Here is a 57,671-nt window from a genome sequence, read left to right on the forward strand (position 1 = left end):
GATCCCGCGCCCGGCGGGCGGGCACGGCGGCGCGGACCCGCGGATCCTGGCCGAGTTCTTCGCGTTCGTCCGCACGGGCGGGCGCACCGACACCTCCCCGGTCGCGGCCCGGATGAGCGTGGCGGCCGGCATCCAGGCCACCGCCTCACTGCGCTCGGGAGGAGTGCCGCTGGAGGTGCCGCCGCTCGACCCGGACCTGGCCGCCTACTTCGGGGAGTAACCCCGCCTGGCAGGCCGCCGGGCCCGGCCGGGAGGCCACAGGGCCGTACCGGGCGGGGTCTCACATGTTCTCGGCGCCGGCCCTGATGGCCTCGCGGATGCGGAAGTACGTGCCGCAGCGGCAGATGTTGCGCAGGCCGTCGAGGTCGGCGTCGGTGATCTCGCGGCCTTCGGCGGCGACCCGGCGCACCAGCGCCACGGCGGCCATGATCTGGCCCGGCTGGCAGTAGCCGCACTGGGCGACGTCGTGCTCCAGCCAGGCCCGCTGCATCGGGTGCAGGTCCTGGCCGGACGTGGCGGCGAGCCCCTCGATGGTGGTGACCTCGTCGGTCGGCCGGAGCGCCGAGACGGGGATGGCGCAGGGGTTGACCGCCTTGCCGTTGAGGTGGCTGGTGCAGGCCTTGCAGACGTTGATGCCGCAGCCGTATTTCGGCCCGGTGATGCCGAGCAGGTCGCGCAGCACCCACAGCAGCCGCACGTCACCGGCGACGTCGACGGTGACCTGCGCGCCGTTGACGCGGAAGGTGTATTCGGGCACTCGCGCTCCTCGGTCTCAGCGGGCGTGGTCCAGGCCGTCGGCCGGGGACGGGGGGATGGGCGGGACGGTGGGCTTGGGGGTGAAGGAGAGGGTGGCGTGGTTGATCGGGAAGCCGGTGGGCATCGTCCCGGTCGCCCGGCCGTAGGCGCACGCGACGGCGGCCATGGAGGCGGCCACGGCCAGCTCGCCCGCGCCGCCCGGCCGGTCGGAGGTGCTGGGCATGATGATGATCCGCAGCTCGGGCGGGGTGTTCCACTGCCGGGTGTAGAAGTAGTTGTCCCAGCTCGCCTCCAGGAAATGGCCGTCGCGCAGGTGCAGGCCGGCGGTCAGGGCGAGCGCGATGCCGTCCATGATGCCGCCCATCATCTGCGCCTCCAGGCCGCGCGGGTTGACGACGAGGCCGGCGTCCACGGCGAAGACCGCCCTGGTGACGCGCGGCCCGGTGACGCCGTCGCGGATGGGGCGGTTGACGGTCTCGGGCCGGCAGTCGATCTCGATCAGGGCGGCGCTGACCGATTTGTACTCGCCGTGGAGCGCGATGCCCTGCGCGGTGCCCGGCGCCATCGGCCGGCCCCATGCGCCGGCCTCGGCCACCTTGGCCAGCACGGCGCGGGAGCGGGCGTCGCCGAGGCGGTCGTGCCGGAACCGGTAGGGGTCCTTGCCCATCCTCGCGGCGAGCTGGTCGACGATGAGCTCGCGGGCGCAGGTGACGTCGGGCGAGTAGACGTTGCGCATGCTGCCGGTGTTGAAGCCCTTGTCCGTCTCGCTGAGCAGCCGGCTGCTCACCCCGAACGCGTACGGCATCGACTGGCTGAGATGGAAGAACGTCTGCGCGAACCCGGCGTCGGCCACCGGCAGCCGCGCGGCCAGAGCAGTGATGATCTCGCCGAGCCCGTGGCCGAGATCGGTGGAGACGCTCGTGTGGCGTTGCTGGAAGCTCAGCACGGTCTCGCCGAGGTAGGCGGCGCGCACGCGCGAGGTGGCCATGGGGTGGGTGCGGCCCTGGCGGGAGTCGTCGGCGCGGTGCCACATGAGCTTGACCGGCTTGCCGAGCTTCTGTGACACCTCGGCGGCCTCCATCGCGGCGTCGAAGAAGAGCTTGCGGCCGAAGGAGCCGCCGCCCTCGGTGACGTGCACGGTGACCCGGCCGACCGGCAGCCCGAGCATGGCGGCGATGGCCTGCTGGGCGACGATCGGCGACTTCAGCGCCGACCAGATCTCGGCGCGGTCGGCCCGCACGTCGGCGATCGCGCAGTTGGGCTCCAGCGCGCTGTTGCTGCGGAAGGCGAAGGTGAACCGGCCCTCGACGAAGGGGGTCGGCGGCCTGATGCCGAGGGGCAGCTCCGCCGCCTCCAGCTCGCGCAGCACCGACGCGTCGGACTTCCCCTCGGCGGTGCCGGGCCGCCAGGAGACCTTCAGGGCGCGTACGGCGTCGATGCACTGGCCGAAGGTGTCGGCCCGGACCGCCACCCCGGTGGAGATCACCACGGCGTCGGTGACGCCCGGCATCGCGCGCACCTCGGCGAGGTTGGCCACCGAGCCGACCTTGCCGTTGATGGTCGGCGGGCGGCACACCATCGTCGGCTTGGCGCCCGGCACGGCCAGGTCCATCGCGAACTTCTTGCGCCCGGTCACCGCGTCGAGCGCGTCGACGCGGTTGTGCGGCCGGCCGATGACGGTGAAGCTCTCGCGCGGCGCGAGCTCGACCCGCACCCGCATGGTCGTGTCGCTCGCGGCCCTGGCGGCGAGCGCGCCGATGCCGATGGACCGCCCGGACGGGCCGGTGATCACCCCGGCCTTCAGCGTCAGGCCGGCGACCGGCGCGCCCAGCTCGGCCGCGGCGGCCTCCAGCAGCCGGAGCCTGGCGACGGCGGCGGCGACGCGGATCGGGGTGTAGGTCGAGATGGTGGTGTTGGAGCCGCCGGTGAGCTGGTTGAACAGCAGCTCCGGCCGGGCGTCGGCGAGCGTGACGCGCACGCGGTCGAGCGGCACGGCCAGCTCCTCGGCGATCAGCATGGCCGTGGAGGTGGTGATGCCCTGCCCCACCTCGGCCCGCGGCAGCGCGAACGACACCGTGCCGTCGCCGCCGATCCCGACCGAGATCAGGCCCGAGGTCGGCAGCGCCGCCGCGGTCATCAGGTCGTTGAGGTCGAGCAGGTCACCGAGCTCCGGCACGAGCTCCGGCGCTTGCTCCGGCACGGGCGGCGCCGCGGCGGCGGCCGGCCGCGCGGGGACGAGCTGGGCGGGGACGAGCTGGGCAGCGGTCACCAGGGTCGGGGCCGCCACCACGTAGCCGAGGAACCGCCGCCGCCCGATCGCCCCGCCGCGCTCACTGCCGCGCTCACCGCCGTGCTCGCCGCCGGTCATGAGCCGGGGCGGTTGGTCGTCGGGATCTCGATCTTGGTCTCCTTGCCCTTGGTGAGGTAGAAGAGGATGTATTTCCGTACGGCCTCGTCGAGGACCCAGGCGGTCTCGGGCACCAGCGGCAACGGGATCAGCCCCTCTCGAAACTTCACCAGCGCCGGCCAGACGGTCCTGATCAGCGGGTCCCACACCGGCTCGCGCCTGATGCCGTCCCAGTCTGCCACTTGATCGCCGACGAGGTAGCGGGCCAGCGAATTGCACAGCGGCCTGCTGACGCTGCCGGGGCTGGTCTGCTCGGCGAGCTGGTCGAGCAGGATGTCGGTGAGGATCACGCCCTCGGGCGTCGGCCCCATGTTGCGGGGCAGGACCTGGTCCGACTGGGCCTCGGCGGCGTCCCAGGTGGCGGGGATGTACTCGTCCCTGATGCCGAGCAGGTGCGCGGTGACCTGCCAGACGTGCAGGTACGCCTCCGCCTCGGCGGCGGTGATCGGCACCTTCCACTCGCGCATCTTGCGCATCGCGAAGGTCGGCAGGGTGTGCCAGGTGACGAGCATGTCCTCCTGGCTGATGGGGATGTCGCCGCCCCAGTGGGGCGACTGCTGCAGCAGGTGCCGTACGGCGGCGTGCACCAGGCGGGTCTTGACGCACTCGACCACGCACGAGCCGCCGGGCCGGTAGGCGTCGAGCGCGCCGACGGCGAAGCCGAAGATGCTGGTCTTGGCGACGCGGTCCTCCATGTCCGCCCCGCCCTTGGAGTAGTAGACCGCGCGGGCCTCGTTGGGGATGGCGGTGGCCAGCATGCCGCCGCCGACCCCGTTGCAGAGGTTGAGATAGATGCCCCTGGCCTTGTTGAACCGGGCCGCGAGCTCCAGCTTGCCGTGGTCGGCCCAGGGCGGGAGCCGGCGCGCCCGTTCCATGAAGGCGCGCAGCTCCTCCGGCAGCCCGGCCGGCAGGGGCTGGTCGTTGCGGGTCCAGTCCCACAGCAGCCGGTTGACCTCGGGGATCGCGCCGCCGTCGAGCAGCGAGGCGAGGAGCGGGTCGGCCTCCTCGTCCCAGACCCAGCGCGGGTCGGCGCCGGCGCCCGAGCCCGCGACCGACCCGCTCGGCGCCCAGGTCCAGTCGGTGAGGGCCCGCGCCGGGGAGGCCATCCCCAGCGCCCCGAACGCCCCCAGGGCCCCGCCCGAGAGCAGCATCCTGCGCCTGCTCAGTTCCGCCATGCCGGTGAACCCCTTTCCACGGTGATCGGCCTGCGAGGCAACGGCCCGGTCAGGACGGGCGGTTGCTGTCGGGGATCTCGATGCTGATCGGCCGCGCCTCCGACAGGAAGAGCAGCGCGGCCTTGCGCAGGAACTCGTCGAAGAGCCAGTACGCCTCCGGCGCCAGCGGGAACGGCAGCAGCCCCTCGCGGACGGCGATGAACGGCTTCCAGGAGAGCCGGAGCAGCGGGTCCCAGACCGGCTCCCTGGGGATCTTCAGCCAGCCGGCGATCTCGTTGCCGAGCATGAACCGCGTGAACGCGCCCAGGATGGGCTTGGACAGGATGCCGGCGTCGACCTCGGAGCCGAGGTTGAGGAGGATGTCGGCCAGCTTGACGCCCTCGGGCGTCGGCGCCAGCACCGGGGTCAGGACCTGCTCGGCCTGGGAGTCGGCCTCGGCCCACGACGAGGGGATGTACTCGTCCTTGATGCCGAGCATGTGCGCGCACAGCTGCCAGGAGTGCAGGAACGCCTCCGACTCGGCGGCGGGGATGGGCACCTTCCAGGCGACCAGCTTCTGCATGACGGTGGTGGGCAGGCTGTGCCAGGTGACCATCATGTCCCGCTGGCTGATCGGGATCTCCTCCTCGGCGACCTCCGACCAGTGCGGGGACTGCGGCAGCAGGTGCCGTACGGCCGCGTGCACCAGCCTGGTCTTGACGCAGGTCACCACCATCTCGCCGTCGGGGCGGTAGGCGTTGGCGGACATGATGTCGTAGCCGAGCTTGGCGGTCTTGGAGATGCGGTCCTTCATGTCCGCGCCGCCCTGGGAGTAGTAGACCGCCAGCGCCTCCTTGGGGATGACGGTGCTCATCATGCCGCTGGCCAGCCCGTACAGCAGGCCGAGGTAGAGGCCGCGCTTCTTGTTGAACTCGACGACGGTGCCGAGCTTGCCCTGGTCGGCCCAGGACGGGAGCTGCCTGGCCCGCTCCATGAAGTCGCGCAGGTCCGCCGGCAGGCCGGCCGGGAGCGGCTGGCCGTTCTTGGTCCAGGTCCGTAACAACTCGTTGACCCGGGGCACGTCGCCGCGGTCGAGGATGGAGGCGACCAGCGGGTCGGCCTCCTCGTCCCACACCCAGCGCGGGTCGAGCCCCGCGCCAGCGCCCGCCACCGAGCCCTGGGGCGACCAGGTCCACGCCGGGAGCGCCTGCGCGGGGGTGGCGATGGTCAGCGCGCCGAGGGCGCCGAGCGCCCCGCCCGCCTTCAACATGTTGCGCCTGCTGAGTTCACCCATGCCGCCGTTCCTCCTTCTGGCCGAGGCCACGAGCGCTTCTGATACGGTGAAACAAGCTGCGATGCCGCGTATCAGCATCAGAGCACAAGGTGACCCGCATCACAAGAGCGCGGCGGCCACTGTTGGTGTTTGGGGCAGAATCACTACAGGAGGTGAGCGTGGAATCTGCGCTGTCCGGATTCATGGCGCCGGCGGACTCGGAGTCGCTGCTGGAGCGCGCCTACCTCGATGCCGTCGAGCAGGTCGGCGACCTCGACGAGGCGCGGGAGCGCATCCTCGACGCGGCATACGAGCAGTTCTGCCGGATGGGCATCCGGCGCTCCACGATGGAGGACGTCGCCCGGCGGGCGAAGGTTTCGCGCATCACCGTCTACCGGCGCTTCGCCACGAAGGACGCGCTGGTCGAGCACGTGGTGCGGCGGGAGTTCCGCCGCTACTTCGACCGGTTCCTGATCGACATCGAGCAGGCCGGCACCGCCGCCGACCGGGTCGTGCTGGGCTTCGTCAGCTCGTTGCGGGCGATCCGCGGCAACCCGCTGATCGGCGGGCTGATCGAGGCCGAGCCCGATCTGCTGGTCCCCTCCATGATCGCCGACGGCGGCCGGACGCTGGCCACCGTGCGGCGGTTCGTCGCCGGCCAGCTCCGCCGCGAGCAGCGCGCCGGCAACGTCTCCGGCGACCTGGACGTCGAGCTCGTGGCCGAGCTGATGGTCCGGATCTCGGCCTCGTTCCTGGCCATCCCCGGCGACGTGGTCGACCTCGACGACGACGCGCAACTGGCCTCGATCGCCCGCCGCTTCCTGGTCCCCATGCTGACCCCACCCGCCCCGCCCGCCTGACCGGCGGCCCTCGGAGGCGTCACATGACAGTTATCACAGGGGGTTCGTGTTAGTTGTTTCTACCGGCGCGGGGCGTGGCGGGCGAGGCTTGAGCTGCAACCAGGGGCAGCGAGCAGTCCAGATGCCCGCTGCCACTCCCGTCGGATCTCGGCTGCGAGCCGAGGCGGAAGGAGAGTGGCCCGATGGCCGAAAGCCTCTACATTCTCGGTGACGAAGATCGCAAGAAGTTCGCCAGGCTGATCGCCGCCGCGTGGTCGGCGGACGAGGTGAAGACCCGCTACGGCCGCGAGCCCCGCCAGATGCTGGCCGAGTACGGCATCGCCTACCCCGAGGGCGTCGCCACGCCGCCGCTGCCCCCGAAGCCCGCCGGGGAGTTCAGCATCGAGGAGCTGGAGGTCGCGGCCGGCACCGAGGCCCCGGCCGACGGCTGCATGGGCTCGGCCAGCTCGGTCAGCACGATCGGCGGCTGCGCCTTCACCGCCGCCACCTTCGGCTGCGGCGCGAGCGTGGAGTAACGCCTCGGGGGCGCGCCCGGCCCGTGGCCCCGGCCCGTGGCCCCGGCCCGTGGCCCCGGCCCGTGGTCCCGGCCCGTGGTCCCGGTCTGGATCGACGGAGCCGTCCGGGCGCCGCGCCCCCAGGCCCCGTCGTGGCACCCGGTGGCCCGCCGCCACCGGGTGTCTCCTTCGCCCGTCCCCGGCCGGGAGAGCGGACGCCTCCCCGGCCGGGGCGGAGACGGACCCGAGGAAGGGCGGGCCCGAAGCCGCACGGCCGGGGGAAGGCGGGGCCGAGTCGTTTCGCGCAGGCGGGAGAGGTCCCGGGGCGATGATCCCCGGGATCAGTGTTTTGCGGGATCAACCATCCCCGCGATTAACGACACGCGGTGGACCGGTGCGAAAGACTTCCGAAAAGCGAGCATTGTGAAAAGGCATCGATGACGCGTTGCCTTGACCCGGATCGGTTGTCATGATCCGTTTGTGACCCAGACAGGGGCTCCCGGCGCGAAGGTGGCGGCCCGCACGCCACCGGCGGTGCGACTCGGCCGTACGGCGATCGCGGCGTTCGCCGTCTACCTGATCAGCCCCACGATCGCGTACTACATCGAGACCCCGCTCCCCCGGCGCGTGCCCGCGCTGGTCCTGGCGGCGGCGGTGGTCGCCCTCTACATCGCCGCCGGCTGCACCGGCCCGCGCGGCCCCTGGCACCGGTGGGCGGTGGGGGTCATGGCGCTGCTGGTCTACCTGCCGCTCCCGGCGCTGGGCGAGTGGTGGGCCGCCTCGGGCGTGTTCCTGGCGGCGATGGCGCTGGGAGTCCTGCCCAGGCCGTACCCGGTGCCGGCCTTCCTGCTGGTGGCCGTCGCCGAGACGGTCAAGTCGATCCTGCTCGGGGACGACCTGGCCGGCGGGTTGTCCTGGACCCTGTCCGTCTCCGTGGCGGCCATCCCGCTGGCGGGCCTGACGCATTTCGCGGAGACGGCGCGCATCCTCTACCTGACGAGGATCGAGTTCGCCAAGGCCGAGGTGGCGGCGCAGCGCGCGCGGGCGATGCGCGAGCTGGAGGGCATTCTGGGCAGCCGCCTCGACGCCATCGCCGAGCAGGGCCACAGGGTGGTCGCCGGCATGGACGGCGACGCCGAGATCGTCAGGAAAGAGCTGAACACCCTGCTCGACATCACCCGCGAGTCCCAGAGAGAGATGCGCGGTTTCGCGCATCGGGAGCAGCGGCTCCCTTCGGAAAAGCCCGGTGACCAGAAATGATGAACGTCACGATACGTCGGTGTTAGTTGTTTCTGGCGGCATTTGCCGCTGATGACGAATCTGGATCTCGTAGACGGCCACTCTGATCCACCCGGAAGCGCGAACCCGCGCCCCCGGGGCCTCTCACCGAAGAGGTGACCCCATGCCAGAAAATCCGGAAGATCCCACGCTCTCCCCCGAGCTCCGCACGCGGCTGGCCAGATTCGTGGCGCAGGCGTGGTCGGACGAGTCGCTCAGGCGGGAGTTCGAGCGGGACCCGCGCGCCGCCCTCGCGGCGGCGGGCGTGGACTGGCCGCGCGAGCTGCCCCCGCCCGGCCTGCCCGACCACCCCGGCCAGGCCATCGACCTGGAGAGCCTCGAATCGTCCGCCGGCGGAGCGCTCGGCACGATCGGCACCGTGAGCTGCCCGACCGGATGTTTCTCCGGCGCGCAGAGCACCTGACGACTGGTACGTCCCGGCGGAGCGGTGGGCAGTCCAGATGCCCACCACCCCACCGGAAGAAGCATCTCACACCACCGCGGCGGGAGGATCTGTGATGACTGTGGACACGATCGGCTGGGACACGGCCCAGCGCAGAGCGTTCGGCGAGCTGACGGCGAGGTCGTGGCTCGACGCGGACTTCAGGCTCCGGTACGAGCGCGAGCCCCTCTCGGTCCTGGCCGAGTACGACCTGCGGCTGTCCGACGGGGCGCCCGCCCCCGAGCTGCCGCCGGAGCCGGGAGCCGAGCTCGTCATCGAGGTCCTCACCGGGTCCGCGGCGGCACCGCCCCCGCCCCCGCCGCCGCCGTGCCTGCTCAGCCTCTGCTTCTGCCTCTACACGCCCGGGAGGGCCCAGCGATGACCATGACCGCGGTGGAGGCGCCAGGAGGCGAGCGGATCGACGAGCTCGTCTCCACGGTGCGGACCAAGGCGTGGCTCGCCGCGGTCGCCCTCGTCCTGCTCGCGGCCTGCGCCGCGAGCTGGGCGTGGCTGGGACAGGTCCGGGACGTGGTCGCCGGCGACGGCGTGCTGGTGGCCGGCGCCGGTCCCGTGCCGGCCGCCGCGCCCGTCGCGGGCAGCGTGGCCGAGGTCCTGGTCCGCGTGGGCCAGGAGGTGACGCCGGGAACGCCGCTGGCGGTGCTGGCCGGCGCGCGGGGACGCGGGCAGGTCGTGCGGGCCGCGACGGCCGGCCGGGTGCTGCGCACGGCGGCCCCCGGCACCACCCTGGCCGCGGGCGGCGCCGTCGCGGCGATCGACCCGGCCGGCGGCCCCCTGCGGGCGCTGCTCCTGGTCGGCCGGGACCGCCTCGCGCTGCTCTCCCCCGGCCAGGCCGTCACGTTCGGCGGCACGGGGCTGCGGGGCCGGGTGAGCGCGGTCGAGCCGTACCCCGCCTCGGCGGAGGCGCTGCGCCCGCTGTTCGGCGCGGACCCGCGGACGGAGGGGCGGCACCTGGTGACCGTGGACCTCGACCGGCCGGCCTGGCCGGGAGCGACTCTCACCCCGGTGTCGGGGGAGATCACGGTCGCCGTCCGGCGTCCGGTGGACGCGCTGTTCTCCGGAGGCCGCCGTGGCTGAGCACACGACCGGGACGGAGCCCGCGCGGACCGGGCGTACAGGAAGGACAGGACGTGCGGGCAGGACCGGGCGGGCGGGCCGGACGCGGCCGGTGCGCACCGAGCGCCGGCCGCAGATGGAGGACGCCGACTGCGGGCCCGCCTGCCTGAGCACGATCTTCGCCCACCACGGCCTGCGCGTCCCCGTACGCGAGATCAGGGAGCGCTGCGGCGTGGGCCGGGACGGGCTCACCGGGGCCGGGCTCAAGGCGGCGGCCGAGGAGTACGGCTTCACCATCGGCGGCTGGCGGGCGGCGGCCGACGAGCTGGAGACCTTCCCCGTCCCCTCGATGATCTTCGTCGACCAGCGCCACTACGTGGTGCTGGAGGGCATGCGCAAGCGGTGGGCCTACCTCAACGACCCCGCCGTGGGCCGCATCCGGCTGAGCAGGGAGGAGTTCCGGCGCCGCTTCAGCGGGATCGTGCTGGTGCCGCGCCCCGGCGAGAACTTCACGCCCGGCGGGCAGCGCCTGCCCATGGCCCGCTCGGCGCTGGCGAAGGTGCGGCCGTACCTGTCGTCGCTGCTGGCCATCGCCGTCATGGCATTCATGCTGGCCCTGCCCGCGGCGGTCACCGCGCTGCTGACCCGGCTCCTGCTGGGCCAGGTGCTGGTCGCGGGCAGCACCGCCTGGTCCGCGCCGGTGCTGCTCGGGCTGCTCGGCTGCGTCGGCTTCACCCTGGCCGGCACCTGGGCGCAGCAGCGGCTGCTCGGCGCGGTGCAGCTGGCGATGGCCGCCGACCTGTCGGGCCGCTACCTGTGGCGGATGCTCAGGCTGCCCGGCGACCACTTCCACCGGCGGCAGATCGGCGGGCTGGTGACCAGGACGTCCTTCGGCGCGGGGCTGGCCCTGCTGCTGTCGGACCGGGTCGCCGCCGCCGTCGCGGCCCTGCTCACCATGGCGGTGCACGTCTCGCTGCTGTTCGCCTTCCATCCGGCCTTCGCCGCGGTCGCCGTGCTGCTGGCGGCGGTCAACCTGGCGGCGATGCGCGCGGTCAGCCGGCGTACGGCGCCGCACCAGCAGCGGCTGCTCTTCGACGAGCACCGCAGGGACAGCATGGCGTTCAACGGCGTCTCCATGGCCGAGTCGCTGAAGGCGGACGGCGCCGAGGGCTGGTTCTTCGCCAAGTGGGCGGGGCTGTCGGCGCGGACCATGTCGGCGGCCCAGGAGCTCATGCGGATCACGCAGGCGCTGATGGTGGTGCCCGCCGCGCTCGGCTCGCTGGCCGGGGCCACCATGGTGATCACCGGGGCGGTGCTGATGGCGCGCGGCGAGGTCACGATGGAGACCGTCATCGCGGCCCAGCTCCTCGTCGGCGCCTTCCTCGTGCCGATGTCCTCGCTGGTCGGGATCGGCGCGGAGACGCAGATCGCGGTGGCGCAGACCGGCATGCTCGACGACGCGCTCTGCGCCGAGCCCGACCCCCGCCACGCCGAGCCGCCGCGCGCCCCGGCGGCGGCGGGCGGCCTGCGCGGCGCGGTGGAGTTCGACGAGGTCACCTTCGGCTACGACCGCCAGCACGGGCCGGTGATCCGGGGGTTGTCGTGGCGGGCGGAGCCCGGCCAGCGCGTGGCCGTCGTGGGCCGTACGGGCAGCGGCAAGTCCACGGTCGCCCGGCTGCTCACCGGCGCGGTCACGCCGTGGTCCGGGCAGGTCAGGTTCGACGGGGTGCCGAGGGACGAGACGCCCAGGGAGACGCTCTCCACCTCGATCGGCTACGTGGAGCAGCAGTTGCAGGTGTTCGAGGGCACGGTGGCCGACAACCTGACGCTGTGGGATCCGACGGTGCCCGCGTACCGGCTGCACCGGGCGGTGGGTGACGCCTGCATCGCCGACGTGGTGCACCGCAGGGGCGGGCTGTCGGGCGGCTGGGTCGAGGAGCGGGGCCGCAACCTGTCGGGCGGCGAGCGGCAGCGCCTGGAGATCGCCCGGGCGCTCGCGCTCTCCCCCTCGGTGCTGGTGCTGGACGAGGCCACCAGCGCGCTGGACGCCGAGACCGAGGCCCTGGTGGACGCCAACCTCAAGGCCAGGGGCTGTACGTGCGTGGTCATCGCGCACCGGCTCAGCACCGTGCGCGACAGCGATCTGATCCTCGTCCTGGACCGGGGCGAGGTCGTCCAGCGGGGCACGCACGCCGAGCTCATCGCCGAGCCCGGCCTCTACCGCACGCTCGTCGAGGAAGCCGCATGAACGCACACCCCACCGGCGACACCCCTCCGACCGGCCACCCGCCCGCCGAGGGCCGCGACCGTTCCGGCCGCCCGGCCACCGAGACCACCAAGGCCGGCGGGACCGGGGAGACCGGCGCGCGCGGTGAAGGCGGCGTCATGAGCGGGTACCCCGTCAGCGAGATCGAGCTGATCGACCCCTACGCCTGCTGGCGCGTGGTCAGCGGCTTCGTGGACGTGCTGCTGTCGCCCGTGGACGGCCAGGGCCCCAGGCGCCGCGTCGTCCGCGTGGAGAGCGGGCAGGTCATGCACGGCTTCGCCGCCACCGACCTGCCGCGCGGCTACACCGTGCTGGCCTCCCCCGCCCACGGCGCCTCCGTACGCCGGGTCCGCAGGGACGCGGGCACGCTGACGGCCTGGACCCGCCGCCTGCGCCGCCCCGGCGACCACGACGGCACGGGCGAGGGCGAGCTGCGCGCGCTGCACCGGCGGGCGCTGGCGCAGGCGCTGCTGCTGGCCGAGGCGGAGGAGGCCGACAGGGACAACTGGCGGGCGGCCAGGGCGGCGGCCACGGGCGAGACGCTCCGGCGCTCGTTCGACGACGTGGCGGTCGCCGCCGGCGCGCCGCCCTCCCCCGGCCGCCCCAGGACGAGCGCCGAGCACGCCGCGAAGGTGGTCCAGACCCTCGCCGGCCACTGCGGCTTCACGCTGACCGACCCCCTGCCGGCCGCCGACGCCGGCCCGTCGGCGGCGGTGGCGGGCGGCGGGACGGTGGCGGGCGGCGGGACAGTGGCGGGCGGCGGGACAGTGGCGGGCGGCGGGACGGTGGCCGGGGATCCGCTGGGGGCGGCGCTGGACGCGGCGCGGGTGCGGTATCGGCGGGTGCGGCTCGACGGGCGGTGGTGGCGCCGGGCCACCGTGCCGATGGTCGGGTTCACCCGCGACGGCGGCCGCCCGGTGGCGCTGCTGCCGCACCGTGGCGGCTACCTGGCCGCCGACCCGGCGGCCGGCCCGTCCAGGAGGGTGACCGAGCCGGTGGCCGCCGCGCTGGCGCCGGACGCGTGGCAGGTCTACCCGCCGCTCGGCGACGGCCTCACCTCGCCGCTGGCGCTGCTCAGGTTCGGCCTGCGCGGCGCGGGCAGGGAGCTGGGCTGGCTGCTGGGGGCCGGCGGCGCCGCCGCGCTGCTCGCGCTGGGCGTCCCGCTGTTCACCTTCAGCCTGCTGAACTCGGCGGCGAACCCCGCCGACCGGCCGGCCACGATCTGGATCGCGGTGCTCATCGCCGCCATGGTGTGCTCCGGCACGCTGCTGCTGGCCGTGCGCAACTCGGTGCTCGTCCGCGTGCACGGGCGGCTGCAGGAGCGGCTGGAACCGGCCGTGTGGAGCCGGCTGCTCTCGCTCGACCTGCCGTTCTTCACCCAGTACAGCACCGGCGAGCTGGTCCAGCGCGCCAACGCCATCGCCGACATGCGCAAGGCGCTCGGCGAGGCGGCGGTCAACTCCCTGCTGGGCGGCATGTTCTCGCTGCTCGGCCTGGTGGTGCTGGTCCTCGTGGACTGGCGGCTGGCCCTGCCCGCGATGGGCGGGGTCTGCGCGCTGCTGGCCGTGCTCGCCGGGCGGGCGGTCCGCCAGCAGCGGCACGAGCTGGTCATGCACGAGCAGTACGGGAAGGTCTACTCCCTGCTGTACGCCTGCTACGGCGCGATCGACAAGATCCACGTCGCGGGCCGCGAGGCGCAGGTGTTCGGGCTGTGGGCGCGGTTGTTCGCCGTCCAGCAGCGCACGGCGGCGGCGGCCCAGCGCGAGCGGGCGGTGTCGGCGGCGATCGGCGCGTCGGCGCAGCCGGCGCTGCTGCTGCTCCTCGCGCTCGCGGGCCTGGCCGTGCAGGTCCCGGCGGGCTCCTTCGTGATCGCCGCCGTGGCGCTGGGCCAGTTCGTGCTCGCGCTGGGCCAGATGAACCGGGCGGTGGAGGCGGCCTTCGCGCTCCTGCCCCGGTTCGAACGGCTGCGCCCGGTGCTGGAGCGGGCCCCGGAGACGGCGCCGGGCGCGAAGGACCCGGGCGAGCTGAGCGGGCTGGTCCGGCTCGGCGGCGTCTCCTTCGCCTACCCCGGCACCGCGACGCGGATCCTCGACGACGTGTCGATGGTGTTCCGGCCGGGCGAGTTCGTCGCGGTGGTGGGCCCGTCGGGCGCGGGCAAGTCCACGCTGGTGCGGCTGCTGCTGGGCTTCGACCCGCCGCGTACCGGCCAGGTGCTCTATGACGGCGGCGACCTGCGCGACCTGGACCTGCGCCGGGTGCGCGCCCAGGTGGGCGTGGTGATGCAGCAGGCCAGGGTGCTGCGGGGCTCGATCCTGGAGAACATCGTCGGGGACGTGCCCGGCGCGACGGAGGAGGACGCCTGGCGGGCGGCCCGCCTGGCCGACCTCGACGGCGACATCGCCGCGATGCCGATGGGCCTGCACACCGTCGTCGGGGAGGACAACGCGTCCTTCTCCGGCGGCCAGCTCCAGCGGCTGCTCATCGCCAGGGCGCTGGTCAAGCGCCCGCGCGTGCTGATCCTCGACGAGGCGACGAGCGCGCTGGACAACCACACGCAGGCGCTGGTCAGCCGGAGGATCGCCGAGCTGGACGTCACCCGGATCGTGATCGCGCACCGGCTGAGCACCATCAGGTCGGCGGATCGGATCTACGTGCTCGACCAGGGGAGGGTCGTCGCCGACGGCCCCTTCGAGGAGCTGATGGACGAGTGCCGGCTCTTCGCCCGCATGGTCCGCCGACAGGAGGTATGAGATGACGGTCTCGATGCCCGCGGGGTACGCCGAAGCGCAGGGCGAGGGCCTGCTCGCGGTCCCGGGCGGGGACGAGCGGCTGATCGCCGTGCTGGCCGCGGCCGCGCCCTTCCCCGAGCGCGTGTCGGGGGAGTTCTTCGTCCCCGTCGCGGGACGCGGCCCGCGCCAGGCGTCCGAGCGGGTCAAACGCTGGCTCAAGGCCGCCGTGGGCGACGACGAGGACGCCAAGCGGGCGCTGCTGCACCACCGCAGGCGCTCGGGCCGCGACCTCGGCGCGGGGCTCATCGACGTGCGGCTGGCCGATCCGCGCAGGCTGCCCGACTGGGGCTACGCCCTGGTGGACTTCCTGCTCGCCCAGCCGCCCACGGCCGCGGCCGACCCCGCGTGCGGGCGGCCGGGGGCGCCGTTCGTGGCGTTCCGGCGCGCGGTGGACCGGCTGGTGGACATGAAGGACGGCACGGTGCGCGGGGTGCCGGTCACGCCCGAGGCGTGCGAGGACGTCGCGGGCCAGCTCGTCGAGCGGCTGACGCAGGTCTGCTTCGCCGGCTTCGCGTTCGAGTCGCAGCTCGCCGGCACGGCCAACGACGTGTCCGCCTGGTTGCAGAGCCCCGGCCTGGACGTGAGCCGGTCGGGCTGGCTGGACCGGCTGGAGACGCTGCCGGGGCTGGCGTACGTGATGGGCATGGCCTGCCTGCAGTGGCGGCGCGTGGTGCACGAGCTGTTCGACCGGCTGCGCGCCGACCTGCCGGAGCTGCGCAGGACGCTGTGGGGCTGGACCGCGCCCGGCCCCGTCACGGGGTACTCCGGCGACTCGGGCGACCCGCACAACCACGGCAGGGTGGTCACGCTGCTCACGTTCGCCTCGGGCGAGCGGGTGGTCTACAAGCCGAAGGACCTGCGCTCGGTGGTCGGGCTGATGGACGTGTGCACCCTGCTGAACAACCACGGCCTGCCGCTCCCCCTGCACACCCGCGCGGTGATCTGCCGCGACGGCTACGGCTGGGAGGAGTACGTCACCTCCGAGCCGGCCACCGGCGAGGACGGCGTGCGCCGCTACTACACGCGCCTGGGCATGCTGGCCAGGCTCGCCCAGTTCCTGGAGTGCCGGGACCTGTGGGCGGACAACCTGGTCGCCAAGGGCGACACGCCGGTCTTCATCGACCTGGAGAACGTCCTGCAGGCCCGCATCGGCAAGCCGGCCCTGATCGGCGACCGCATCCAGTCGTTGTGGGGGAAGGTCGAGGAGACGGTGGCCAAGACCGCCGTCATCAGCTTCCCCCGGGTGATCGCGGGCGGCGTCCAGGCGCAGGACATCGGCTGCATGGCCGGGTTGCAGGAGCAGGTCGCGGCGAACCCGGCGGGCTATCCGCTGGGCTGGGAGGCGCCGCCGTACCGGCCGACGTGGGGGGCGGGCGAGCTGGCCGACCCCAGCCGGTACGCCGACGAGGTGGCCGAGGGCTACCGGCAGATGCAGGACTGCCTGGTGCGCAACCGGGAGCTGCTGGCCGACCCGCGCGGCCCGCTCGCGCTGCTGGAGGACGCGCCGGTCCGTTACATCTGGCGCAGCACCTGGGACTGCATGGAGCTGCTGAACATGAGCGTGAGCCCGGGGGCGCTGGTGGACGGGATGGCCAGGGAGGTCACGCTGGCGCACCTGTTCCGCAGCGCCCGCGAGACGCTGCGGCGCGACCCCGGGCGCGAGGACATCCTGGAGCTCGTCGAGCAGGAGATCGACGCGTTCCGCCGGATGGACGTCCCGCTGTTCGTCTCCCGGCCGGGCTCGGACTCGGTGTTCACGCCCGACGGCGTCGAGATCCCGGGGCACTTCGCGGGCACGGCCTGGCAGCGGCTCCAGGACCGGGTGGCCGACCTGGCGGGGTTCCCGGTGGAGGAGCACCTGGCCGTGCTGGAGACCTGCCTGGACTTCACGGGCGCGAGCGCGCTGCCCGCCTCGTTCCCCGGTCCCGGGCCCCGGCCGCGGACGATCCGGGAGATCGGCCAGTACGTCTACGACCTGTCGGGCCGGCGGGAGGAGCCGGCGGCGGAGGCGCTGCTCTCCCGCGCCGGCGAGCTGGCCGACCAGGTGCTGGCCACCGCCGTCACGCTGGGCAGGCCCGCGGGCGACCCCCTCGGCGAGCGGTACGGCTGGATCGGCGTGGTCACCTACCCCGCGCACGGCCTGGACCAGATCGAGCCGCTCCAGGGCGACCTGCTCACCGGCACCGCCGGCCTGGCGGTCTTCCTCGCCGAGCTGTACGCCAACACCGGCGCACCCGCGCACTGGACGGCCGCGCAGGACGCGCTGGACGCCGCGGCCGAGTTCGCGACGCTGTCCACCCGGTCGGGCCTGTACCGCCGGATGTGCGGGACGCTCGCGCCCGTCGGGGCGTTCGTGGGCCTGGGCGCGGCCGTCTACGCGCTGAGCCGGTGCGGCGCGGCGCTGTCCGACACCCGGCTGGTGGAGCGGGCGGCGGCGCTGGTGCCGCTCGCCGCCGAGCAGCTTTCCCTGCCGACCTCCGCCGAGCCGGTGCTGGGCCGGGCCGGGCTGCTGCTCGCCCTGCACAAGCTGCGCGAGGCCGCCGCGTCGCCGGTCCCCGCGGCCGAGTCGCTGGCCGCGCGGCTGCACGAGGAGCTGCTGGCCGAGCTGGCCGCCGGTGACGCGGCGCGGGCGCCGTACCCGCCGGGGCTGCCCGCGCTCGACGGGGTGCCCGCGGGCACGGACGGGCTGGTGTGGGCGCTGGCCGCGAGCGCCGCCGCGCTGGGTGAGACCGGACCGGCCGCCGCGCCGCTGCTGGCGCACCGGTTCGCCCTCGACACGCCCGGCTCGCTGCTGGCCGCGGTCGCCACCGCGCACCTGCTGACCGGCGAGGTGCCGGGCGCGCTGCGGGAGCGGGTGGCCAGGTACTGCGCGGCCGACGCCGGGCGGTCCTGCGCGCGGCTCGTCGTCGACGCCGAGGTGGCCCTGCACACCGCCCGCCTGACCGGCGACGGGGCGCTGGAGCGGGCCGCCCGGGAGCTGGCCGCCGAGCTGCTGCGCCGCCGCGACCACACCGGCCGCTGGTTCGCCGACCGGCGGCGGGCCGACCGCCTCACCCTGTCGGCCACCGACGGGCTCGCCGCGGCGGGGCTCACCCTGCTGCGGCTGGCCGACGACCAGGTCGCCTCCCTGCGCCTCGTGCACTGACCGGCCCACGCGCTGACCGGCCCCATGCACCGACCGGCCCCATGCGCTGACCCGCCCCATGCACTGATCGGCTCGTGCACTGATCGAAAGGAACGCCATGGACGCCCGACCATCCTTCCGCCGCCACTACCGGGTCGAGGTCATCGAGGGAGAAGGGGTCTACCTCATCTCGGAGCGCGACACCCACGTGCTCACCGGCCGCTCGATCGAGGCGGTGGCCGGCCTGCTCGACGGCAAGCACACCGTGCGGGACATCCTGGTCGCGGTGGAGCCGGACATCCCGCCCGAGAACGTCTACTACGTGCTGCACACGCTGCGGCGGCGCGACCTGCTGGTCGACGTCACCGAGGACGTGGAGCGGGCCTCGGCCGCCTACTGGGAGATGGCCGGGCTCGACGCCCGGGCGGTGACCGCGTCGGTGCGCGGCGGGCGGGCGGAGGTGCTCACCGTCGGCGACGTGACCGCCGGCGAGCTGCGCGACCTGCTGGCCGCCGAAGGGGTGGAGGTGACCGGCCCCGGCGAGGACGCGGCGCTGACCGTCGTGCTGACCGACGACTACATGCGGGGCGAGCTGGCCGAGATCAACCGGCGGCACCTGGCCGAGGGGCGGCCCTGGCTGCTGGCCAGGACGACCGGCCCCGTGCTCTGGCTGGGCCCCGTCTTCCGCCCCGGCCAGGACGACGACGGCGGCTGCTGGCGGTGCCTGTCGCAGCGGCTCGAAGGGCACCGGCAGTCGCTGACGTATCTGGAGGACAGGCTGCGCGGCAGCAGGCCGCTGGCCCTGCCCGCCGCCGACCTGCCGCTGACCCGCGGCGCGGGCGCGCGGCTGGTGGCGGCCGAGGCGGTGAAGTGGCTGGCCGGGCTGCGCGGCCCGTGGCAGCGTGACGTGGTCACCATCGACACCCTGCGCCTCGACACCGCCCGCCACGCGCTGCGCCGCAGGCCGCAGTGCCCCGCGTGCGGCGACGCGGGCCTGATGGCCGCGGCGGCGCGGTCACCGGTCGTGCTGCGCCCCCGGCCCAAGACCTTCACCGCCGACGGCGGCCACCGCTCCCGGCACCCGGAGGACACCGCCGAGAGGTACGCCCACCTGGTCAGCCCGGTCACCGGGGTCATCCGCGACCTGGCCAGGATGGACACCAAGACGCCCTTCGTCAAGGCGTACATGGCGGGGCACAACTTCTCCCGGCAGGTCCACAACCTCGCCTCGCTGCGCAGGGGGCTGCGCACCCAGAGCGCCGGCAAGGGCATGACCGACCTGCAGGCGAAGGTCAGCGCCATGTGCGAGGCGATGGAGCGCTACTCGGGCGTCTTCCAGGGGGACGAGGCGCGCATCAGGGCGAGCCTGCGGCAGCTCGGCGCGGACGCGCTGCACCCGAACGCCTGCTCGCTCTACAGCGAGACCCAATATCGCACCCGCACGGCGCTGGCGGCCACCTCCGGCTACGCGTTCGTCAACGACCCGCTCGACGAGGACGCGGCGATCGAGTGGACGCCGGTGTGGTCGCTGACCGAGCGGCGGCACAAGTACCTGCCGACCGGCTACCTGTACTACTACTACAACGACCTGCACGCCACCGGCCCGCTCTACGCCTGGGCCGACTCCAACGGCAACGCCGCCGGCTCCTCCCTGGAGGACGCGGTCGTGCAGGGCTTCATGGAGCTCGTGGAGCGGGACGCGGTGGCCGTGTGGTGGTACAACCGGGTGCGCCGGCCCGCCTTCGACCTCGCCACCTTCGGCGACGCGTGGATGGCCGAGTTCCAGGAGGTCTACGCCGGTCTCGGGCGCGACCTGCACGTGCTCGACCTCACCAACGACCTCGGCGTCCCCGTGGCCGCCGCGATCAGCCGGCGCGTGGACGGGCCGTCGGAGGACATCCTCATGGCCTTCGGCGCCCACTTCGACGTGCGCATCGCCGTGCAGCGCGCACTGGCCGAGCTGAACCAGTTCATCCCGGCGGTCATCGACGTCGGCCCGGACGGCGTCACCCGGTACCGGTTCCCGGAGCAGGACCAGGTCGACTGGTGGGCGAACGCCCGCATGGCCGACCATCCGTACCTGTCGCCCTCGGGGGCGTCCGTGCCCGCGTCCGCGTACGCGCGGCCGGCCACCGGCGACCTCCTCGACGACGTGGAGGCGGCCCGCGCGCTGGTGGAGGAGCGCGGGATGGAGATGCTGGTGCTCGACCAGACCCGGCCCGACATCGGCCTGCCGGTCGTCAAGGTCATCGTCCCCGGCATGCGCCACTTCTGGCGGCGGCTCGCCCCCGGCCGCCTGTACGACGTGCCCGTACGGCTCGGCTGGCTCGCCGAGCCCACCCCGGAGGAGCAGATGAACCCCATCACGATGTTCCTGTGAGCGGCGTTCCTGTGAGCGGCGTTCCAGTGAGCGGCGTTCCAGTGAGCGGCGTTCCAGTGAGCGGCGTCCCCGCGAGCGGCGCGGCCATGGGCGGGCCCGCGCCCCTGCCCATGGTCGGCCTGCGCGCGGACGCGGCCGTCGAGTCCGCGGACGGCCTGCTCACCATCGCGCAGCCCTTCGGCACGGTCGGCCTGCGCGGCCTGCCGCCGTCCGTCGCGGCGCTGCTGCGCGAGCTGCCCGGCACGCTGGCCGGCCGGGACGACCTGGCCGAGCGGCTGCTCGCGGCGGGCGGCGGCAGCCACGACGCCGCCCTGCTCTACCTGGCGCTGTCACGGCTGCACCCGGTGCTCGTGCACGCGGTCGAGCCGCTGCTGCGGGTGGTGCCCATCGTCCGCGACGCCCGGTTCGAGCCGCCCGCGCTCGCGCCCGAGGACACCGTGCGGCTGTCGCGGTTCGCGTTCGTGCGCAGGGCGGAGCGGGGGCTGGTGCTGGAGTCGCCGCTGTCGCGGCACCGCGTCACGCTGTCGGAGGAGGCCATGCCGCTGCTGGCGGCGCTCGGCCGGCCGGTCCTGGTGAAGGAGGCGCCCGAGGCGATCGGCCACCTGGTCGCGGCCGGCATGGCGGTGGTGGGCGACGCCGAGGAGCGTGACCCGGCGCTGCGCGGGTGGGACTTCCACGACCTGCTCTTCCACGCGCGCAGCCGCTCCGGCCGGCACGACCAGCCGTTCGGCGCGACCTTCCGCTTCCTGGACGTGACGCCGCCGGAGCCGGCGGTCAGGCGTCCGCCCGAGGGCGCCGTCGTGGAGCTGCACGCGCCCTGCCTGGCGGAGGCCGCCGCGGCCGACCCGCCGTTCACGACCGTGCTGGAGTCACGCAGGTCGGTGCGCCAGTACGCCGGCCCGCCGACGCTCCGGCAGCTCGGCGAGCTGCTCTACCGGGCCGCCAGGGTCCGGCGGGTCATCCCCCCGCAGCCCGGCATGCCGTACGAGGCCAGCAGCCGGCCCTACCCGGGCGGCGGCGCCGTCTACGAGCTGGAGCTGTACCTGACCGTCGCCCGCTGCGAAGGGCTGGACAGCGGCGTCTACCACTACGACCCGCTCGGCCACCGGCTCGTCCGGCTGCCGGCCAGGCCCGAGGACGCGCGGGCGATGCTGGACACGGCGAGCCTGGCCACCGGCGGGACGGCCGACCCGCAGGTGCTGATCACCTTCACCTCGCGCTTCGGCCGCATGTCGTGGAAGTACTCCGGAGTCGCCTACGCCGCCACGCTGAAGACCGCGGGCGTGCTCTACCAGACGCTCTACCTGGTGGCCACCGCGATGGGACTGTCGCCCTGCGGCCTCGGCAGCGGGGACTCCGACCTGGCCGCCCGCACCTTCGGCCTCGACTGGGCGACCGAGTCGTCGGTCGGGGACTTCCTCATCGGCGGGCCGCCCGCGGGGTCCGATTCGTGATGTCCGTCATGGCCGGGTGGTGTCGTCTGCATCTGCCCGGCCGCGCCCGGAGCCGGGATCGTGGCGAGTGAGAGGTCCGGTCGCCGTACAGAAAGAGAGGTCTGATGGCCGAGAGCGTCTACGTCCTCGGGGACGAGGACCGCAGGAAGTTCGCCAGGCTGGTGGCGGCGGCGTGGGAGGACGACGAGCTGCGCGGCCGCTACGAGGCCGAGCCCAGGGCCCTGCTGAGCCAGTACGGCATCGCCTACCCCGAAGGGGTGCCCACTCCCCCGCTGCCGCCCAAGCCGGAGGGCGAGTTCGACATCGCCGACCTGGAGTCCGCGGCCGGCTCCACGGTGGGCACGATCTCCACGCAGAGCTGCGTCCCCATCACGATCGGCTGCGATCCCGGCATGTGCGCGGAGTCGCTGACGTACCCGCCGGGCGGCGCGCAGTGAGCGGGCCGGTGATCGAGGTCTCGGGGCTGCGCCGGCGCTACGGGGACTTCGTCGCCGTGGACGGCGTCTCCTTCGACGTGGGTGAGGGGGAGGTGTTCGCCCTGCTCGGCACGAACGGGGCGGGCAAGACCACCACGATCGAGATCCTGGAGGGCTATCTGCGTCCGTCGGAGGGCACGGCGCGGGTCTTCGGCCAGGACCCGGCGGGGCGCGCCGCCCCGCGCGCCAGGATGGGCCTGGTGCTGCAGGAGTCCGGGCTGTTCGGCGACCTGTCGGCGGCCGAGACGGTGGCCGCGTGGCGCAGGTTCACCTCCGGCGCCCGGCCGGTGGCCGAGGCGCTGGAGCTGGTGGGGCTGTCCGGCCAGGCCGGGACGCGGGTCAAGCGGATGTCCGGCGGCGAGCGGCGCAAGCTCGACATCGCGCTGGCCACGCTGGGCCGCCCCGACCTGCTGTTCCTCGACGAGCCGACCACGGGGCTGGACGCCGGGTCCCGGCGCAGGGTGCGCGACCTGGTCAGGGACCTCGCGGCGGACGGCATGACGGTGCTGCTCACCACGCACTACCTGGAGGAGGCCCAGGAGCTGGCCGGGCGGGTGGCCATCATGGACCGGGGCCGGATCGTCACCCAGGGCACGATGTCCGAGGTGCTGGGCCGGGGCTCGGGCCGGGTCGCCTTCGAGCTGCCCGACGGGCTGCCTGACGGGCTGCCTGACGGGCTGCCTGACGGGCTGCCTGACGGGGCCTCGCCCGAGGGCCTGCCGGTTGGCGAGCGGGACACGCTCACCGTGACCGGGCGGCGATGCGTGATCCTGACCGCCGAGCCGGAGTCGGTGGCGCACGCGGTGCTCGGGTGGGCGCAGGCGCGCGGCCTCCGGCTCAGCGGCCTGGACGTGCGCCAGGCCACGCTCGAGGAGGTCTTCCTCGACATCGCGGACCACACCCCGGACCACACCCCGGACCACACCCCGGACCACACCCCGGGCGACGCCGCCGACGACACCGCGAGCCGCACCGCCGGCGCGCATGGGCAGGAGGCCAGGAGATGACCGCCCGCACCCTCCCGGCGCCAGGGCAGGAGGCCGGGACGTGACCGCCTACACCCTCGCGCACTTCCGGCTGACCCAGACGCTGTTCTGGCGGACGCCGATCGCGGTCGGCGCCGCGCTGTTCTTCCCCGTCCTGTTCGGCGGGCTGATGCCGCTGATGGTGCCGGGCGGGAGCAGGAGCGGGGCGCCGGTGGCGGTCTCCATCATGACCGGCGTGATCGTGATGGGCATCGCCACGCTGGGCTTCATGACGCTGGTGGAGTCCTTCGTCATGCGGCGGCAACTGCTGATACTCAAGCGGCTGCGCGGCACGGAGCTGCCCGACCTGGCCATCTTCGGCGGGGAGATCCTCACCGTGCTCTCGGTCGGCCTGCTGCAACTGGCGCTGATCGTGGGCCTGGCCAGGGCCGCGCACGGCATCACGCTGCCGGCCAACCCCGCCCTGCTGGTGGTCACGGTGCTCCTCGGGATCGCGGTGTTCGCCGCGATGGCCGTCGCGGTGAGCGGCCGGGTGCCCGCGCAGGGCGCCACGGTCGTGGTGAGCCTGCCGTTCCTGCTGCTCGCCATCGGGCTGTCCGGGTTCGCCTACCCCGTGGCGGCGTTCCCCGAATGGCTGCGTACCGTCTCGTCCTTCCTGCCCTTCGGGCGGATCGCCGAGGGGGTCAGCACCGCCTACCTGGGGCGGGACTACGTGGGGCACACGGGTCCTGGCCTGCCTGCCAGGGTCGGGGTCCTGGAGGGCTTCGTGGTCATGTGGCCGGGGTGGCTCGTGCTGGCCGCCTGGCTCGTCCTGGCACTGCTCGCCGCGAAGAGGTGGTTCAAGTGGGAGCCTCGCAGAGGCTGAGGGGTGTCGGGCCGGGCACCGTGCGGCTGGCCCGGGTCACGGCCGGGGTCTTCCTCGTCGGCATGGCGGCCTTCGCGGCCGTGCCGCTGGCCGCGGCGCTCGGCGCGTACCCCGCGGGCAGGGCCGCGACGGCGGTCGTCCTCGTGATCGGCCTCACCGGCTGCTACCTGTGGCTGGCGGTGCGGGCCGTGCTCGACCTGGGCTCCCGGTGGGACCTCGCGGTGCTGGGCGGCATGTGCGCGCTGACCCTCGCCGTGCCGTACGCGGCCGGTCCGACCTGGCTGAGCGTCGGGTTCATGCTGCCTCTGGTGTTCGCGGTCACGCTGCGGGGGTGGTGGGCGGCGGCGGGCTTCTTCGCCTCGCTGGCCGCCGGCCTGGCCCTGTCGATTCCGCAGGACCTGGACTGGGCGCTCTTCGGCTCGCTGCAGAACCTGCTCACGGCCGGCGCGCTCGCGGGCCTGACCATCTTCGCGACCCTGCTCGCCGAGTTGCAGCGGGCCCGCGAGGAGGCCGCCAAGCTGGCCGTCACCGAGGAGCGGCTCAGGTTCGCCCGCGAGCTGCACGACGTTCTGGGGCACAACCTCTCGGTCATCGCCATGCGGACCGAGCTGGGCGCGCGCATCCCGCCCGAGGAGATCGGGCGGCTGCGCCGCGAGCTGACCGAGATCCACGACATCGCGCGGCGCTCGCTGCACGACGTGCGGGCGGTGGTCAAGGGCTACCGCGAGATGTCGCTGGAGCGGGAGCTGAGCGGGGTGCGCCGGGTGCTGGAGACGGCGGGCGTACGGTGCGACTTCGCCGAGCTGCCGGCCACGCTGTCCCCGCAGGTGCGCGTGGCGCTGGCCTGGGCGGTGCGCGAGGCGGCCACCAACCTGCTGCGCCACAGCGACGCCACCGTCTGCCTGCTCGGCGTGGAGCCCCGGGGTGACCGGGTCACGGTGACGGTCGCCAACGACGGCGTACGCCCGTCCGGCGGCCCTTCCGGGAACGGCGGCCCGGGGAACGGCGCTGCCGGAAGCGGCGCCTCCGGGGACGGCGGCGCTTCCCGCGAGAGCGAGCCGGCCGTGGGCGGGAGCGGCCTGGCCGGGCTGGACGAGCGGCTCGCGCAGGTGGGCGGAAGCTGTGCCCGGCACACCGAGGACGGCTGGTTCACGCTGTCGATGGACGTTCCCGGCCGTCAGCCGGCGGCCGCACTCACCTCTGCTACAGGAGACCGGACATGATCAAAGTTCTGATCGCGGAGGACCACGACCTCATCAGGGGAGCGCTGATCGCCCTGCTGTCGGAGGAGCGGGACATCCGCGTGGTCGAGGAGGTGTCCAGGGGCGACGAGATCGTGCCCGCCGTCGTCGGCTGCCGGCCGGACGTGGCCCTGCTGGACATCGGGCTGCCGGGCATCGACGGCCTGGAGGCGGCCGGCCTGATCAGGGAGCTGGAGCAGCCGCCGCCGGTGCTGATCCTCACCAGCGTCGGCACGCCCGGCAACTTCGAGCGGGCGATGGCGGCGGGGGTGCGCGGGTTCCTGGTCAAGGACGCGCCCGCGCACCGGCTCACCGACGCCATCCGGGTGGTGGCCAGGGGCGAGCGGTACATCGACCTCGACGTGGCCGCCGACGGGGGCGAGCCGGAGATCGACCACAACCCGCTGACCGCGCGGGAGGTCGCCGTGCTGTCGGCCGTCGCGGCCGGCCGGCGCGGCAGCGACCTGCAGAGCACCCTGGGCCTGTCGGTCCACACCATCAGGAACTACCTGGCCGCCGCGCGCCTGAAGACGGGCGCCCGTACCGACGAGGAGGCCGTGCGCATCGCGTCGGCCGGCGGCTGGCTGGACGACGGGGCGGCTTCTGGCGGCCGGCCGGACGACGGGCAGGCCGCCGGCGGTTGATTCGGAGGCCAGGTAGGCGTCACGATCAGTACGAAATCACGACGCACCCCGACCCGCGGGAGCCCGCCTGTGGTCCAGGACAGCGAAGCACAGGTCCGGTGGCTGACCACGGCCGTCCTCGCGGCCACCGGGGCGCTGTGGGGGCTCACCCCGCTCGCCTTCCTGCTCATCGGCGACCCCGGCCGGGCCCTCCTGGCGGTCGTGCTGCTCGGCGGCCTGCTCGTGGTGTACGCCAGGATCGTCGCCCGGCACATCACGGGAACGAGCCAGGGCCCCCACCGGGCGCGTACCTTCCTGCTGTTCGCCGTCGTCATCTACGGCGCGATGCCGCTCCAGGGCTCGGTCTGGGTCTACACGCCGCTCATCGTCGCCACCGCCGGGCTGCTCCTGCTGCCCTTCCGGTACGGCGTCGCCGTGCTGCTGGCCGTGGCCGCCGCCGAGTACCCGCTGACGGTCGCGGCGTGGGACCCGGTGGCCCTGCCCGCCGCGCAGCGGAGCGCCGGCGTGCTGGTCGCCTCGGTGGTCGCCGCCGGCATCGTGCACTACGCGCGGTTCGTGCGCGAGCTGCGCGAGCTGCGGGTCGCGCTCGCCGAGATGGCCCTGGACCAGGACCGGCTGCGCCTGGCAGGACAGGTGCACGACCTGCTCGGCCAGACGCTGACCTCGATCGCCCTGAAGACGGAGCTGGCCCTGGCCCTGGTCGGCCTGGACAGGCGGCGGGCCGCCGCCGAGGTGGAGGCGACGGTCGCCATCGCCCGCGAGGCCCGCGCGGAGATCGGCGACGTGGTGGAGGCCAGGCGCTCCCTCCATCTCGGCGCGGAGCTGTCGGCGGCCGTCGCGCTGATCGAGCTCAGCGGCGCGCGCTGCGACCTGCGCCTGGGCGTCAAGGAGATCGACAAGGAGACCGGCGACGCGCTCGGCTGGATGGTGCGCGAGGCGGCCACGAACATCGTCAGGCACAGCGACGCCCGCCACTGCCTGATCGAGCTGGAGGAGGCGGGCGGGCGCGTGCGGCTGCTGGTCCGCAACGACGGCGTCCGCCGTGACGCGGGCGGCCGTCCCGGCTCCGGCCTGGCCGGGCTGCGCCGGCGGGTGGAGCGGCTGGGCGGCTCCCTGGAGGCGGGCCGCACGGGCGAGGACGGGTTCGAGGTGCGGGTGCGGGTGCCCGCCGTACACGATCGGGAGAGTGGTTACCGGTGATTCGCGTCCTGCTGGCAGAGGACCACGGCGTCGTCAGGGGTGCCCTGACGGCCCTGCTGAACCTGACGGGCGACATCGAGGTGGTGGCGGACACCGACCGCGGCGACCGGGTCGTCCCGCACGCCCTGGCCAGCGCGCCGGACGTGGCCGTCATCGACATCGAGATGCCGGGCGTGGACGGCGTCGAGGCCACCCGCCGCCTCCGGCAGGCCATGCCGGCCTGCCGCGTGCTCATCCTCACCGGCCTGGCCAGCACCACGCTGCTGCGGCGGGCGATGGAGGCGGGCGCGAGCGGCTTCCTGCTCAAGGACTCCCCCACCGACCGGCTGGCCGAGAGCATCCGCCGGGTAGCCGCCGGCGAGTGCATGATCGACGCCTCCCTGGCCCTGGCCGCGATGAGCGCCACCACGACCCCGCTCACCGACCGGGAGGCGGCGGTGCTGGGCCTGGTCGGCTCGGGCGCCACCACCGGGGAGATCGCCGCCGAGCTGCACCTGTCGGCGGCGACGGTCCGCAACTACATCTCCAGCGTCATCACCAAGACCGGCGCCCGCAACAGAACCGACGCCGTCCGCATCGCCGTCGAGTCCGGCTGGATAGAGGGCCTCCGCCACACCTGACCCGGCGCCTGCCGCCGTGCGACCCCGGCGGGCGGCGTGGGTGAAGGTCCTCGGGCGGGTGGCGGTCAGTTCGGGCGGGCCGGGACGGGGGGTGGTCTGCGGGGTGGGGGGAGGACGGCGCGGACGGAGGGGAGGGCGAGGCAGACGGCGCCGGCCAGGACGCACGTCACGGACGAGAGCAGGATCACCGAGGTCGCCGACATGCCTTCGAGAAGCAGGCCGCCGAACGCCGCGCCCGACGGGGAGGCGATGACGAGCAGGGCCTTGCGGGCGCCGAAGACGGCTCCGTGGCTGGAGGCCGGCACGCGCCGCTGCACCACGCTGACCTCGGTGGCGACGTAGGGGGCCCAGACGAAGCCGGCCACGAAGAGGATCAGCATGGCCGCGGGAAGCGTGTCGACCAGGATGAGCGGGAACAGCAGGACGCCCCAGAGGATGGCGCCCATGGCGTTGACGACGCCGGGGCGCCGGCGCGCCAGGAACGGGACGGTGACCAGGCCGGCGAGGGCGCCCGCGCCGATCGCCGACCACAGCAGGCCGTACCCCACGGCGCCCGCCGCCAGGAAGTCGCGCGAGTACAGCGGCAGCGCCGGCTCCAGCGGCCCGTACGCCAGGAAGTACACGAACGTGAGCAGGACGAGCGCCCGCACGGCCGGGTCGCTGAGCAGGGGGCGGAAGCCGAACCAGCCGGCGGGGCCGCCGGAGGGCGCCTGCCCGGCGCCGTGCGGCCGGGGCGCGTGGGCGCGTACCCCGCGCATGAGCAGCACGGCCAGCAGGCAGGCGGCGGCCGACAGCAGCAGGGACCACGGCCCCGCCAGCGCCACGAAGGCGCCGCCGAGCGCGGGCCCGATGAGGTACGGGAACTGGTCGCCCATGGACATCAGCCCGTTGGCGGAGGGCAGGTCGGACTCGTCGACCACCCTCGGGATGAGCGTGCGCCCGCCCACGTCGGCCAGCGGGTAGGCGGCTCCGATGACGGTGGCGAGCACCAGGATGACGGGCAGGCTCAGCAGGTCGTACACGAACAGGACGGGAAAGGCCACCAGGCACAGGGCCCGGATCAGGTAGCTGTAAATCACGAGCCGTACGGCGTTGCCGCGGTCGAGGCGGGGCCCGCACAGCGGGGCCGAGATCACCGCGGGCAGCCGGTTGCAGAGCACCAGGAACCCCATCGCGGCCGGGGAGCCGGTGCTCTCGAACACCAGCCAGATGAGGGCGATGAGCGCGAACTGGTCGGCCGTGCCGGAGAGCAGGGTGCTCAGCGTGATGCGCCGCAGCCCAGGGGACTTGGCCAGAACCGATCCGCGCCACCAACCCGTCATGTCGTCGTCATCCTCACGCCTGATCGTCGCCACGGATCGCCGCCGCGATCCCCTCCACGGTCGGCCGCTCCACCAGGACGGCCAGTGGCAGGTCGGGCGCCGCGTGCTTGCGCAGCTTGTTCAGCAGCCGCACGGCCTGCAGCGAGTTGCCGCCGAGTGCGAAGAAGTCGCCGTCGGCGGGCACCTCGTCCAGGCCGAGGACTTCGGCGAACATCCCGGCCACCACACCCTCTTCCGTCCCCGGCCCGCCTGTGCCGTCCGGCACCCGCTCGGGCCCGCGCTCTGGTGCGGGCTCCGGCTTCCTGGGCCCGGACTCGCGGCCGGGCGGCGGAAGAGCGGCCTTGTCCACCTTCCCGGTCGGCCCCAGGGGAATCCTGTCGAGCGGGACGACGAGGGAAGGGACCAGGTAGTCGGGCAGACGCTCGGCGAGAATCGCCCTGATCCGCTCCGGGCTCCGGGCGCCGGCCGGCGTCGGACGCTGGCCGCCGTCAGGGTCCGGGTTCCGGGCGGTGGTGGGCTCCGGGTGCTGGGCGGTGGTGGGCTCCGGGTCCCGGGGGGTGGTAGCTTCCGGGTGCTGGGCGGTGGTGACGACGTAGGCGACCAGGCGGGCGTCCGCGCCCTCCCCGATCGTGACGACGGCCGCGCGCCCCACGCCTTCGACCGCCAGGACCGCCCGTTCGACCTCGCCCGGCTCCACCCGGAAACCGCGCACCTTGACCTGGTCGTCGACGCGGTCCAGGAACTCCAGCGCGCCGTCCGGGCGGCGGCGAACGAGGTCGCCGGTGCGGTACATGCGTCCCGTGCCGGACGGCTCGGGAACGAACCGCTCACGGGTGAGGTCCGGCCGGTTCAGGTAGCCCAGCGCCAGGCCGGCTCCCGCGACGTACAGCTCACCCGGGTCGCCGTCGGGGACCGGGCGGCCGTCCTGGTCCAGGAGGTACAGCCGGGTGTTGGCCAGCGGATGGCCGATGGGCACGTTCGCGTCGGCGTCCTCGGGCCGGCAGTCCCAGTGGGTGGCGTCGATGGAGTATTCCGTCGGGCCGTACATGTTGTGCAGGCCGGCGCCGGTCGCGCGGAAGAAGCGCCGCACGAGCGCCGGCGGCAGAGGCTCGCCGCCGCAGAAGACCTCCCGCAGCCCCGGGCAGCCGCCGAGGCCGGGCTCCTCGTCCAGCAGCGCCTGCAACAACGACGGCACGAGCGCCAGGCACGTGACGCCCTCCTCCCGCATGAGGTCCACCAGATACCGCGGGTCGTCGCGGTAGCTCGGGTCGGCCACGACGACCCTGGCCCCGGTGCTGAGCGGCGTGAAGATCTCCCAGAGGGAGATGTCGAAGCTCAGCGACGTGTGCAGCAGCACGGCGTCGTCCGGGCCGGTGGGGTAGACGGCGCCCTCCCACAGGATGCGGTTGACGATCCCGCGGTGCGGCACGACGACGCCCTTGGGCCGCCCGGTCGATCCGGAGGTGTAGATGACGTACGCGGCGTCCTCCGCGCCCGCCACGTCCACGCCCGCCACGTCCACGCCGGCCCCGCCAGCGCCCGCCCCGCCAGCGCCCGCCACGTCCACGCCCGCCACGTCCGCGTGCGGCTCGGGGGCGGCTGCGGCGAGCAGGTGGCCCGCGTCGACGGTCCGGGCCGCCCCGAGGCCGGGCGGTTCCAGCTCGGACTGGACGACGACACGCGGCGCGCAGTCCTCGACGATCAGCCGCAGCCGCTCCTCGGGATAGGCGGGGTCCAGGGGCACGTACGCGCACCCCCGCTTCAGGATGCCGAGGATCACGGCCACGGCCGTGGCGGAGCGCTCCACGGCCATCCCCACCAGGTCCCCCGCCCGCACCCCGTGCTCGCGCAGCCCGGCGGCGATCCGCCCGGCCCGCTCGTCGAGCTCCGCGTACGTCCAGGCGGCGTCCGGCCCGCTCACCGCGACGGCGTCCGGGGTTCGCGCCGCCTGCCGTTCCACCAGGCCGTGCAGCGTCACGGTACGCGGGTCGAGCAGCACGCCGCCGGAGGCAACGGTGCTTGTCATCGGGATTCGCCCCTTCCATATGCCGGTCCATCTGCCTGCGGCTCGATCCGGAGCCGCGACGGTGATCCGTGCCGCACGGCGAACGCCAGCGCCCTGCGGTGCAGGTCCTCGGGCCGTTCGGACACGAGCAGGCCGTCGGCGCCGTGCAGATGCAGCGATTCCGCGCTCGCCTCCAGGGCCAGGTCGGCGCAGGCGGCGAGCAGCTCCGACGCATGCCGCAGCGGCTCCGCCGTGTCCGGGAGCCGGCCCGCCACCGCTTCACCGAGCCGGGCGAACGCCTCCAGGCGCGCGGCCAGCGCCGCGAGCCGGAAGGCGACCGCCTGGTTGTCGCCGATGGCCCGGCCGAACTGCCGGCGGTGTTTCACCCGGTCGACGGCCGCGTCCACCGACGCCCTGGCGATGCCCCAGAGGTAGCCGGCCGTGCCGCAGCGGGCCCGCGCGGTGGCCAGGCCACAGCAGGCGCAGCCGGGACGGTCGCACAGCACGCGGCCGGCCGCGCCGGTGGCGTCGACGACGTGGTGCTCCTCCCGCAGCAGGGAGCGCCGGCGGTGGCAGCTCACCTCCGCCCGCTCGAAGAGCACCAGGGCGGGCCCGGGGGCGAGGAACCAGGAGGCGGCGCCCGCGCCCACGACGAAGTCCCAGCACCGGCCTTTGCCGCCGGCGTTGTCGCCGGCGGGGTCGGCGTCGGGGGCGGCGTCGTGGGCGGAGGCGGCGGTGTCGGCGGCGTCGGCGTTGGCGGCGTTGGCGGCGGTGTCGGCGGGCAGCAGCGCGGTGCTCTGCGCGTCGAGCGGCACGCCGTGGACGGCGAGCAGCCCGGCCGTCAGGCGCCGCTCCACCGTCGCGTACGCGTCGCCGGCCAGACCGGCCCGCACCGCGAGCCGGTACGCGTCACCGTCGTCGAAACCCGTGACGCCCGCCGGCAGCCTTTCCCGGTCCATGACGCCCCTGCCGGGCCCGTGACCCTCGCCGCCGAAACCCGTGACGCTCATGACGTCCCTCCCAGTCCCAGGCCGGAGGCGACGATGTGCAGCATCACCTCGGAGGTCCCGGCCGACAGGCGTAGGCCGGGCGCCTCGCGCAACATCCCGGCGACGACGCCGTCCCGGGCCGCGCCCGGCTCCCCGCGCTCCAGCAGCGCGCACGTGCCGTCGGCCTCCAGGCAGAGCCGGGCGGCCTTGGCGCCCAGCTCCGCGTTGAACCATTTCGACATGGCGGCCTCCTCGGCCGACAGCTCACCCTCGACCTGCCGCTCCAGCAGCCCCCAGGCGAGCAGCCGGCCAGCCGCCGCCTGCGTGCGCAGATCGGCGAGCCGGTCGGCCAGCTCTGCCCGGCCGGGGGCGGCCGTCCTGATCCGCTCGCCCGCGATGTCCAGCCACCGTCGCGCCTTGGCGTTGTAGTCGACGCCGGTCCGCTCGATCGCCAGCCCGGCGGAGAGCATGAACCACCCTCCGCCGACGGGGCCGAGCACGTCGCGGTCCTCGACGAACACCCCGTCGAAGGCGACCTCGTAGAAGGGCTCGGCGTTGAAGGTCTCCAGCGGCGTGACGCGCACGCCGTCGTCCCTCATCCCGACGACGAACAGGGTGATCCCCGCCTCCGCCCGCCCGGTCTCCGCGGTGCGGGCGGCGACGATGCCGTGGTCCGCCGACCGGGTCTTGACGCTGGGGCGTTTGACCCCGGTGATCCTCCACCCGCCGGCCACCCGCTCCGCCCTGGTGCGCAGTGACGCCAGGTCGGAACCGGCCTCCGGCTCGCTGTAGAGCAGGACCATCGTGGCGGTGCCGGCCGCCAGGGAGGGCAGGTGCCGCGCCTTCTGCCCGGCGTCGGCCGCCAGCATGAGCAGCGCGCCGGCGTTCTTGACGGCGTTGACGAAGACGGTGTCGGGGATGTCGTGACGGGCCAGCTCCTCCTGGAGGATCGCCTGGTAGGTGACCGGCCCGTCCAGCCCGCCGTACTGACGCGGCCAGTCCGGCGCCAGCATGCCCTCCGCGCCCAGCAGGCGGTAGGTGAGTCTGGGGTGCCCGTCCTCCTCGGGGGCGGCCGCCAGCGCGGCGCACTCCGCCCTGACCTCCTGCCGCCCGAGCAGGGCGGCGACGTCGTCGCGGAAGCGCCGCTCGTCAGATGTGAGCATGGGTTCCATGGCAGTCCCTCGTGTACGCGCGCAGCCGCTGCCCCGTGTACCGGGCGATCGCCCCGGCGTGCGGCGGCTCCATCAGCTGGTAGTGGTCGGCGGGCAGGCGGCGGACGGTCAGCCGTCCCGTGGTGTGGGCCCGCCACCGCTCCGGGTCGGGCAGGTCGGCGCCGCTGAACAGGACGATGTCGCCGGGCAGCGGGCCGGCCGGGCGGTAGTCCCGCTGGGCGTAGGCGTGCGTCCGGAAGATCGACAGGTGGACGTCCCGCTCCGCCTCCGTGATGTCCGGCAAGCCCGTGCCGGTGGCCCGCTCGACGTACGTGCGGAACTGCGCCGCGCTGCTCTCGTCGTCCTCGTCCAGGCTGCCCGGCGGCGCGGTGTCGATGAGGATCAGCGGGCCCGTCCACCCGCCCTCCGCCGCCAGGCGCCGGGCCATCTCGAAGGCGACCGTCCCGCCGAACGACCAGCCGCCCAGCAGCGCGGGCCGCCCGTCCAGCTCCGCCAGGAAGTGCTCGGCCGTGCTCTCGACGCCGGTCAGCCACGGCCCGCCCTCCAGCATCGGCGACTGGAAGGCCGTGACGGCCACATCGGGGGCCAGCTCCCGGGCCAGCTCCCGGTAGCACAGGACCGACCCGCCGGCCGGGTGCACCAGGGTCAGCTCCGCCCGGGAGCCGGGCGGGGCGCTCAGCGTGACCCGGCAGCGATGCCCGGCCTCGCCGTCACGTCCCTCGCCGTGCCCCTCGTTGTCGAGTCCCTCGGTGACGTGCCGGGCGAGCGCGCGGATCGTGGGGGCGGCGAGGAAGTCCCGCAGCGGGACCCGCGTGCCGTGGCGTTCGCGCACCCAGGCGATCAGCCGCGCCGCGCCGAGGGAGTGGCCCCCGAGCACGAAGTAGTCGTCGTCGATGCCGACCTCCGCCAGCCCGAGCGTCTCCCGCCAGTGATCGGCCAGCTCGCGCTCCTGCCCAGTGCGCGGCTCGGCGGGCGCGCCGGCCAGGTTCCGCTCGGCGCGGGGCGCGGGCAGGGCGTCACGGTCGAGCTTGCCGTTCTGGTTCATCGGCAGGGCGGGCACGGGGACGAAGGCGGCCGGGATCATGTACGGCGGCAGGCTGCGGGCGAGGAACGCCCCGAGCTCGTCGCGGTGCGGCACGCGGCCGTTGGCCGGGACGACGTACGAGCACAGGCTCTCGCCGTCCCTGGCCACCACCGCCGCGTCCCGCACCGACGGGTGCGACCGGAGCGCGCCCTCGATCTCCCCGGGCTCGACCCGGAACCCGCGCACCTTGACCTGGTCGTCCATCCGGCCCAGATACTCCAGGTCGCCGTCCGCCCTCGCCCTGACCAGGTCGCCGCTGCGGTAGCACCGCTCGCCGCCGCCCGGCGGGTACCGGATGAACCGCTCGGCCGTCAGCTCCGCCCTGTTCAGGTAGCCCCGGGCGACGCACTCCCCGCCGATGAGCAGCTCCCCGGGCACGCCCACCGGTACCGGGCGCAGCCGCTGGTCGACGACGTAGGTGCGCGCGTCGGGGAGGCCGGTGCCCAGCAGGCTGCCGCCCGCCCGCGCGTCGGCGGCCGTCAGGACGCGCCGGGTCACGTAGACGGTGGTCTCCGTCGGGCCGTACAGGTTGACCAGGACGGGCTCCCGGTCGCCGTGGCGCGCGAACCAGTCCCGCAGCCGGGAGAAGTCGAGCGCCTCGCCGGCCAGGAGCACGTATCTCAGCCGCAGCGGCCGGTGGGACGGCGCGGCGGCGTCGGCGCGGTCGAGCCCGGCGAAGGCGGTCGGCGTCTGGCAGAGCACGGTGACGCCCTGCTCCGCGAGGAACTCGCGCAGCTCCTCCGGCGAGCGCGCCACCGGGTCGGGCACCATGACGAGCCGGGCGCCGTGCGACCACGCCCCCCACATCTCCCAGACCGACACGTCGAAGGCGTAGGAGTGGAACTGCGCCCAGACGTCGCTCTCGCGGAGGTCGAACAGCGGCCCGGCGGCGTGCAGCAGGGCCGTCACGTTCCGGTGCGCGACCAGCGTGCCCTTCGGCCGTCCCGTCGATCCGGAGGTGTAGATGACGTAGGCCAGATCGTCCGGCCGGGTCTCCACGCCGGGCGGGGCCGCCGCTCCTGCGGCGGCTTCGGGGTCGCCGCGGACGCCGGGCGGGGCCGCCGCCGCGCCGGCGGCTTCGAGGTCCCAGCGGTCGAGGTCCACCAGGGTCGCGCCGGACGGCCGTACCAGGTGGGACAGCGCGCCCTCGCCGATGACCACCGGCGACCGCGCGTCCTCGAGGATCGTGGCGATGCGCGCGGCGGGGGCCGCGGGGTCGAGCGGGACGTAGGCGGCGCCGGCCTTCAGCGTCGCCAGCACGGCCACGGCGACCCGGACGGAGCGGTGCAGGCAGATCCCCACGAGGCTGCCCCGGCCCGCCCCCAGCTCGCGGAGCCGGTGCGCGAGCGCGTTCGCCCGCGCGTCGAGCTCGGCGTAGGTGAGCGTGTGCCGCGGGTCGGAGACGGCGGGCCGGTCGGGCCGTTCGCGCGCCCGCCGCTCGAAGATCCGGTGCAGCGGCTCCGGGTCCGCGCACGGCCGGACGTGGGCGTTGCGCCCGTGGATCGCCTGCCACTGCTCCTCGTCGTTCAGCATGGGCAGCCGGCCGATCGGGCAGTCGGGCAGGGCCAGCGCGCCGGTCAGGAGCGTGGCGAAGTGGCGCAGCAGGCGTTCGATCGTGGCCCGCTCGAACAGCTCGGAGCTGTACTCGGCCGTGACGGTGAGGCTCCCCCCGTCCTCGTGCCCGTCCTCGTGCCCGTCCTCGTGCCCGTCCTCGTGCCCGTCCTCGTGCCCGTCCTCGTGCCCGCCCTCGCGTCGCTCCCCCCGTGCGTCCTCACGCCGGTCCTCGCGGCCGTCCTCGCCGAACGTGACGGTGAGGTCGTTGCGCGCGGCCCGGGTGCGCTCGGGCAGCAGGGTCACCCGCAGCCCGTCCAGTTCCGGCGGCACGTCGATCTCCGCGCCGGAGTTGACCGCGATCTGGAACAGCGGCGCCCGGCTCAGGTCGCGGGCCGGGTTGACCGCCTGCACGACGTGGCTGAACGGCAACTCCTGGTGGGCCAGCCCGTCCAGCAGGACGCCGCGCACGCGGCGCACGAGCGTGCTGAAGGCGGGGTCGTCGCTCACGTCCACGCGCAGCGCCAGCATGTTCACCAGCAGGCCCACCGTGTCCTCGAACCGCTCCGGCGTGCGGTTGGCGGCCGCCAGCCCGAAGGTGAGGTCGTCCCGGCCGCTGTACCTGTTGAGCACGGCGACGAAACAGGCGACCTGCACCATGAAGGGCGTGCATCCCTGGGCGGCGGCCAGCCTCCTGACCGCCGCGGCGGTCCCGGCGTTCAGGCGGTGCCTGACGTGCTCTCCCCGGTGGAGCACGTGGCCGGGACGGAGCCGGTCCCGGGGCACCTCCGCCGCGACGGAGCCGTGGAGCCGGCGCTTCCAGTGCTCGGTCAGCTCCGCCAGCCGGTCCCCGGTCAGGGCGTCGCGCTGCCAGCCGACGTAGTCGGCGTATCTGCCCGGCGCCCCCAGGCGGGCGGGCCGGGCGGACCGCCGGGCGTTGTAGAGGGCGGCGAGGTCGTCGCCGAGCGTCCTCAGGGACCAGCCGTCGACGATGATGTGGTGGAACGCGACGATCAGCACGTGGTCGTCCGCCGCCAGGCGCAGCAGCCGGGCCCGCACCAGCGGCCCGCGCCGCAGGTCGAAGAGCGTCGCGGCCAGGTCCGTCCCGGCCGCCGAGATCCGCCGCTCCCGCTCCGGCCGCTCCAGCGCGGTGAGGTCGGTGACCGTGAGGGGCATCCGCGGCTCGCCGGTCACGGCCTGCCGGGGGCCGTCCGCGGTGTCGGTGAAGGTGGTGCGCAGCGTGTCGTGCCGGGCCACCAGGTCGTCGAGCGCGCCCCGCAGCGCGGCCTCGTCGAGCCCGCCGCTCAGCCGCAGGCCCCAGGTCATGGTGTACGTGGGGGTGCCGGGGTTCAGGTTCTCCAGGTACCAGAGCTGTTCCTGCTGGCACGAGAGCGGCAGCAGGTCCCGCCGGACGTGGGAGGTCATGTGATGGGTTCCTTGCTCGTGCTCGTGCTCGTGCAGGGAGGTCATGTGACGGACTCCTTGCTCGTCCTCGTGCCTGTGCTCGCGCTCGTACCTGTGCTCGTGCCTGTGCTCGTGCTCGCGCCGTTGCCGCCACCGTCGGCGGGCGGGGTGGTCCACCGGTCTACGTGCCGCGCCAGACAGGCGGCCAGCTCCGCCCCGGCGGTGTGGGTGCCGTCTTCGGCGCCGAAACCCGGTCCGAGCCGGAGCCGTACGTCCAGCCCGCCTCTGTCGCGCTCCATCTCCAGCTCGATCTCGTACTGGGTCGCCTTCGTGGGCGGCTGGACCGGCACGGCCGAGACGCCTTCGAGGTTCGGGCGCGGGGTTTCGCCGGGAGCGATGTTGAGGCAGGCGTCCCAGGGCAGCCGTCCCGGGCTTCCCGCCGCGGCGGCTATCTCACCGATCGGCAGCTCCTGGTGCGCGTACGCGCCGACCAGGGCCCGGCGGACCCTGCCGAGCAGGACGTCGCGGTCCGGCCCGCCCGCGAGGGAGACGCGTACGGGCACGACGTTGACGAAGCAGCCGATGAGGCGCTCGGTCTCGGGGAGGTCGCGTCCCGCCATCGGGATCGCCACGACCACGTCCGTCCGCCCGGTGTGCTCGTGCAGCGCGGCGGCGAAGGCGGCCAGCAGCGCCGTCGGCAGGGTGTGCCCGCCGGCGCGCAGGCGCGTCATGAGGGCGGCCAGCCGGTCGGGACCGATGCGCAGGTCCCAGCGCGGCACCACGGCTTGGGACGCCCCGCGCCGGGCCGGACCCGGCACCTCGGGCAGCCCGGCCAGCGTCGTCCGCCAGTACGCGAGCAGCCGGTCGTGCGCGGCGGCGTCCCGCTCGGTGTCCAGGCGCCTTCTCGTGGCCTCGCCGAAGCCGCAGGGCAGCTCGGGCAGCTCGGGCGCCGTGCCCGCCGCCAGGGCCCGGTAGCAGCGGCCGAGCTCGTCGAAGAACACCTGGAGCGAGATGTCGTCGCAGATCAGATGGTGAAAGGCCACGGCGAAGAACCATCGGGACGCGCCCGTCCGGCTCAGCGCCACGCGGACAAGCGGCCCTCGCTCGACATCGAACGGCCGCCCGGCCAGCTCGGCGAGCAACCGGACGGAGTCGCCGGACAGCCGGGCGGGATCACCGGGCAGCCGCGAGTAGTCGCCGGGCGGCCGGGCCGGGTCGCCGGGGTGCGTCCAGGCGATCCGCGGCTCCGGGTGGACCTCCTGGACGGGTTCGCCGTCCAGGAGCGGGAAGCTGGTGCGCAGCGCGTCATGCCGTGCGACCAGGTGCTCCACGGAGGCGCGCAGGGCGGCTTCGTCGAGCGCTCCGGAGAGTTCGAAGGCCCTGACGATGGTGTAGGCGTCCGAATCGGGGTCGAGCTGGGTGTCGAACCAGATGCCGCGCTGCGAGGGCGCGAGCGGGACCGGCCCGCCCGGTTCCGGGTTCTTCTCGTGCGAGGGCCGGTGCGTGCGTTGCTCGGCCAGGCGGGTCAGGCCCTGGATGGTGGGGGTGTCGAAGACGTCCTGCACGGTGAGGTCGAGACCGTCGCGGCGCAGCCGGCCGGTGACGAAGGCGGCGCTCAGGGAGTCCGCGCCCTCGGTGAAGAGGTCGGCGTCCGCTGCGGGCACGTGGCCGAGCGCCTGGCGCCACAACTCCGTGATCCGCCGCCGGACCGGTGGGACGTCTCCTCCGGCAGCACGTTCCGCAGCCCGGCCGGCGCCCGCCGCAAGGTCGCCGGTCGCCGTGGGGTCGGCGTCCGCGACGGGCGTGAGGGCCTCAGCGGGCAGGGTGTCCGCAGCCGGCAGGGTGTCCGCTGCGGGCACGTCCTCGGTGGGGAGGCGGCGGCGGTCGATCTTGCCGTTGCGCGACAGCGGCACCCGGTCGAGGGGGACGCAGCGCGACGGGACCATGTAGTGGGGCAGCCGCTCCCGTACGTGCCGCAGAACGTCCGCCGGGTCGAAGCGTCCTCCCGGCCGGGGCGCGCAGTAAGCCACCAGCGCCTGCCGGCCCTCCGGCATGGGCCGCAGGGCGACCGCCGCCTCGGCGACCTCCGGGTGGCCGCGCAGGACCTCCTCGACGGCCTCGGCCTCCACCCGGTACCCGCGGACCTGGAGCTGGCCGTCACGGCGGCCGAGGAGCACCAGCTCGCCGTCCGGCGTGAGCCGCCCGAGGTCGCCGGTGCGGTACAGCCGCCGGTCCCGGTGGGCGGGGTGCGGCAGGTAGGCGGCGCGGGTGGCCTCCGGGTTGCCGAGGTAGCCCGAGGTCAGCGCCTCTCCCCCGACGAACACCTCGCCCACCTCGCCCGGGGAGACCTCCCGCAGGCCGGAGTCCAGCAGCAGCAGCTCCGTCCCCGCCGGAGGCCGCCCCACGGTGACCACCTCCTCCTCCCCCGTGACGTCGCCGAACGTGACCGGGGCCTCCGTGGTGGCGTACAGGTTGGTGAAGCGGGCGGCGGGAAGGGCGGCCCGCGCCTGGCGCAGCAGCCCGGCGGAGACGGGTTCGCCGCTGAGGAACCACCGCCGCACCCCGCCCAGCTCCGCCGCCGGGTCTTCGGCCAGCGTCAGCAGCGAGCGCAGCAGCGACGGCGTGACCAGCATCCGGGTCACCCCGTGCCTCTTCAGCTCGGGCAGGAGCCGCACCGGGTCGCGCCGGCTGCCGCGCCGGGGGACGACCACCGGTGTTCCCTCCAGCAGCGAGCCGAAGATCTGCCGCACCGAGTCCGACGAGGTGAGCGCCGCGCTGAGGCAGGCGCGCTCGCCGGGGGCCGGCGGGTAGGCCCGCCAGATCTGGGCCAGCCGGGCGAGGCAGGCCCGGTGGGTGGTGACGACGCCCTTCGGCCGGCCGCTGCTGCCGGCGGTGAAGACGACGTACATCATCGCCTCGGCGTCGGCGGGCACGGGCCAGGACGGCCGCTCGCCGCCCGCCCCCGGCGCCGGCACGCACAGCCAGCGCCGATCGTCACCCGCGCCCGCGGACAGGCCGTCGCCCGCGTCCGTGGACAGCATGACGGTGGGCCGGGCGTCGGCCACGACGGCGTCGAGCCACGCGGCGGGGGTGCCGGGCTCCACGGCCACGTACGCGGCGCCGGTGCGGAGCACGGCCAGGATCGCGATCACCGCCTCCGGCGTGGGCTCCGCCTTCAGCAGCACCACGCGGCCGGGGCCGGCCCCCCGCTCCCGCAGGAAGACCGCCAGTTCCCCGGCCCGCGTGCTCAGCTCGGAGAAGGTGAGGATCCGGTCGCCGGTGATGAGCGCGGGGGCGCCCGGCCGGCGGCGGGCCGCCTCCTCGAACAGGCCGGACACTCCCGTGCTCCGGCCGGGTGTCGGGCCCGGCCCGGGGGCGGTCGCCGGGCCGGGAGCGGTCGCCGGGCCGGGGGCGGTCGCCGGGCCGGGGGCGGTCGCCGGGCCGGGGGCGGTCGCCGGGCCGGGGGCGGTCGCCGGGCCGGGGGCAGGGGAGATGGCGTCCATGTCAGCGCACGGGCTTCACGGCTTCGGCCAGCAGGTAGTAGCCCAGGTGGCTGAAGGGCGGCACGTCGCTGAGCGTCCTCTCCACGCGCTGGACCGTGTCGCGTACGTTCTTGTCACCGAGGATCGGATCGGCCAGCCAGGCCGACAACGGCGAGACGCCGCGCAGGTGCACGACGCTCATGCCCGCCCGGGCGGTGAGGTACGACAGCTCGTCCGGGCTGAAGCTGTGCCAGGGCGCGGTGAACTCCTGCCCGGCCTTCGTCCGGGTGAAGATGAGCTCCCCGGCGTCGACGTCGGTGACGTCCACCGTGGCGAACCGGTCGCCGCGGTACAACCGCTCGAACACCGCGTTCTTGACCTCCACGAGCAGGCGCCCGCCGGGCTTGAGCACCCTGGCCGCCTCGGCGAAGACCGCCTCGCGGTCCTCGCGCGGCAGGTGCATGAGGGCGAGCATGCTGGTGACCACGTCGAAGCTGCCGTCCTCGAACGGCAACGCCGTCATGTCGCCCTGGCGCAGGTCCGCGCGCAGCCCGCGCTCGGCCAGTTTGCGCCCGTTCTGTTCAAGCATCTCGGGCGAGAGGTCCAGGCCCGTCACGGACGCGGCGCGGCCGGCCAGCGGGACCGTGAAACGGCCCGTGCCGCATCCCATGTCGAGGACGTGGTCGGAGGGCCTGATCCGGTCGAGCAGGAAGGTGAACTCGGCGTCGGTGAACAGCTCGTCGGCCGGGCCGTTGCCGGGGATCCTCTCGTCGTACTCGGCGGCGATCGCCCGGTAGACGGCGCGGACCTGGTCGCGTGCGGTCTGGCCGTCGGGGGACGACGGGGCGTTCTGGAGCATGGTCATGTGCGCATCCTTGTCATCTGATCGTCGGTGCTGTTTCGGGGAAGGAGGCCCGGTGCTCCGTCCGCGTTCCCGGCAGGCCGGTGAGCCGGCTCACGAGGGCGTTGGCCGCGTCCACGACGACGACCACGGGGCGCACGCCCCGCGCCTCCCGGTCGGGGTACTCCGCGAAGCCGGAGATGATGATCCGGTCTCCCGGGCTGATCAGCCGGGCCGCGGCGCCGTTGACGCCGATGACCCCGGAGTTGCGGGGCCCTTCGATGACGTACGTCGACAGGCGGTGGCCGTTGTCGATGTCGACCACGTCGACCTTCTCCCCCGGCAGGAGCCCGGCGGCTTCGATGAGATCGCCGGAAACCGTGAGGGAGCCCACGTAATGGAGATCGGCTTGGGTGACGGTGGCCGGCTGGATGCTCGACCTCAGCATCGTGCGGCGCATGGTTTCGTCCTTTCCTCGGTGGTGGTCCTGAGCCGGCGCCGCAGGGCGAGCAGGTCGTCCGCGACGTCCGCGGCGTCGTCCGCGTCGAACCCGGCGGCCACGTGGGGCAGGTGCGGCCGCAGGGCCCGCGCGGTCGCGGGCGGGTGGACGACCCGGCCGTCCGGGCGGACGATCACGCCGTCCAGCGCCGCCATGCGCTGGTTCCACTCGACCGCGCGGCTCCTGGTGAGGCCCGGCGGCAGGTCGAGCCGGAGCCTTCCGCCACCGACGGTGACGGGATATCCTCCGGGCAGCCCGAGCGGGCCGGGGCAGTTGGTCCGCAGCGGCTCGCCGTGCAGCAGGGCGCGGATCAGGCGCGCGGCGGCGTGGCCGGCGATGTCGTTGAGCTCGGCCCGGTCGATCGCCCGCAGGGGGCGCAGCAGCTCGCCGACGCCGGCCAGCCGGGTCTCGCCCAGCCAGGCCATCGCCTCGTCGCGCGGGGCGGCGGGGGCGTGCAGGTGCGCGTGGTGCGCCAGCATCCGCACGTGCGCCGCGCCCGCGCCCGGCTCCGCGCGGGTGACGGCCCGGGCGAGGCCCGCGGCCAGGGTGCTCACGTTGCCCAGGCCGGCGAGGACCTCGCTGCCCAGCAGGCTCAGGAGCGGGTTGACCGCGTCGGGATAGCAGGCGTTGAGCAGCACCCCGGAGCAGCCGGACGCCGCCAGCCGCGCGCTCACGCTCCGTACGAGACGCGCCTGGAGCGCCAGGGTGATGCCGAAACCGGCGCGCCCGCACAGCTCCGTCCACGCGGAGGGCGCCGTCGCCCGTTCCCACGGCGACTGCCACGAGGCGCACTGGACGACGATGCGCGGGCGGGCGGCGGCGACCTCGGCGGCGATGGCGTCGTCGGAGGTCAGGTCCTCCTCGTTGGCGGTGAACGTGACCGGGCTGCGGTCGATGGCCGCGCGCACGTTGCACACCTCGGCCAGCTGCGCGGCGCGGGCCGCGCGCCGGCCGACGACGCGCACGCGGGCGTGCTCCCCGGCAGGAGGGAGCAGGGACCGTGCGACGGAACGGGCGAACGAGCCGGTGCCGACGAGCACCAGGGTCGGGCTGGGCAAGGCGCTTCCTCCTCGGCCGTCGGTTCAGCTCGTCCGGGCCGCGAAGGACCTGTCGCCCGCGTACGTCACCGCGCCGAGCAGCACGCCGGCCAGGTCGTCGGCGGTGCTCACCCGGGTGGTCCGGCCGGCCGGCAACGGGCGGTAGTCGCCGCCGGAATAGCTGCCGGAGCCGTGCACCAGCACCTCGGGCTCGCCGATGACGCCCCGGTCGATGCCGTTGAGCACGCCGGTCATCGCCATGGAGAGCGATCGCTCGCGCAGGTCGTCGAACCGGTGCGGGAACCGGACGCCGGCGCTCAGCAGGCGGTCGCGGATCTCGGCATGCCGCTGCGCGCATTCGTGCCCGGAGACCACGATGCCGCCGCCGCCCTGCCGCCTGATGAGCCCGTTCATCTCGGCGGAGGTGGCCGGGCGCCGCGTGTAGAAGGTGCTGTCGAGCCGCTCGTACGGGTCGGCGGTGACCAGCGGGAAGTGCTCGTTGTCCGCCTGCCGGAACAGCCCGGTGGCCGGATCGCGCGCGTAACGCGGGCGGTCCTCGTCGCGCACGTCGCCGGTGTAGAGGCTCAGCACCATGTCGGGGGTGTTGAGGTGCTGGACCAGGAAGTAGCGGCTCGGCGGGGAGTCGGGGAGCGCCGCCAGCTCCCGGCCGTAGCTGTGCCCGAGGAGGCCGAACGCGCTGGACACGGCGTGCGCGTGGATCCGGGGGAGCGCCGGGTCCGGCGGGCTGAACTCGTTCTCGAAGAACGCGCGGGCCACGTCGCCGACCCGGTAGTTGTCCAGGGCCATCGTGTGCCAGACGCGCACGCCGGCCCGTTCGAGCTCGGGGGCCTCGGTCTCCATGTACCACCGGACGAGTTCCTTGACCCCGGACGGGTCGCGGCCGTGGTAGAGGGCGACAGGATTGCGCGCCGCCAGGTCCGGGTCCTCGTCCAGCCCGCCGGACCACAGCTTGGGCAGCGAGCCGGCCGGCGCGACGGTGACGATGCGCAGTTGCTCCGGCGTGACCAGGCCGCAGGTGATGGCCCTGAGCACGGCGTCGCGCAGCGCCGTCCCCTTGTTGGCGGACGTCGGCGTCAGGATGACGACGCTCTCCCCGGTGTCCTGGATGAACCTGACGGCGCGGGCCACGATGACCAGCGAGGCGAACGTCTTGGTGGTGCGGGTGCGCGGGTTGCCCATCAGGTCGAGCAGCAGCAGCCGGCGGCCCCGGTAGGGCGCCAGCTCGACCAGGCGCATCCGGGACGGCGCCAGGAACTCGGCCATGCGCGCGTCCATGGCCGGCAGGGTGAATCCCGGGTTGAACTGTGCGGACCCGTCCCGCGCGCCGACGAGCCGCAGGGCGCACTGGATGTCCTGGTAATAACGCGCCAAGGCGATTTCCGACGCGAGTTGAACGGCCTCGGGCATCGTGTTTCCCCTCACGATTTCAGGTAATGAGCGCGTCGCCGCGCACGGTGTCGGTCCCCGGAATTTTCTCGGCCGCGTCGCCGCCGGTGCGGATGATGCGGTTCTGCCGGTCCACGAAGACGACCTTCGGTTCCGTCCGCGCGGTCTCCTGGGCGTCATAACTGCCGTAGCCGATGATGATGATGAGATCGCCGGACGCGACCAGGCGTATATTCGCGCCGCCGAGCAGGGCCGTCCCGGTCGCCGCCGGAATTTCTTCCACATGCGTGCTGAAACGACTGCCGTTGGTGATGTCGACGACGTCCACCCGTTCTCCGGGAATGAGGTCCGCGGCCGCCATTAATTCCGGGGACAGGGCCAGCGCGGTGGCGTCGCTCAACCGGCCCGCGGTCGCGGTCACGCGGTGCAGTTTCGATTTGAGCATCGTTCGGTCCATCTCGGCCTCCGGAAACAGCCGCCGGCGTCGGAAAGAACTGGGCGGGCAGCGCGATTTCGCTGCACAATTTCAGGGTAAACAGCCGGTCCGGCGGAAACCATTAGACCTTCGGGCGAATTCACCGGTCCCAGCGACGGAGCCCGGACTAGACCCGGGTATGACAGCGGAATTTCATTCGCCGGATATTCGGGCAGGCCCGTGCGCCCGGGCGCCGCGGCGGCGGGCCGGGTCGGATCGGCGTCGGGGACGCCGGGTCAGAGTGCCGAGGACGCCGGGGCGTGGCCGTTGCCGTGGGAGCCGCGGAGCGTGACGCCGGCCTCGTACCCCACCAGCGCGGCCTGCACCCGGTCGCGCAGCCGGAGCTTCGCGAGCACGCTGGAGACGTGGGACTTGACGGTCGCGGTCGTCAGCCCCATCTCCTTGGCGATCTCACGATTGGTCTTCCCGACCGAGATGTGCCGCAGCACCTCGAATTCGCGGTCGCTCAGCGTGTCCAGCATCCGGTCCTCGACGGAGGATTCCAGCGGCGGCCGGCTGCGCATCCGGTGAATGAGGCGCTGCGTCATGCTGGGGCAGATCACCGCGCCTCCTTCCGCGACGGCGCGGATCGCGTGCAGCACCTCCTCCACTTTCGTGCTCTTCAGCAGATAGCCGCTGGCGCCCGCCTGGAGCGCGCCGACCAGATAGTCCTCGGAGTCGAAACTCGTGACGATGACGACTTTCGGGCGGGCCGGCCGGCTGAGCAGGTTCCGGGTCATCTCGATGCCGTCCTGGTCCGGCAGTCTCGCCTCGGTGAGGACGATTTCCGGGGCGAGCACGCCGGCCAGCGACATCGCCTCCGCGCCGTTTCCCGCCTCCCCGACCACCTCGATGTCCGGCTGATCTTCGAGAACGAGGCCAAGGCCCCGGCGAGCGAACTCCTGATCGTCCACGAGCATGATCCGAATCAGTTTCGTCTCGCTCACGGTCGCCCCGCTCCCTTGGTACGGATTACCTCACCGGTCGCCGGCCGCCCGGGGCCGTGAATGACGTGAATCGGAGCCGTGTCGCGGCCCGGCGGCCTAGCGCCTCCTTTCCAGCCGTGGCGCGAACTAACCTCGCCTCGTCACAGCGCCCGCGTCCCGATAATGGCCAGGACATAACTGCCGTAACGTCACGTCTGCCCGTTCCCTGCCGCCTCCGCCCGCGCACCCGGCGGAGGCGCCGGCGGGGCAGACGGCGGGGCGTCCGGTGAGGCGCACGATGGCGCCGGGGTGGCCGGTGGGGTGAAGAGGGGGGACAGGCGGTCGGCGAGGTCGGCGTAGGTGCCCTCGGCGGCCACGCGCCCCTCCTCCAGCAGCACGATGTGGTCGGCCCGGCGGACGGTGGACAGGCGGTGCGCGATGACGAGCGTGGCGCGCCCGGCCGCGGCCTCCTCCAGCGCCTCGGTGAGGCGGGCCTCGTTGTCGGGGTCGAGGTTGGCCACCGCCTCGTCCAGCACCAGCACCGGCGCCCGGGTGGCCAGCGCGCGGGCGACGGCGGCGCGGGCGCGCTGGCCGCCGGAGAGCGTGACGCCCCGCTCGCCGACGGGCAGCTCCGGGTCGAGGGTGAGCTGGGCGGTGCGCAGCGCGGCGGCCACGTCGGCGTCCGGGGCGCCGGGGGCGCCGAGCCGGACGTTCCCGGCGAGGGTGCCGGCGAACAGGTGCACGTCCTGCGGCACGACCGTGACGTGCCGGTGCGGGTCCGCGACGCGGGGCAGCGGCACGCCGCCCACCAAGATGCGGCCCCCGTCGGGGTCCCAGTGGCGCAGCAGCAGGGACACGCAGGTGGACTTGCCCGCGCCGGAGGCGCCGACCAGGGCGACGGTCCTGCCGTACGGGACGCGGAAGGACACGCCGCGCAGCACGTCGGGCCCGCCGGGCGTGTACCGGAAGCGCACGTCCTCGAAGACCACGTCCGGCCGGGCGGGCACCGGCAGCGGCTCGCGCGGCGGGGACACGTTGGCCGGCGCGGTGACCAGGGTGTGCACCCGGTCGGCCGCGGCGCGCAGCGTGCCGTACTCCTTGAGCAGCAGCGCGACCTGGGCGGCCGGGCCGAGCGAGCCGGCCGCCAGCACCATGGCCACGGGCGCGCCCGCCGGGTCGCGGATCACGGTGGCGATGAGCAGCAGCGTCCCGGCCGCCGCGACGGCGAGCAGCAGGTCGGTGAGGGCCGCCTCGATCCCGCCGCGGGCGGCGTTGGCCGCCTGGGCGCGCGCCAGCCGGCGCGTCTTGCGGGCCAGCAGGTCCCTGCGGCGCTCCAGGGCGCGGAACGCGGTCAGCTCGCGCATGCCCTGCACGGTGTCCACCACGTCGGCGGTCAGCTCGGCGGTGGCGGCGCGCAGCTCGTCGCCGTGCCGGTGCGCGGCCTTGCGCAGCCACAGCGGCACCGCGAGCACGCACGCGGCCAGCGGCAGCGTGACGGCCGGCAGCAGGGGGTCGATCAGGGCGGCGCCCACGCTGCCGGCGACCAGCACGGTGCCGGCCGTGATGAGCTGGGCCAGGGTGTGCGCGAACAGCCACTCCAGGGTCTCGATGTCCGACAGCACGGCCGCCGACAGGTCGCCGCTGCGCCGCCCGAGCAGGCGGGCGGGGGCGATCCTGGCGACCGCGTCGTACACCTGGCCGCGCAGCCTGGCCAGCACCAGGTACGCCAGGTCGTGCGCGACGTACGTCTCCCACCAGGCGGCCAGCGTGGCCACCACGACGAGCCCGCCCAGCACGGCCCCGGCCACGTCGAGCGGCGCGCTCCGGCCGGCGATCACCCGGCCGACCAGCCAGGCGGCGGTCACGGCCGCGCCGAGCACGGCCAGCTGCCCGGCGAGGTTGGCGGCCAGGGTGGACAGGAAGGCCCGGCGGTGCGCGCCGACGGCGCCCGCGAGCCAGCGGATGGACGGGTTCATGCCACGGTCTCCAGGACGGTTCCGTTCTCCAGGGTCACCACGTGGTCGGCCTGCCGGATGGTGTCGGGCCGGTGGGCGATCATCAGGCAGGTACGCCCCCGCCGCACCTCCGACAGGGCCTGCTCGGTCCGCGCGTCCACGTGCGAGGTGGCCTCGTCGAGCACGAGGACGGGGGCGTCGGCCAGCAGCGCCCGCGCGATCGCCAGGCGCTGCCGCTGCCCGCCCGAGAGCGTCGCCCCGCGCTCCCCCAGCCGCGTGCCGTAGCCGTCGGGCAGCTCGGCGATGAAGTCGTGGGCGGCGGCCAGCCGCGCGGCGGCGACCAGCTCCTCGTCGGTGGCCTCCGGCCGCGCCAGGCGCAGGTTCTCGGCCACGGTGCCGTGGAAGAGGTAGGTGTCCTGGGCGACGACCGCGACGCCGCCGCGCAGCGTGTCGAGGGTGAGGTCGCGCACATCCGTACCGCCGATGGTGATCCTCCCCCGGTCGGGGTCGTGGTGGCGGTGCAGCAGCGCGGCCAGGGTGCTCTTGCCCGCGCCGGACGGGCCGACGAGGGCGACGGTGCGGCCGGCCGGGACGGTGAAGGCGACGTCGCGTACGGCGGGGCGCGGCGCGCCCGGGTAGGTGAAGGTGACCTGCTCGAACGCGATGGCGGGCGCCTCGGGGAAGTCGCGCCGCGTCCCCCGGTCCGCCACGGCCGGGGACGCGGCCAGCAGCTCCTCGATGCCATCGACCGCCGTTATGCCGAGATATCCGGCATGCCAGGCGTCGGAGAGGCTCTTGACGGGCCGGAAGCACTCGGCCGCGGCCAGCAGGACCGCGAACACCGCCCACGCGCTGCCCGCGGTCGTCGCGGCGAGGACGGCCGCGGCCGTGCCCGCCTGCACGAAGAACGCGCTGATCCCGGTCTCCACCAGCGAGATCCTGAGCTGGCGCATGGTGGTGAGGTAGAGGTCGTGCGCCCGCCCGGCCAGCCGCCCGCCCAGCGTGCCGGCCGCCCCGAAGGCCCGCAGCGTCGCCATGCCCTGCATCGCCTCCAGATAGTCGGAGGCCAGCGCGGCGAACGCGGCCCAGCGCCCGCGCCCCCGCCTGAGCAGCGTCGCGTCCCAGAACCTGGGAATGGTCAGGACCCCCGCCACGGCGGCGGCCAGCACCGTCGCGCCCGCCACGCTGACCGTGAACAGCCAGCCGACCAGCGCGATCGGCACGCAGAAGGTGACCACGACCTGGGGCAGGTAGCGGCTGAAGTAGGGGTCGAGCCCCTCCACGCCGTCCACCAGCGTGGTCTGCACGTGCCCGGTGCGCGTGCCGGTCAGGTGCGCGGGGCCCAGCCGGCCCAGGTGGACGATCAGCCGGTCGCGCAGCCTGGCCCTGACCAGCGCGCCGGCCCAGGCGGCCACCGCCTCCCTGGCCCACAGCAGCGCCGCCCGCACCACGATCACCGCCAGGGACCAGAGCAGCAGCCGCACGGCGGCCGGGACGTCCCCGGCGACCAGGGCGGCCAGGGCCGCGGCGAGCAGGACCGCCTGCGCGACGTACGCGGCGCTGACCGCCAGGCCGAGCCCCACGCACGCCGCGATCGGCCCCTTCACGGTGCCGGCCAGTTGCAGCAGCCGGCGATGAACGATCACTCGCTGTCCTTCCGAAAGACGCCAGAGGCGGGATTTGCCGCTTGATGAGAAGCGAGCGTAAATGATAACTATTTTCACCGCTAGTGTTGATAATGGTTTTCACAACTGGAGGTCCCATGCGCCGCGGCGCTTTCTCCCTCGGCGGGCACCCGGCCCGGCCCGCGCTGAAGCGGGCCCTCGTCGCCGTGCTCTCGCTCGCCCTGGTGGCGTCCTGTGGTCAGAGCGACCCCCGTGCCGGCGCGGCCCCGTCGGACCCGGCGGCCCCGCGCCCCTCCGCGACCAGCGCCGCCCCGGTCACCCCGGTCAGCGCGGCCCTGACCGTCACCGACCCCCACGGCAAGACGTTCACGCTGGACAGCAAGCCCGAGCGCGTGGTCTGCCTGACCGGGCTGTGCGACGACGCCCTGGTCGAGCTGGGCCTGACGCCGGTGGCCACGACCACGCCCGAGCTGCTGTCGCGTCCCGACTACCTCGGCGCGAAGGCCGCCGGCATCCCGGTCATCCCCGGCAGCTTCGGCGGCGAGGACGTCGCCGCGATCGCCGAGGCCAAGCCCGACCTGGTGATCGGCCTGGCCGGCGTGCACGACCAGCTCAGGACCGCGGTGGAGAAGTTCGCGCCGCTGTGGGTGATCCAGGTGAAGTCGTACGACGACTCGATCGGCTACCTGCGCGCCCTGGCCCAGCTCACCGACCGGGGGCGGCAGCAGGCGGCGGCCGAGAGCCGCTTCCGCGCCAAGCTCACCGACGGCGTGACCAGGGCGAAGGCGGCCGGGCTGGACAAGAAGCCGGTCCTGGCGATGTACGGCGGCACGTCCGTGGGCGTCAACACCACCGAGGACGTGCTGGGCCACTTCATGTCGCAGTTCTTCGCCTACCCCTGGCCGAGCAAGGGCGGCGGCTTCGAGACCGCGCAGGCGTACAGCATCGAGGAGATCCTGGCCAAGGCTCCGCAGGTCATCTTCGTGCAGTCGTTCGGCACCTCGGTGACCGAGCAGTACAAGGACAACCCGGTGTGGCGGCGCGTGCCGGCCGTGGCGGCGGGCAAGGTGTTCGAGGTGCCCGCCGCGTTGTGGGCCTCGGGCCGGGGCACCAGGGCGTTCGGCATCATCCTGGACGAGGCGCTGGCCAAGGCCGCCGCATGAGCGCTGTGCTCGACGGCCGGGCGGCCACCGCCGCCCGCCGCCCGGTCGCCCCGTGGGCGGCCGGGCTCGGCCTGGCCGCCGTGGCACTGGCCGGGCTCTGCCTGGGCACCCCGTTCGTGGCCCCGCAGGACCTCCTGTCGGCCGCCCCCGACTCGATCACGCACGTCGTGCTCTGGGAGCTGCGCGTCCCCCGCGTGCTGATCGGCCTGGCCGGCGGCGCGGCGATCGGCACGGCCGGGCTCCTGCTGCAGGAGTCGCTCAGGAACCCGCTCGCCGTGCCCGAGCTGCTCGGCGTCTCGACCGGGGCCGCGCTGGCGGTGAGCGTGTGCGTGGTGTGGGCGCTGCCGGTGCCGGCCTCGTTGTACCCGCTGGCGGGGCTGCTCGGCGCCGCGCTCGGCGGGCTCGCCACCCTCGCCGCGGCCAGGACGGGCCGCAGCGCCGGCGGCGTCCTGCTGATCGGCGCGGCGGTCTCCACCGCCATCCAGGCGCTGCTGCTGGCCGTGATGGCCACCGCCGACCGCCTCCAGTACGACATGCTCTTCCGCTACCTCGTCGGCAGCCTGTCCGGCCTGATGTGGGAGCAGACCGCCCGGGCGCTGCCGTGGTTCGCCGCCGCGGTCCCGCTCGTCGTGCTCTGCGTGCCCGCGCTGGGCCTGCTGCGTCTCGGCGACGACGCGGCCGCCTCGCTCGGCAGCCGGGTGCACCTGGCCAGGCTGGGCGTGCTGGCGGTCGCCACGCTGCTGATCGGCGCCGTGACGGGTCCCTGCGGCCCGATCGCGTGGGTGGGGCTGCTGGCGCCGGTGCTGGCCCGGCGGCTGCGCCCGTACGCGGGAGTGCGGCTCTGGCTGCCGTGGTCGGCGGCGCTGGGCGCGCTGGTCACGCTGACGGCCGACCTGGCCGCGCGGCTGGCGTTCGCCCCGGTGGAGACGCCGCTCGGGGCGTGGACGGCGCTGGCCGGCGTGCTGGCGGGCGCCGTCCTGCTGCGCCGGCGGGCCGCCTCATGACGCGCTCGACACGCTCGACACCTTCGACGCGCTCGACACGCTCGACGCGCTCGCATGCGGCCGGGTCGCGGGGCGTCAGGGTGGCGGCGGTGGCGGGGCTGTTCGCGGTGCTCGCGGCCGCGCACCTGCTCGCCTCCGGCCGGCCGGTCGGCGCGATCACCGGCCTGCTGGACGGCGTGGTGGACGGCCAGGCCGAGAAGATCGTGTGGGAGCTCGGCGTGCCGCGGCTGCTCACCGCGCTGCTCACCGGCGCGGCCCTGGGCGTGGCCGGATTCGTGCTCCAGGCGACGCTGCGCAACCCGCTGGCCGCGCCCGAGTTCTCCGGCGTGAACCCCGGCGCGGTGCTCGGCATCCTCGGCGGGCTCGCCCTCGGCCTGTTCCCCGCCGACTCCGCCGCGGGGGCGCTGCTCGCCGCGCTCGCCGGCGGCGCGCTGGGCGGCGGGATCACCTGGCTGTTCTCGGCCGGCCGCGACCCCGCCGGCCTGGTGGTCCACGGCTTGCTCGGCAGCGCGCTGCTGGCCGGGCTGACCACGATGCTGCTGGCCTACCAGCCGAGCAGGTTCGGCAACGCGCTGCGCTGGCTGATCGGCTCGGTGGAGGGCCGGGTGTGGGAGCACCTGGCCTTCGCCTCCTGGTGGATCGCCGGCGGCATCGCGGTGGCGTGGGCGTGCTCGGGGCTGCTGGCCGTGCTGGCGCCCGGCGACGACCACGCCGCCTCGCTCGGCCTGCGCCCGGCGCTCGGCCGCGCCGTCGCGCTGACGGTGGCCATCGCCCTGACCGCGGGCGCGGCGAGCCTGGCGGGGGCGATCGCCTTCGTCGGCCTGGTCGCCCCGCACGTCGCCCGACGGCTGGGCGGCGGCGTCCCCGCCGCCGCCGTGACCGGGGCCGTCGCGCTCGCGGGCGCCGACACCCTCGCCCAGCTCGCCGGGCACCTCCTCAACGGCACGCACCGGCTGGGTGTGCCGGCCGGCGTGGTCACCGCGCTGGCCGGCGCCGCCGTGCTGATCAGACTGGGAAGATCTCAATGAGCGTCACGGTCCAGGACCTGCACTTCTCGTACGCCGGCCGCCCGATCCTGGCCGGGGTCGACCTCACCGTCGAGCCCGGCGAGTTCGTGGCCCTGGTGGGCGTCAACGGATCCGGCAAGAGCACGCTGCTGCGCCTGATCGCGGGCCTGCTCAAGCCGTCGTCCGGCCGCATCCTGCTCGGCGGGGAGGAGCTGTCGTCCCTGTCGCGCAGGCAGGTGGCGCGGCGGCTGGCGGTCCTGCACCAGAGCCTGCCGCCCGTCCCCGCGCTGACCGTGCGCCAGCTCGTCCGCCAGGGCCGCTACCCGCACCTGGGGCCGCTGGGCCTGCTCGGAGCGTCGGACTCCATGGACGAGGCGCTGGAGCTGGCCGGGGTCGCGCACCTCGCCGACCGCGTGCTGGACACGCTGTCCGGCGGCGAGCGCCAGCGCGTACGGCTGGCGCTGGCCGTCGCGCAGGACACCGGCATCCTGCTCCTGGACGAGCCCACCGCCCACCTGGACATCCGCCACCAGCTCGAGGTCCTGGAGCTGGTGCGCGGGCTGCGCGCGGCCCGCGGGCTCACCGTCGTGACCGTCCTGCACGAGCTGGACCACGCGGCCCGCTTCGCCGAGCGCGTCGTCGCGCTCCACGAGGGGCGGGTCCGGGCCGACGGCACGCCGGCGGAGGTGATCACCCCGGAGCTGCTGGCCGAGGTGTTCGGGGTGGCCGGGCGGGTGGTGACCGACGAGCTGCACGGCACCCCCCGCTGCCTCCTCGACGCGGCCCTGTGAACGCGGCGCCCGGCCCGCTCGACCCCGGTACGCGCGAGCACCGGCGGCCCGGGAGCGGGCCTGCGCCGGGCGGGCGAGCAGCGCGCGGGGCCGTTGTCGATCGTGAAGTGTGCCGGATTCCCGGCCGGATTCTGTCAAGTCGGCGGGGTTCCCTGTCAGGAGCCCGCTGCTTACACTCCGGTCGGAACGAAGATGAGCGCCGCTCGCGCTCGTCGCCCGCCGGGGAGGGTCAGTGATCTCTCCGGCGTGCCCGCGAAAGGGTGACCTGACTCCTCCCGGGCGAGCCCCGAAAGTCCGCGCAGCCCTCGACGAGGAGGCCACTCCGTGTCATCCAGCGCCCTCTTATCCCGCTTATCCCGCCCGCGGCGGCTCGTCCCGGTCGCCGTCGGCCTGAGCGTCGTCCTGGCCATGATGCCCCCGCCGGCCCTGGCCGATCCGGCGCCGTCCCCGCCCGCCAAGCAGTGGACGGCCACGCCGCTGACCCCGGCCGAGGTCGTCGAGGGCGCCAAGTCCCCGACCGGCAGGCTCGCCGAGAGCGACCAGGCCCTGCTGCGCAGCACCTCCACCGCCCCGGTGAACGTCGTGGTCAAGCTCGACTACGACTCGCTGGCCGCCTACCGGGGCGGCCTGCCCGGCCTGCCCGGCACGAGCCCGTCCGTCACCGGCCGTGCCCTGGACACCAGGAGCGCCGAGGCCAGGAAGTACGGCGCGCACATCGAACAGGTCGAGAGCGCCTTCCTGGCCGAGCTGGCCGCGAAGGTCCCCGGCGCCGTGACCGGCCTGCGGCTCAGGACGGTGTACGGCGGCATCGCCCTGCGCATCCCCGGCGACAAGGCGGACGAGGTGCTGAAGCTGCCCGGCGCGGTCGCCGTGCAGGAGGACAAGCCGCAGCGGCTGCTGACCGACTCCAGCCCCGCCTTCATCGGCGCGCCGACGATCTACGGCAAGCTCGGCGGCGGCGACGGCACGGCCGGCAGGGGCGTGATCGTCGGCGTGCTGGACAGCGGCGCCTGGCCCGAGCACCCGTCCTTCGCCGCCCGGCCCGGCCTGCCCGACCCGCCGCCCACCAAGGACGGCACGCCGCGGGAGTGCGACTTCGGCGACAACCCGACGACCCCCGCCGCCGATCCGTTCACCTGCAACAACAAGCTGGTCGGCGGGCGACCGTTCCTGGAGACGTACAACGCGGTCTTCGGCGGCGAGGTCTACCCCGACAGCGCCCGCGACTCCAACGGCCACGGCACCCACACCGCGAGCACGTCGGCGGGCGGGCCGGTGTCCGACGCGAACCCGCTGGGCATCAGCCGGGGGCCGATCCACGGCATCGCGCCCGGCGCGGCGGTCTCGGTCTACAAGGTGTGCGGCGCGCAGGGCTGCTTCCCGTCGGACTCGGCGGCCGCGGTGGAGCGCGCCATCCTGGACGGCGTCCGGGTGATCAACTTCTCCATCTCCGGCGGCAGCGACCCGTACAGCGACCCGGTGGAGCTGGCCTTCCTCGACGCGTACGCGGCCGGCGTGCTGGTCTCGGCGTCGGCGGGCAACTCCGGGCCCGGCCCGGACACCAGCGACCACCTCGGCCCGTGGACGACCACCGTGGCCGCCTCCACGCAGACCAGGACGTTCCAGTCCACGATCACGCTGGCCGGCGGCGGCACCACGGCCACGGTCAAGGGCGCCTCCATCACGGCCGGGCTCGGCTCGCCGCTGCCCGTGGTGCTCGCCTCGGCCCCGCCGTACAACAACGCGGCCTGCTCTGCCCCGGCGCCGCCCGGGACGTTCACCGGGAAGATCGTGGCCTGCGAGCGCACCCCCAACCGGGTGCTGAAGGGCTACAACGTCATGCAGGGCGGCGCGGCCGGGATGATCCTCTACAACAGCTTCCCGTTCGACGTCTTCACCGACGCCCACTGGATCCCGACCGTGCACCTGGACAAGCCGGAGGCCGACACACTGCTGGGCTTCCTGGCCGCGCGTCCGGGCGCCACGGCCTCGTTCACGCAGGGCGCCAAGAGCGCCTGGCAGGGCGACGCGATCACGCACTTCTCCTCGCGCGGCCCCGGCGGCGACTTCCTCAAGCCGGACGTCACCGCGCCGGGCCTGCACATCATGGCCGGCATGACCCCGACGCCCGAGTCGCCGGCGGAGGGACCGCCGGGCAACCTCTACCAGGTCATCTCGGGCACCTCGATGTCCGCGCCGCACGTGGCGGGGGCGGCCGCGCTGCTGTTCGCCCTGCATCCGGACTGGACGCCCGGGCAGGTCAAGTCGGCGCTGGAGACCACGGCCAGGACCGCGGTCACCAAGGAGGACCGTACGACGCCGGCGGACCCGTTCGACATGGGCGGCGGGCGCATCGACCTGACCAAGGCCGGCGACCCCGGCCTGACCCTGGACGAGAGCGCCGCGGACTTCGTCGCCTCGGCCGCCGACCCGCTCAACCGCATCGACCTCAACCTGCCCTCGGTGAACGCGCCCACCATGCCGGGCGTCATCACCGCCGGGCGCACGGTCACCAACGTCACGAACAGGACGCTCACCTTCACCGCCTCCGGCACGACCGTGCGTGGCGCGAACATCACCGTGCTGCCGCCGCGCTTCACCGTCAAGCCGGGCAAGAGCGTCAAGCTGAGCGTGATCATCACCGCGCCCGACCTGCCCGACGGGCAGTACTTCGGCCAGGTGAACCTCAGGCAGTCCGGCGGCCCCCGCGCGCTGCACCTGCCGGTGGCGTTCTTCCGCAAGGAGGGCGCGATCCCGGTGGAGCAGACGTGCGCGCCGGCCACGATCCCCAGGAACACCGGCGAGTCCACCTGCACGGTCACCATCGCCAACGACACGCTGCAGGACGCCGAGGTCACCGCGGTGAGCACGCTCGACGCCCACCTGCGGCTCAACGGCGTCACCGGCGCCACGCGGGTCGGCGGCCAGGTCGCGACCGCCCGCACGACGCTGCCCGCCAGGCAGCCCGCCAGGCCGTCGATCGCGCCAGGCGCGAGCCCCGCCGGGTACGTGCCGCTCGACACCTTCGGCGCCACCCCGATCCCGGTCGGGGACGAGCAGGCGGTCAACTTCACCGTGCCCGAGTACACCTTCGCCGGCCGGAACTACACCCGGCTCGGCGTGACCTCCAACGGCTACAGCGTGGCGGGCGGCGCCACCTCCGCCGACATCGACTTCGTCCCGCAGACGCTGCCCGACCCGGCGCGCCCGAACGGCGTCCTCGCCCCCTACTGGACCGACCTGGACGGCACCGGCGCGCCCGGCGTCCTGGCCACGGTCCTGTCGGACGGGACCAACCGCTGGCTGGCCGTGGAGTGGCGGGTCAACCTGTACGGCACCACGACCCGGAAGGTGTTCCAGCAGTGGATCGGGCTCAACGGCGCCGAGGACGTGAGCTTCGCCTACAACCCGGCCGACCTGCCCGGCGCGCCGCCCGACGGCTACGGCCTGACCGTGGGCGCCGAGAACGAGGAGGGCACCGCGGGCGACCAGATCGCCGGGCCGCCCACGGAGGATCTGCGCGTGACCAGCTCGCCGGCCGTGCCCGGCGGCACCCTGACGTACTCGATGAGGGTCAGAGGGGTCGCCCCGGGCGCCGGCAAGGTCACCACGGCCACCTCCACGCCCCAGGTACGGGGCATCACCGTCGAGGTGGACCGGATCACCGTCCAGTGACCTGACCCCGTGGCCGCGGCCGGCGTCCCCGCCCGCGGCCACGAACCCGCCGCCGCGTCCGGTACGCGGGGCGGCGGGGCGGCGGGGCGGCAGGGCGGCGGCGGGGCGGCGGCACAATCGTTCAAGACCGGGGCTCGTGGTCTCGGCTACAACGGGGGTTGGCGGGACGCGGGAAACGGGAGGTCGGGCGCATGGCCATGGTGGGGTTCGTCGGGCTCGGGATCATGGGGCGGCCCATGGCGCTCAACCTGGTCCGCGCCGGCACGCCCGTCGTCGTGTGGAACCGCACCGCCGCGCGGTGCGAGCCGCTGCGGGCGGCCGGGGCGCGGGTGGCGGCGGGTCCCGGCGAGGTGTTCGCGCGGGCCCGCGTGGTGCTGCTGATGCTGGCCGACGAGGCCGCGGTGGACGAGGTGCTGGGACGCGGCACACCGCGGTTCGCGCCCGCCGTAGCGGGACGCGTGGTGGTGCACATGG

General features: G+C 74.5%; 42 protein-coding genes and 1 pseudogene (1 of these 43 running past the window's edge). 25 read left to right on the forward strand and 18 right to left on the reverse strand.

Annotation, left to right across the window (positions count from 1 at the left end; translation table 11 throughout):
• A pseudogene (locus IO39_RS56030) lies at positions 1-220 on the forward strand (gfo/Idh/MocA family oxidoreductase); the annotation flags it as partial.
• Positions 221-280: 60 nt separating this feature from the next.
• Here IO39_RS56030 and IO39_RS15110 read toward each other — a convergent pair.
• From IO39_RS15110 to IO39_RS15125, 4 genes are read right to left on the reverse strand one after another with little or no spacing between them, the layout of a single operon-like run.
• Positions 281-757 carry a (2Fe-2S)-binding protein gene (locus IO39_RS15110; protein ID WP_043622366.1) on the reverse strand — a complete coding sequence of 159 codons (477 nt, stop codon included), beginning with the start codon at positions 755-757 and terminating at the stop codon, positions 281-283.
• 15 nt (positions 758-772) lie between these two features.
• Positions 773-3,124, reverse strand: a complete 2,352-nt coding sequence (locus tag IO39_RS15115) for a molybdopterin cofactor-binding domain-containing protein (protein ID WP_052422913.1) — start codon at positions 3,122-3,124, stop codon at positions 773-775.
• Positions 3,121-4,338 carry an oxygenase MpaB family protein gene (locus IO39_RS15120; protein WP_043622369.1) on the reverse strand — a complete coding sequence of 406 codons (1,218 nt, stop codon included), beginning with the start codon at positions 4,336-4,338 and terminating at the stop codon, positions 3,121-3,123. Before IO39_RS15120 ends, IO39_RS15115 begins: the two co-directional genes overlap by 4 nt.
• Positions 4,339-4,387: 49 nt before the next feature.
• A complete protein-coding gene (locus IO39_RS15125; protein WP_043622372.1) occupies positions 4,388-5,611 on the reverse strand; it encodes an oxygenase MpaB family protein in 1,224 nt (407 codons plus the stop codon).
• Positions 5,612-5,793: 182 nt separating this feature from the next.
• Between IO39_RS15125 and IO39_RS15130 the strand changes: the two genes are divergently transcribed.
• From IO39_RS15130 to IO39_RS15215, 18 genes are all read left to right on the forward strand, one after another.
• Complete coding sequence (locus IO39_RS15130) at positions 5,794-6,450, forward strand: TetR/AcrR family transcriptional regulator (RefSeq protein ID WP_052422914.1); 657 nt, start codon at positions 5,794-5,796, stop codon at positions 6,448-6,450.
• Between the two features lie 182 nt (positions 6,451-6,632).
• Positions 6,633-6,965 carry a hypothetical protein gene (locus tag IO39_RS15135; protein WP_043622380.1) on the forward strand — a complete coding sequence of 111 codons (333 nt, stop codon included), beginning with the start codon at positions 6,633-6,635 and terminating at the stop codon, positions 6,963-6,965.
• Positions 6,966-7,424: 459 nt separating this feature from the next.
• A complete protein-coding gene (locus IO39_RS15140) occupies positions 7,425-8,204 on the forward strand; it encodes a sensor histidine kinase (RefSeq protein ID WP_043622383.1) in 780 nt (259 codons plus the stop codon).
• Between the two features lie 142 nt (positions 8,205-8,346).
• Positions 8,347-8,646, forward strand: coding sequence for a hypothetical protein (locus tag IO39_RS15145; RefSeq protein WP_043622386.1), 300 nt, complete (start codon positions 8,347-8,349; stop codon positions 8,644-8,646).
• 94 nt (positions 8,647-8,740) lie between these two features.
• Complete coding sequence (locus tag IO39_RS15150) at positions 8,741-9,046, forward strand: hypothetical protein (protein WP_043622391.1); 306 nt, start codon at positions 8,741-8,743, stop codon at positions 9,044-9,046.
• A complete protein-coding gene (locus IO39_RS15155) occupies positions 9,043-9,759 on the forward strand; it encodes a biotin/lipoyl-binding protein (RefSeq protein WP_157548351.1) in 717 nt (238 codons plus the stop codon). Before IO39_RS15150 ends, IO39_RS15155 begins: the two co-directional genes overlap by 4 nt.
• Positions 9,760-9,850: 91 nt before the next feature.
• Positions 9,851-11,986 carry a cysteine peptidase family C39 domain-containing protein gene (locus tag IO39_RS15160; protein WP_043622398.1) on the forward strand — a complete coding sequence of 712 codons (2,136 nt, stop codon included), beginning with the start codon at positions 9,851-9,853 and terminating at the stop codon, positions 11,984-11,986.
• Positions 11,983-14,754, forward strand: a complete 2,772-nt coding sequence (locus IO39_RS15165) for an ATP-binding cassette domain-containing protein (RefSeq protein WP_052422915.1) — start codon at positions 11,983-11,985, stop codon at positions 14,752-14,754. The genes IO39_RS15160 and IO39_RS15165 overlap by 4 nt, the downstream gene beginning before the upstream one ends.
• Position 14,755: 1 nt before the next feature.
• Positions 14,756-17,938: a type 2 lanthipeptide synthetase LanM gene (locus IO39_RS15170; RefSeq protein WP_043622401.1), complete on the forward strand. Its 3,183-nt coding sequence runs from the start codon at positions 14,756-14,758 to the stop codon at positions 17,936-17,938.
• A 97-nt stretch (positions 17,939-18,035) separates the two neighbouring features.
• Positions 18,036-20,297: a TOMM precursor leader peptide-binding protein gene (locus tag IO39_RS15175; RefSeq protein WP_052422916.1), complete on the forward strand. Its 2,262-nt coding sequence runs from the start codon at positions 18,036-18,038 to the stop codon at positions 20,295-20,297.
• A gap of 56 nt (positions 20,298-20,353) precedes the next feature.
• A complete protein-coding gene (locus IO39_RS15180; protein WP_052422917.1) occupies positions 20,354-21,751 on the forward strand; it encodes a SagB/ThcOx family dehydrogenase in 1,398 nt (465 codons plus the stop codon).
• Positions 21,752-21,855: 104 nt separating this feature from the next.
• On the forward strand, positions 21,856-22,188 hold the full coding sequence (locus IO39_RS15185; protein ID WP_043622406.1) for a hypothetical protein: 333 nt from the start codon (positions 21,856-21,858) through the stop codon (positions 22,186-22,188).
• Between the two features lie 8 nt (positions 22,189-22,196).
• Positions 22,197-23,234 carry an ABC transporter ATP-binding protein gene (locus IO39_RS15190; protein ID WP_063765278.1) on the forward strand — a complete coding sequence of 346 codons (1,038 nt, stop codon included), beginning with the start codon at positions 22,197-22,199 and terminating at the stop codon, positions 23,232-23,234.
• Between the two features lie 40 nt (positions 23,235-23,274).
• A complete protein-coding gene (locus tag IO39_RS15195) occupies positions 23,275-24,078 on the forward strand; it encodes an ABC transporter permease (RefSeq protein WP_043622408.1) in 804 nt (267 codons plus the stop codon).
• Positions 24,057-25,301 (forward strand): sensor histidine kinase, encoded by a 1,245-nt coding sequence (locus IO39_RS15200; protein ID WP_052422918.1) that lies wholly within the window; start codon positions 24,057-24,059, stop codon positions 25,299-25,301. Before IO39_RS15195 ends, IO39_RS15200 begins: the two co-directional genes overlap by 22 nt.
• Positions 25,298-25,963, forward strand: a complete 666-nt coding sequence (locus IO39_RS15205) for a response regulator transcription factor (RefSeq protein ID WP_052422919.1) — start codon at positions 25,298-25,300, stop codon at positions 25,961-25,963. The genes IO39_RS15200 and IO39_RS15205 overlap by 4 nt, the downstream gene beginning before the upstream one ends.
• A gap of 69 nt (positions 25,964-26,032) precedes the next feature.
• The gene (locus tag IO39_RS50635; RefSeq protein ID WP_052422920.1) at positions 26,033-27,163 is read left to right on the forward strand and encodes a sensor histidine kinase; all 1,131 of its coding nucleotides are present in this window, start codon (positions 26,033-26,035) and stop codon (positions 27,161-27,163) included.
• On the forward strand, positions 27,160-27,783 hold the full coding sequence (locus IO39_RS15215; RefSeq protein ID WP_043622411.1) for a response regulator transcription factor: 624 nt from the start codon (positions 27,160-27,162) through the stop codon (positions 27,781-27,783). The genes IO39_RS50635 and IO39_RS15215 overlap by 4 nt, the downstream gene beginning before the upstream one ends.
• Positions 27,784-27,848: 65 nt before the next feature.
• Here IO39_RS15215 and IO39_RS15220 read toward each other — a convergent pair whose 3' ends face one another.
• From IO39_RS15220 to IO39_RS15285, 14 genes are all read right to left on the reverse strand, one after another.
• A complete protein-coding gene (locus tag IO39_RS15220; RefSeq protein ID WP_157548353.1) occupies positions 27,849-29,105 on the reverse strand; it encodes an MFS transporter in 1,257 nt (418 codons plus the stop codon).
• Between the two features lie 13 nt (positions 29,106-29,118).
• Positions 29,119-31,131, reverse strand: a complete 2,013-nt coding sequence (locus IO39_RS15225) for a non-ribosomal peptide synthetase (protein WP_084772894.1) — start codon at positions 31,129-31,131, stop codon at positions 29,119-29,121.
• Positions 31,128-32,120, reverse strand: coding sequence for an acyl-CoA dehydrogenase family protein (locus IO39_RS58885; protein ID WP_052422922.1), 993 nt, complete (start codon positions 32,118-32,120; stop codon positions 31,128-31,130). The genes IO39_RS15225 and IO39_RS58885 overlap by 4 nt, the downstream gene beginning before the upstream one ends.
• A complete protein-coding gene (locus IO39_RS15235) occupies positions 32,117-33,262 on the reverse strand; it encodes an acyl-CoA dehydrogenase family protein (protein WP_052422923.1) in 1,146 nt (381 codons plus the stop codon). The genes IO39_RS58885 and IO39_RS15235 overlap by 4 nt, the downstream gene beginning before the upstream one ends.
• On the reverse strand, positions 33,249-37,376 hold the full coding sequence (locus tag IO39_RS15240; protein WP_052422924.1) for a non-ribosomal peptide synthetase: 4,128 nt from the start codon (positions 37,374-37,376) through the stop codon (positions 33,249-33,251). The genes IO39_RS15235 and IO39_RS15240 overlap by 14 nt, the downstream gene beginning before the upstream one ends.
• The gene (locus tag IO39_RS15245; protein ID WP_043622418.1) at positions 37,373-40,813 is read right to left on the reverse strand and encodes an AMP-binding protein; all 3,441 of its coding nucleotides are present in this window, start codon (positions 40,811-40,813) and stop codon (positions 37,373-37,375) included. The genes IO39_RS15240 and IO39_RS15245 overlap by 4 nt, the downstream gene beginning before the upstream one ends.
• 1 nt (position 40,814) lies before the next feature.
• The gene (locus IO39_RS15250; protein ID WP_052422925.1) at positions 40,815-41,657 is read right to left on the reverse strand and encodes a class I SAM-dependent methyltransferase; all 843 of its coding nucleotides are present in this window, start codon (positions 41,655-41,657) and stop codon (positions 40,815-40,817) included.
• 13 nt (positions 41,658-41,670) lie between these two features.
• Complete coding sequence (gene panD / locus IO39_RS15255; protein ID WP_043622422.1) at positions 41,671-42,093, reverse strand: aspartate 1-decarboxylase; 423 nt, start codon at positions 42,091-42,093, stop codon at positions 41,671-41,673.
• Positions 42,075-43,190, reverse strand: coding sequence for a hypothetical protein (locus IO39_RS15260; protein ID WP_052422926.1), 1,116 nt, complete (start codon positions 43,188-43,190; stop codon positions 42,075-42,077). The genes panD and IO39_RS15260 overlap by 19 nt, the downstream gene beginning before the upstream one ends.
• Positions 43,191-43,214: 24 nt before the next feature.
• Positions 43,215-44,561, reverse strand: a complete 1,347-nt coding sequence (locus tag IO39_RS15265) for a DUF6002 family protein (RefSeq protein WP_052422927.1) — start codon at positions 44,559-44,561, stop codon at positions 43,215-43,217.
• A 55-nt stretch (positions 44,562-44,616) separates the two neighbouring features.
• Positions 44,617-45,021, reverse strand: a complete 405-nt coding sequence (locus IO39_RS15270; RefSeq protein ID WP_211267023.1) for an aspartate 1-decarboxylase — start codon at positions 45,019-45,021, stop codon at positions 44,617-44,619.
• Between the two features lie 266 nt (positions 45,022-45,287).
• Positions 45,288-45,965, reverse strand: a complete 678-nt coding sequence (locus IO39_RS15275; RefSeq protein ID WP_169789070.1) for a response regulator — start codon at positions 45,963-45,965, stop codon at positions 45,288-45,290.
• 221 nt (positions 45,966-46,186) lie between these two features.
• Complete coding sequence (locus IO39_RS15280) at positions 46,187-47,953, reverse strand: ABC transporter ATP-binding protein (RefSeq protein ID WP_052422929.1); 1,767 nt, start codon at positions 47,951-47,953, stop codon at positions 46,187-46,189.
• Positions 47,950-49,578: an ABC transporter ATP-binding protein/permease gene (locus tag IO39_RS15285; protein ID WP_052422930.1), complete on the reverse strand. Its 1,629-nt coding sequence runs from the start codon at positions 49,576-49,578 to the stop codon at positions 47,950-47,952. Before IO39_RS15285 ends, IO39_RS15280 begins: the two co-directional genes overlap by 4 nt.
• A gap of 116 nt (positions 49,579-49,694) precedes the next feature.
• Between IO39_RS15285 and IO39_RS54405 the strand changes: the two genes are divergently transcribed.
• The 6 genes from IO39_RS54405 to IO39_RS15315 form a co-directional block, all read left to right on the forward strand.
• Entirely contained in the window at positions 49,695-50,720 is a 1,026-nt protein-coding gene (locus IO39_RS54405) for an ABC transporter substrate-binding protein (RefSeq protein ID WP_052422931.1), read from the forward strand.
• Positions 50,717-51,724 carry a FecCD family ABC transporter permease gene (locus IO39_RS54410; protein WP_157548358.1) on the forward strand — a complete coding sequence of 336 codons (1,008 nt, stop codon included), beginning with the start codon at positions 50,717-50,719 and terminating at the stop codon, positions 51,722-51,724. Before IO39_RS54405 ends, IO39_RS54410 begins: the two co-directional genes overlap by 4 nt.
• 89 nt (positions 51,725-51,813) lie before the next feature.
• A complete protein-coding gene (locus IO39_RS15300; RefSeq protein ID WP_169789071.1) occupies positions 51,814-52,752 on the forward strand; it encodes a FecCD family ABC transporter permease in 939 nt (312 codons plus the stop codon).
• Positions 52,749-53,522, forward strand: a complete 774-nt coding sequence (locus IO39_RS15305) for an ABC transporter ATP-binding protein (RefSeq protein WP_052422932.1) — start codon at positions 52,749-52,751, stop codon at positions 53,520-53,522. Before IO39_RS15300 ends, IO39_RS15305 begins: the two co-directional genes overlap by 4 nt.
• A gap of 324 nt (positions 53,523-53,846) precedes the next feature.
• A complete protein-coding gene (locus IO39_RS15310; protein WP_043622431.1) occupies positions 53,847-57,197 on the forward strand; it encodes a S8 family serine peptidase in 3,351 nt (1,116 codons plus the stop codon).
• A gap of 191 nt (positions 57,198-57,388) precedes the next feature.
• Positions 57,389-57,671 carry the 5' end (the start) of an NAD(P)-dependent oxidoreductase gene (locus tag IO39_RS15315; RefSeq protein ID WP_043622434.1) on the forward strand. 626 nt of this gene lie beyond the right edge of the window, so only the first 283 of its 909 coding nucleotides appear in the window; its start codon is at positions 57,389-57,391; the stop codon falls past the right edge of the window.

The organism is Nonomuraea candida, from assembly GCF_000725485.1.
In the GTDB taxonomy this organism is placed as follows: domain Bacteria; phylum Actinomycetota; class Actinomycetes; order Streptosporangiales; family Streptosporangiaceae; genus Nonomuraea; species Nonomuraea candida.

Excerpts from the sequence above, each read along its gene's own strand:
- IO39_RS15235 (WP_052422923.1), bottom strand. The coding sequence starts at position 33,262 with ATGCTCACATCTGACGAGCGGCGCTTCCGCGACGACGTCGCCGCCCTG.
- IO39_RS15175 (WP_052422916.1), top strand. The coding sequence starts at position 18,036 with ATGGACGCCCGACCATCCTTCCGCCGCCACTACCGGGTCGAGGTCATC.
- IO39_RS15170 (WP_043622401.1), top strand. The coding sequence starts at position 14,756 with ATGACGGTCTCGATGCCCGCGGGGTACGCCGAAGCGCAGGGCGAGGGC.
- IO39_RS15155 (WP_157548351.1), top strand. The coding sequence starts at position 9,043 with ATGACCATGACCGCGGTGGAGGCGCCAGGAGGCGAGCGGATCGACGAG.
- IO39_RS15270 (WP_211267023.1), bottom strand. The coding sequence starts at position 45,021 with ATGCTCAAATCGAAACTGCACCGCGTGACCGCGACCGCGGGCCGGTTG.
- IO39_RS15145 (WP_043622386.1), top strand. The coding sequence starts at position 8,347 with ATGCCAGAAAATCCGGAAGATCCCACGCTCTCCCCCGAGCTCCGCACG.
- IO39_RS54410 (WP_157548358.1), top strand. The coding sequence starts at position 50,717 with ATGAGCGCTGTGCTCGACGGCCGGGCGGCCACCGCCGCCCGCCGCCCG.
- IO39_RS15250 (WP_052422925.1), bottom strand. The coding sequence starts at position 41,657 with ATGACCATGCTCCAGAACGCCCCGTCGTCCCCCGACGGCCAGACCGCA.
- IO39_RS15205 (WP_052422919.1), top strand. The coding sequence starts at position 25,298 with ATGATCAAAGTTCTGATCGCGGAGGACCACGACCTCATCAGGGGAGCG.
- IO39_RS15125 (WP_043622372.1), bottom strand. The coding sequence starts at position 5,611 with ATGGGTGAACTCAGCAGGCGCAACATGTTGAAGGCGGGCGGGGCGCTC.
- IO39_RS58885 (WP_052422922.1), bottom strand. The coding sequence starts at position 32,120 with ATGAGCGTCACGGGTTTCGGCGGCGAGGGTCACGGGCCCGGCAGGGGC.
- IO39_RS15280 (WP_052422929.1), bottom strand. The coding sequence starts at position 47,953 with ATGAACCCGTCCATCCGCTGGCTCGCGGGCGCCGTCGGCGCGCACCGC.
- panD (WP_043622422.1), bottom strand. The coding sequence starts at position 42,093 with ATGCGCCGCACGATGCTGAGGTCGAGCATCCAGCCGGCCACCGTCACC.
- IO39_RS15150 (WP_043622391.1), top strand. The coding sequence starts at position 8,741 with ATGACTGTGGACACGATCGGCTGGGACACGGCCCAGCGCAGAGCGTTC.
- IO39_RS15185 (WP_043622406.1), top strand. The coding sequence starts at position 21,856 with ATGGCCGAGAGCGTCTACGTCCTCGGGGACGAGGACCGCAGGAAGTTC.
- IO39_RS15115 (WP_052422913.1), bottom strand. The coding sequence starts at position 3,124 with ATGACCGGCGGCGAGCACGGCGGTGAGCGCGGCAGTGAGCGCGGCGGG.
- IO39_RS15220 (WP_157548353.1), bottom strand. The coding sequence starts at position 29,105 with ATGACGGGTTGGTGGCGCGGATCGGTTCTGGCCAAGTCCCCTGGGCTG.
- IO39_RS15225 (WP_084772894.1), bottom strand. The coding sequence starts at position 31,131 with ATGACAAGCACCGTTGCCTCCGGCGGCGTGCTGCTCGACCCGCGTACC.
- IO39_RS15165 (WP_052422915.1), top strand. The coding sequence starts at position 11,983 with ATGAACGCACACCCCACCGGCGACACCCCTCCGACCGGCCACCCGCCC.
- IO39_RS15240 (WP_052422924.1), bottom strand. The coding sequence starts at position 37,376 with ATGACCTCCCTGCACGAGCACGAGCACGAGCAAGGAACCCATCACATG.
- IO39_RS15120 (WP_043622369.1), bottom strand. The coding sequence starts at position 4,338 with ATGGCGGAACTGAGCAGGCGCAGGATGCTGCTCTCGGGCGGGGCCCTG.
- IO39_RS15135 (WP_043622380.1), top strand. The coding sequence starts at position 6,633 with ATGGCCGAAAGCCTCTACATTCTCGGTGACGAAGATCGCAAGAAGTTC.
- IO39_RS15305 (WP_052422932.1), top strand. The coding sequence starts at position 52,749 with ATGAGCGTCACGGTCCAGGACCTGCACTTCTCGTACGCCGGCCGCCCG.
- IO39_RS54405 (WP_052422931.1), top strand. The coding sequence starts at position 49,695 with ATGCGCCGCGGCGCTTTCTCCCTCGGCGGGCACCCGGCCCGGCCCGCG.
- IO39_RS15245 (WP_043622418.1), bottom strand. The coding sequence starts at position 40,813 with ATGGACGCCATCTCCCCTGCCCCCGGCCCGGCGACCGCCCCCGGCCCG.
- IO39_RS15130 (WP_052422914.1), top strand. The coding sequence starts at position 5,794 with ATGGCGCCGGCGGACTCGGAGTCGCTGCTGGAGCGCGCCTACCTCGAT.